At 70.8% G+C, this 57671-nt stretch carries 49 protein-coding genes (2 of these 49 only partly in view); 31 read left to right on the top strand and 18 right to left on the bottom strand.

The window, feature by feature from the left end:
• Window positions 1-669 carry the final stretch of an alpha-galactosidase gene (melA, locus tag KCQ71_RS02410; protein ID WP_223402451.1) on the top strand. It extends 720 nt beyond the left edge of the window, so the window shows 669 of its 1389 coding nt (coding positions 721-1389); its start codon lies off the left edge, out of view; the stop codon is at window positions 667-669.
• A 112-nt stretch (window positions 670-781) separates the two neighbouring features.
• The gene (locus tag KCQ71_RS02415) at window positions 782-1270 is read left to right on the top strand and encodes a GNAT family N-acetyltransferase (protein ID WP_223402453.1); all 489 of its coding nucleotides are present in this window, start codon (window positions 782-784) and stop codon (window positions 1268-1270) included.
• A 36-nt stretch (window positions 1271-1306) separates the two neighbouring features.
• Here KCQ71_RS02415 and KCQ71_RS02420 read toward each other — a convergent pair whose 3' ends face one another.
• Window positions 1307-2335, bottom strand: coding sequence for a LacI family DNA-binding transcriptional regulator (locus tag KCQ71_RS02420; protein WP_223402454.1), 1029 nt, complete (start codon window positions 2333-2335; stop codon window positions 1307-1309).
• A 324-nt stretch (window positions 2336-2659) separates the two neighbouring features.
• On the opposite strand from KCQ71_RS02420, the gene KCQ71_RS02425 reads away from it, so the two are divergent.
• The 4 genes from KCQ71_RS02425 to KCQ71_RS02440 all read left to right on the top strand — a co-directional run bounded on the left by KCQ71_RS02425 (window position 2660) and on the right by KCQ71_RS02440 (window position 7819).
• Window positions 2660-3976 carry an ABC transporter substrate-binding protein gene (locus KCQ71_RS02425; protein ID WP_223402456.1) on the top strand — a complete coding sequence of 439 codons (1317 nt, stop codon included), beginning with the start codon at window positions 2660-2662 and terminating at the stop codon, window positions 3974-3976.
• A gap of 75 nt (window positions 3977-4051) precedes the next feature.
• Complete coding sequence (locus KCQ71_RS02430) at window positions 4052-5005, top strand: carbohydrate ABC transporter permease (RefSeq protein WP_223402457.1); 954 nt, start codon at window positions 4052-4054, stop codon at window positions 5003-5005.
• Window positions 5005-5859, top strand: coding sequence for a carbohydrate ABC transporter permease (locus KCQ71_RS02435; protein ID WP_223402459.1), 855 nt, complete (start codon window positions 5005-5007; stop codon window positions 5857-5859). Before KCQ71_RS02430 ends, KCQ71_RS02435 begins: the two co-directional genes overlap by 1 nt.
• A gap of 4 nt (window positions 5860-5863) precedes the next feature.
• Complete coding sequence (locus tag KCQ71_RS02440; RefSeq protein WP_223402461.1) at window positions 5864-7819, top strand: glycoside hydrolase family 127 protein; 1956 nt, start codon at window positions 5864-5866, stop codon at window positions 7817-7819.
• A gap of 22 nt (window positions 7820-7841) precedes the next feature.
• Here the strand turns inward: KCQ71_RS02440 and KCQ71_RS02445 are convergent, their stop codons facing one another.
• Complete coding sequence (locus tag KCQ71_RS02445; RefSeq protein WP_223402463.1) at window positions 7842-8750, bottom strand: HNH endonuclease family protein; 909 nt, start codon at window positions 8748-8750, stop codon at window positions 7842-7844.
• Window positions 8751-8941: 191 nt separating this feature from the next.
• Here KCQ71_RS02445 and KCQ71_RS02450 point away from each other — a divergent pair, with 191 nt between their 5' ends.
• The 4 genes from KCQ71_RS02450 to KCQ71_RS02465 are packed head-to-tail and all read left to right on the top strand — an operon-like array spanning window position 8942 to window position 18242.
• The gene (locus KCQ71_RS02450; RefSeq protein WP_223402465.1) at window positions 8942-9262 is read left to right on the top strand and encodes a hypothetical protein; all 321 of its coding nucleotides are present in this window, start codon (window positions 8942-8944) and stop codon (window positions 9260-9262) included.
• Window positions 9259-12009: a hypothetical protein gene (locus KCQ71_RS02455; protein ID WP_223402467.1), complete on the top strand. Its 2751-nt coding sequence runs from the start codon at window positions 9259-9261 to the stop codon at window positions 12007-12009. The genes KCQ71_RS02450 and KCQ71_RS02455 overlap by 4 nt, the downstream gene beginning before the upstream one ends.
• A gap of 54 nt (window positions 12010-12063) precedes the next feature.
• Window positions 12064-15357: a tubulin-like doman-containing protein gene (locus KCQ71_RS02460; protein WP_223402469.1), complete on the top strand. Its 3294-nt coding sequence runs from the start codon at window positions 12064-12066 to the stop codon at window positions 15355-15357.
• Entirely contained in the window at window positions 15357-18242 is a 2886-nt protein-coding gene (locus KCQ71_RS02465; protein WP_223402471.1) for a hypothetical protein, read from the top strand. The genes KCQ71_RS02460 and KCQ71_RS02465 overlap by 1 nt, the downstream gene beginning before the upstream one ends.
• Window positions 18243-18273: 31 nt before the next feature.
• On the opposite strand, the gene KCQ71_RS02470 is transcribed toward KCQ71_RS02465, so the two are convergent.
• From KCQ71_RS02470 to KCQ71_RS02490, 5 genes are all read right to left on the bottom strand, one after another.
• Window positions 18274-19209 carry a hypothetical protein gene (locus KCQ71_RS02470; protein ID WP_223402473.1) on the bottom strand — a complete coding sequence of 312 codons (936 nt, stop codon included), beginning with the start codon at window positions 19207-19209 and terminating at the stop codon, window positions 18274-18276.
• 9 nt (window positions 19210-19218) lie between these two features.
• Complete coding sequence (locus KCQ71_RS02475; protein WP_223402475.1) at window positions 19219-19755, bottom strand: hypothetical protein; 537 nt, start codon at window positions 19753-19755, stop codon at window positions 19219-19221.
• The gene (locus KCQ71_RS02480) at window positions 19755-20132 is read right to left on the bottom strand and encodes a hypothetical protein (protein ID WP_223402477.1); all 378 of its coding nucleotides are present in this window, start codon (window positions 20130-20132) and stop codon (window positions 19755-19757) included. Before KCQ71_RS02480 ends, KCQ71_RS02475 begins: the two co-directional genes overlap by 1 nt.
• Before the next feature lie 177 nt (window positions 20133-20309).
• Window positions 20310-21476: a MalY/PatB family protein gene (locus KCQ71_RS02485; protein WP_223402479.1), complete on the bottom strand. Its 1167-nt coding sequence runs from the start codon at window positions 21474-21476 to the stop codon at window positions 20310-20312.
• Window position 21477: 1 nt separating this feature from the next.
• Window positions 21478-22338: a helix-turn-helix transcriptional regulator gene (locus KCQ71_RS02490; protein ID WP_223402481.1), complete on the bottom strand. Its 861-nt coding sequence runs from the start codon at window positions 22336-22338 to the stop codon at window positions 21478-21480.
• A 222-nt stretch (window positions 22339-22560) separates the two neighbouring features.
• On the opposite strand from KCQ71_RS02490, the gene KCQ71_RS02495 reads away from it, so the two are divergent.
• Genes KCQ71_RS02495 through KCQ71_RS02525 form a run of 7 tightly spaced genes read left to right on the top strand, consistent with a single transcriptional unit; the run spans window position 22561 to window position 30848 of the window.
• Entirely contained in the window at window positions 22561-24240 is a 1680-nt protein-coding gene (locus KCQ71_RS02495) for an ABC transporter substrate-binding protein (RefSeq protein WP_223402483.1), read from the top strand.
• Between the two features lie 34 nt (window positions 24241-24274).
• Window positions 24275-25210, top strand: coding sequence for an ABC transporter permease (locus tag KCQ71_RS02500; protein ID WP_223402485.1), 936 nt, complete (start codon window positions 24275-24277; stop codon window positions 25208-25210).
• A 12-nt stretch (window positions 25211-25222) separates the two neighbouring features.
• Window positions 25223-26539 (top strand): metal-dependent hydrolase family protein, encoded by a 1317-nt coding sequence (locus KCQ71_RS02505; protein WP_223402487.1) that lies wholly within the window; start codon window positions 25223-25225, stop codon window positions 26537-26539.
• Window positions 26539-27411, top strand: coding sequence for an ABC transporter permease (locus KCQ71_RS02510; RefSeq protein ID WP_223402489.1), 873 nt, complete (start codon window positions 26539-26541; stop codon window positions 27409-27411). Before KCQ71_RS02505 ends, KCQ71_RS02510 begins: the two co-directional genes overlap by 1 nt.
• Window positions 27412-27418: 7 nt before the next feature.
• Entirely contained in the window at window positions 27419-28447 is a 1029-nt protein-coding gene (locus KCQ71_RS02515; RefSeq protein WP_223402490.1) for an ABC transporter ATP-binding protein, read from the top strand.
• Window positions 28444-29478 (top strand): ABC transporter ATP-binding protein, encoded by a 1035-nt coding sequence (locus KCQ71_RS02520; protein WP_223402492.1) that lies wholly within the window; start codon window positions 28444-28446, stop codon window positions 29476-29478. Before KCQ71_RS02515 ends, KCQ71_RS02520 begins: the two co-directional genes overlap by 4 nt.
• Entirely contained in the window at window positions 29478-30848 is a 1371-nt protein-coding gene (locus tag KCQ71_RS02525) for an MFS transporter (protein WP_223402494.1), read from the top strand. Before KCQ71_RS02520 ends, KCQ71_RS02525 begins: the two co-directional genes overlap by 1 nt.
• Window positions 30849-30875: 27 nt before the next feature.
• On the opposite strand, the gene KCQ71_RS02530 is transcribed toward KCQ71_RS02525, so the two are convergent.
• From KCQ71_RS02530 to KCQ71_RS02555, 6 genes are all read right to left on the bottom strand, one after another.
• Entirely contained in the window at window positions 30876-33296 is a 2421-nt protein-coding gene (locus KCQ71_RS02530) for a DUF4127 family protein (protein WP_223402497.1), read from the bottom strand.
• Window positions 33297-33346: 50 nt separating this feature from the next.
• On the bottom strand, window positions 33347-34291 hold the full coding sequence (locus tag KCQ71_RS02535) for a carbohydrate ABC transporter permease (RefSeq protein WP_223402499.1): 945 nt from the start codon (window positions 34289-34291) through the stop codon (window positions 33347-33349).
• Window positions 34281-35207 carry a carbohydrate ABC transporter permease gene (locus tag KCQ71_RS02540; protein ID WP_223402501.1) on the bottom strand — a complete coding sequence of 309 codons (927 nt, stop codon included), beginning with the start codon at window positions 35205-35207 and terminating at the stop codon, window positions 34281-34283. The genes KCQ71_RS02535 and KCQ71_RS02540 overlap by 11 nt, the downstream gene beginning before the upstream one ends.
• Window positions 35208-35232: 25 nt before the next feature.
• The gene (locus KCQ71_RS02545) at window positions 35233-36531 is read right to left on the bottom strand and encodes an ABC transporter substrate-binding protein (RefSeq protein WP_223402503.1); all 1299 of its coding nucleotides are present in this window, start codon (window positions 36529-36531) and stop codon (window positions 35233-35235) included.
• 64 nt (window positions 36532-36595) lie between these two features.
• A complete protein-coding gene (locus KCQ71_RS02550) occupies window positions 36596-38224 on the bottom strand; it encodes an FAD-dependent oxidoreductase (RefSeq protein WP_223402505.1) in 1629 nt (542 codons plus the stop codon).
• Window positions 38221-39324, bottom strand: a complete 1104-nt coding sequence (locus KCQ71_RS02555; RefSeq protein WP_223402507.1) for a LacI family DNA-binding transcriptional regulator — start codon at window positions 39322-39324, stop codon at window positions 38221-38223. Before KCQ71_RS02555 ends, KCQ71_RS02550 begins: the two co-directional genes overlap by 4 nt.
• Window positions 39325-39545: 221 nt before the next feature.
• Here KCQ71_RS02555 and KCQ71_RS02560 point away from each other — a divergent pair, with 221 nt between their 5' ends.
• Entirely contained in the window at window positions 39546-40007 is a 462-nt protein-coding gene (locus KCQ71_RS02560) for a hypothetical protein (protein WP_223402509.1), read from the top strand.
• A gap of 38 nt (window positions 40008-40045) precedes the next feature.
• Here KCQ71_RS02560 and KCQ71_RS02565 read toward each other — a convergent pair whose 3' ends face one another.
• Together KCQ71_RS02565 and KCQ71_RS02570 are read right to left on the bottom strand one after the other, a co-directional pair.
• Window positions 40046-40954 carry a serine hydrolase domain-containing protein gene (locus tag KCQ71_RS02565; RefSeq protein ID WP_223402511.1) on the bottom strand — a complete coding sequence of 303 codons (909 nt, stop codon included), beginning with the start codon at window positions 40952-40954 and terminating at the stop codon, window positions 40046-40048.
• Between the two features lie 28 nt (window positions 40955-40982).
• Window positions 40983-41327: an SHOCT domain-containing protein gene (locus tag KCQ71_RS02570; RefSeq protein ID WP_223402513.1), complete on the bottom strand. Its 345-nt coding sequence runs from the start codon at window positions 41325-41327 to the stop codon at window positions 40983-40985.
• Window positions 41328-41463: 136 nt separating this feature from the next.
• On the opposite strand from KCQ71_RS02570, the gene KCQ71_RS02575 reads away from it, so the two are divergent.
• From KCQ71_RS02575 to KCQ71_RS02605, 7 genes are all read left to right on the top strand, one after another.
• The gene (locus KCQ71_RS02575) at window positions 41464-42741 is read left to right on the top strand and encodes an amidohydrolase (RefSeq protein WP_223402515.1); all 1278 of its coding nucleotides are present in this window, start codon (window positions 41464-41466) and stop codon (window positions 42739-42741) included.
• 16 nt (window positions 42742-42757) lie between these two features.
• Window positions 42758-43849 carry a DUF6585 family protein gene (locus KCQ71_RS02580; protein WP_223402517.1) on the top strand — a complete coding sequence of 364 codons (1092 nt, stop codon included), beginning with the start codon at window positions 42758-42760 and terminating at the stop codon, window positions 43847-43849.
• 106 nt (window positions 43850-43955) lie between these two features.
• Window positions 43956-44963, top strand: a complete 1008-nt coding sequence (locus tag KCQ71_RS02585) for a siderophore-interacting protein (RefSeq protein WP_223402519.1) — start codon at window positions 43956-43958, stop codon at window positions 44961-44963.
• The gene (locus tag KCQ71_RS02590) at window positions 44960-46057 is read left to right on the top strand and encodes a FecCD family ABC transporter permease (RefSeq protein ID WP_223402521.1); all 1098 of its coding nucleotides are present in this window, start codon (window positions 44960-44962) and stop codon (window positions 46055-46057) included. The genes KCQ71_RS02585 and KCQ71_RS02590 overlap by 4 nt, the downstream gene beginning before the upstream one ends.
• On the top strand, window positions 46054-47115 hold the full coding sequence (locus KCQ71_RS02595; RefSeq protein WP_223402523.1) for a FecCD family ABC transporter permease: 1062 nt from the start codon (window positions 46054-46056) through the stop codon (window positions 47113-47115). The genes KCQ71_RS02590 and KCQ71_RS02595 overlap by 4 nt, the downstream gene beginning before the upstream one ends.
• An 11-nt stretch (window positions 47116-47126) precedes the next feature.
• Window positions 47127-48038 (top strand): ABC transporter ATP-binding protein, encoded by a 912-nt coding sequence (locus tag KCQ71_RS02600; RefSeq protein ID WP_223402525.1) that lies wholly within the window; start codon window positions 47127-47129, stop codon window positions 48036-48038.
• An 85-nt stretch (window positions 48039-48123) separates the two neighbouring features.
• Window positions 48124-49149 carry an iron-siderophore ABC transporter substrate-binding protein gene (locus KCQ71_RS02605; protein WP_223402527.1) on the top strand — a complete coding sequence of 342 codons (1026 nt, stop codon included), beginning with the start codon at window positions 48124-48126 and terminating at the stop codon, window positions 49147-49149.
• 81 nt (window positions 49150-49230) lie between these two features.
• On the opposite strand, the gene KCQ71_RS02610 is transcribed toward KCQ71_RS02605, so the two are convergent.
• Window positions 49231-49941, bottom strand: a complete 711-nt coding sequence (locus tag KCQ71_RS02610; RefSeq protein ID WP_223402528.1) for a chloramphenicol phosphotransferase CPT family protein — start codon at window positions 49939-49941, stop codon at window positions 49231-49233.
• Between the two features lie 265 nt (window positions 49942-50206).
• Between KCQ71_RS02610 and KCQ71_RS02615 the strand changes: the two genes are divergently transcribed.
• From KCQ71_RS02615 to KCQ71_RS02625, 3 genes are all read left to right on the top strand, one after another.
• A complete protein-coding gene (locus KCQ71_RS02615; protein WP_223402530.1) occupies window positions 50207-52501 on the top strand; it encodes an HNH endonuclease signature motif containing protein in 2295 nt (764 codons plus the stop codon).
• A gap of 88 nt (window positions 52502-52589) precedes the next feature.
• Window positions 52590-53234: a nitroreductase family protein gene (locus KCQ71_RS02620; RefSeq protein ID WP_223402533.1), complete on the top strand. Its 645-nt coding sequence runs from the start codon at window positions 52590-52592 to the stop codon at window positions 53232-53234.
• A gap of 143 nt (window positions 53235-53377) precedes the next feature.
• Window positions 53378-53827, top strand: coding sequence for a nucleoside deaminase (locus KCQ71_RS02625; protein WP_223402534.1), 450 nt, complete (start codon window positions 53378-53380; stop codon window positions 53825-53827).
• A 40-nt stretch (window positions 53828-53867) separates the two neighbouring features.
• Here KCQ71_RS02625 and KCQ71_RS02630 read toward each other — a convergent pair whose 3' ends face one another.
• Entirely contained in the window at window positions 53868-54272 is a 405-nt protein-coding gene (locus KCQ71_RS02630) for a hypothetical protein (protein ID WP_223402536.1), read from the bottom strand.
• 297 nt (window positions 54273-54569) lie between these two features.
• On the opposite strand from KCQ71_RS02630, the gene KCQ71_RS02635 reads away from it, so the two are divergent.
• The 3 genes from KCQ71_RS02635 to KCQ71_RS02645 all read left to right on the top strand — a co-directional run bounded on the left by KCQ71_RS02635 (window position 54570) and on the right by KCQ71_RS02645 (window position 56545).
• A complete protein-coding gene (locus KCQ71_RS02635; protein ID WP_223402538.1) occupies window positions 54570-54959 on the top strand; it encodes an ArsR/SmtB family transcription factor in 390 nt (129 codons plus the stop codon).
• Window positions 54956-55426 carry an SRPBCC family protein gene (locus tag KCQ71_RS02640; protein WP_223402546.1) on the top strand — a complete coding sequence of 157 codons (471 nt, stop codon included), beginning with the start codon at window positions 54956-54958 and terminating at the stop codon, window positions 55424-55426. The genes KCQ71_RS02635 and KCQ71_RS02640 overlap by 4 nt, the downstream gene beginning before the upstream one ends.
• 291 nt (window positions 55427-55717) lie before the next feature.
• A complete protein-coding gene (locus tag KCQ71_RS02645; RefSeq protein ID WP_223402548.1) occupies window positions 55718-56545 on the top strand; it encodes a hypothetical protein in 828 nt (275 codons plus the stop codon).
• Between the two features lie 80 nt (window positions 56546-56625).
• Here the strand turns inward: KCQ71_RS02645 and KCQ71_RS02650 are convergent, their stop codons facing one another.
• Window positions 56626-57671, bottom strand: the 3' portion of a protein-coding gene (locus tag KCQ71_RS02650; protein WP_223402550.1) for an MDR family MFS transporter. The gene runs 454 nt beyond the window's last position; the window shows 1046 of its 1500 coding nt (coding positions 455-1500); the start codon falls outside the window, past its right edge; its stop codon occupies window positions 56626-56628.

A 57671-nucleotide genomic window follows, 5' to 3' on the forward strand; every position in this document is an offset into this window, starting at 1 on the left:
GATGACGGTGACCACTCCGGCGCCGCCGAGGAGGCGAGCACCTACGAGGGCGGCAACGAGCAGGTGCGCACCACGATCATGGACTCCTTCGGCTACTTCCAGACCGAGTCGAGCCACCATGCCTCGGAGTACCTGCCCTACTTCCGGAAGAATCCGGACCTGGTGCTCTCCTACATCCCGCAGCGCTGGGACTACTACGAGATCTGCGCCGCCCACGACGAACCGGGTGACATCGACGAACAGCTGGCCCGGCTCAAGGAGGACCTGGCGCCGTCGGTGGAGTACGGCGCGTCCATCGTGAACTCGATGGTCACCGGTGTGCCGAGCGTGGTCTACGGGAACGTGCCGAACGCCGGCGCGCTGATCACGAACCTGCCCGCGGACGCGTGCGTGGAGGTGCCGTGCCTCGTCGATGCCAACGGCGTCCAGCCGACGGCGCAGGGCGAGCTGCCGCCCCAGCTCGCCGCCCTGAACCGCACCAACATCAACACCCAGACCCTCGCCGTGAAGGCAGCGCTGACCGGCGAGGTCGAGCACGTGCACCACGCGGTCGCCCTCGACCCGCTGACCAGCGCGCAATGCACACTGACCCAGATCCGGGCGATGACCGACGAACTCCTCGAGGCGCACGCGCCGCTGCTGCAGCCGGAACTTCGGCCGGCGAACTAGCGCAGGGCTCGTAGCATCCTGCGCACCTCAGCGCCAACGGGGCGATTCCGACGCACCTGGCACGTCGGAATCGAACCACAACGAGTGGATGGGGCGGGCTACCGTGGCGGACGTGGAACTACGTGCCTACACCGACGACGATGCCGCCGCGACGCTGGGCGTGTTCCAGCGCGCGATCCGCGTGACGGCCGGCCGCGACTACACCCCCGAGCAGATCGCCGTCTGGGCGCCGGCGGACGTCGACGCCGAACGATGGGCGTCGAGGCGCGCCGCCGCGGGCACGGTCGTGGCGGTCGTGGACGGTGAGGTGGCAGGATTCACCGACCTCGGCGAGGACGGCTACATCGACATGATGTTCGTCGACCCGGCATACGCGCGGCGAGGCATCGCGACCGCGCTGCTCGAGCACGTGGTGAGCGCCGCCGTCGGGCGCGGACTGACGGAGCTGACCGTGCACGCGAGCCTGACCGCGAAACCGTTCTTCGAGCGGCACGGCTTCGTCGTCGACGCGCAACGCTTCCCGGTGCGCGGGGGCGTGCGACTCACGAACTTCGACATGCGGCGGGTCCTCGAAGCGGGCCCGGTGGCCAGACGCCCCTGACGCGTGGGTCCCACCCTGACCCGGGACCGACGCTGATCAGGTCTGCGGTGCCGTGGACCCGCGCGTGATGAGCCGGCAGGGGAGGACCTCGGTGCCCGACGTCGGCTCGCCGTCGATCGCGGCGGCGAGCCGCTGCGCGGCGATGCGGCCGAGGTGCTCCAGGCGAATGTCGATGCTGGTCAGCGGTGGGCGGGCGTTGGCCGCCATCGCCTCCCAGTTGTCGAAGCCGACCACGGCCACGTCTCGAGGCACGTCCCTGCCCAGCTCGTGCAGCGCGTCGAGCACCCCGCGGGCGATCTGGTCCGAGCCCGCGAAGATCGCATCGACGTCCGGCGTCTGCTCGAGCAGCATGCGCGTCGCGCCGCGCCCCCACGCCTCGGACCAGGTGCCGTAGAACGGCTTGCCGCCGGCGAGCTCGAGGCCGGCGTCGGCAAGTGCGCCCAGGACTCCCACCGTGCGATCCCGCGCCGCACCGTAGGTCGGGTCGCCGCCGATGTGGGCTATCCGCCGTCGCCCACAGGCGATCAGGTGTTCCACGGCCATCCGGCCGCCGCCGACGTTGTCGCTGACCAGCGAGAGATCGTCCGCGGACTCGGACGGTGCGTAGGCGTAGACCACCGGCACGGGCAGGTCCGGGCCGAGGGAGGCGCGCGGGTCGGGCCGGGCGCCGACCACGATGAGTCCGTCCACCCGCCGCGAGAGCAGTGCCCGCACGTGGTGTTGCTCCCGGATCGCGTCACCCCGTGCGTCGCAGAGGAACACCGACGTCCGGCCGGAGCCGAACGCGTCCTCCGCGCCCATCAGGATCGGGATGGAGAACCGGCCCTCGAGGTCCGACGTGAGGAGACCGACCGTGCCCGTGCGGCCCGCGAGCAGGCCCCGGGCGAGGGCATTGGGGGAGAACGAGAGCCGTTCGGCGGCGTCGATCACCTTCGCCCGCGTCTCCGCCTTCACCTGACGGCGCCCGTTGAGCGCCTTGGACGCGGTCGCGATCGAGACGCCGGCCAGGCGGGCGACGTCGGAGAGCGTCGCCGTCCGCTGTCCCGCTCCCGTGGGTGTTCGCATCGCCGCGGACTCCCTCTCCCGTCGTCGGGCCACCTGCCCGGTTCATCGAACTGTAACCGCTGAAGGCCTTGACGTGCAGTGCGTGGCGGCTTACGGTCGGAAAACCTTTTCGGCCCGTTTCGGGGAACGCGCCAACTCGACGAGAACCTTGGCAAGACCCCGGAATCATGGGAGTTGCCACGGTTCCGGTGGGACCTGGTGCAGGACCGACGAAGAAGCATCGGAAACACATCTACATGCATTTCGCGGGTGTCGAAGGCCGCACGGCATCCCGTCCCACCATCACCACGGCGGCGCTCAAGGACGAGCTCGAGGAGATGCACCATGAGGACAGTGCGCACCAGAGGGTCACGCACCCTCGCCGTTCTCGCGGCGGGGAGCCTCCTCCTCGCGGGCGTGGCGGCCTGCGGGGACGGCGGAGACGACGGGGACGATCCGGGCGGCGGCGACGGCGCGGCCCTCGAGGGGGTCGATGACGGCACCACCCTGACCCTGTGGACCCGGGCACCGATGGAGTTCCAGGCGAACCTGCTCGTGGACGCCTACAACGAGCAGTTCGAGAACACGGTCGAACTCACGATCACCCCGAACGACGACTACGTCGCCCGGGTCGGCGCGGCCGCGGGTAGCGGCGATCTGCCCGACCTGTTCGCCGCCGACATCGTCTACGTGCCGAACTGGACCGAGGCGGGCCTGTTCATGGATCTCACGGACAGCATCGCCTCGCTGGACTTCGCCGACTCGATCAACACCGGGCACCTCGACGCGGGCACCTACGACGGCGCGCAGTACGTGCTCCCGTTCGTGCTGGACCTGTCGGTCATGTTCTACAACAAGGACCTCTACCGGCAGGCCGGACTCGACCCTGAACAGGGTCCCACCACCCTGGCCGAGTTCCAGGAGCAGGCCCTGGCCATCCAGGCCCTGGACCAGCCCGGCGTCTACGGAACGTACTTCGGCGGCAACTGTGGCGGTTGCGGCGTGTTCACCTGGTTCCCGATGATCTGGGCCTCCGGCGACGAGGTGATGAACGAGGACGGCACCGAGGCACTCCTCGCGAGCGACACCGCACAGAGCGTGTACACGATGTGGAGTGAGCTGTGGGAGGCCGGTGCGGTGGCGCCCGCGTCCCGTGACGAGACCGGCGCGACCTGGGTCGGCCCGTTCCAGGAGGGCACGATCGGCGTGATGCCCTACCCCGCAACGCTGCTGGCGACGGCGGACGAGACCGTCGACGTCGGCGTCGTGCCGATCCCGGGGGTGGACGGCGGGCAGGCCACGTTCATCGGCGGTGACGGCATCGGCATCTCCAAGGACTCCGAGCACGCCGATGCGGCCTGGCACTTCCTGTCCTGGCTGATGTCCGAGGACGCCCAGGTCGGCGTGCTCGCGGCGAACGGGACCACACCCTCACGCACCGACCTCGCGTCGAACGAGTTCACCGCGGACGACCCGCGGCTGGAGATCATCAACGGGGTCGCCGGTGCCGAGTCGAGCCGAACCCCGGTCGCGATCAACTTCCAGCAGGCCTACAACGCCGCAGGCAGCCCGTGGGTGAGCCTGTTCCGGAACGAGGTGTTCGAGGACGCGGGCACGCTCGAACAGGACAACCAGCTCATCACGGACGCGCTGAGCGAGTAGTACCCGCCCCGCCCGTGGGCGGCCGATCCGTGGACCGGCCGCCGCACGGGCGAAACCTGCACGGAAGGAGGTGACATGAGCGACGTGAGCACGTCGACGCCCGCGGCCGCCCGGAGCAGCCGGCCGACACACGCGAGAGAGCACCCCCGCCGTCGGCGGCGGTCCAGGTCGCTGCAGGGCTGGCTGTACGCAACCCCGACGGCGGTGCTGGTCGGCGTCTTCTTCGTGCTGCCGGTGCTGCTGGTGCTGCGCATGTCGGTCTCCGACTGGGGCCTGTTCGCCGGGAACCGTGGCCTGAACGCACCCGAGAACTTCACCCGGGTCCTGGACGACCGCCTGTTGTGGCCGGCCGTGGTGTTCACCGTGAAGTACACCGTGATCACGACCGTGATCCTGCTTGCCGTCGCGCTCGGCCTGGCACTGATCGTGCAGGAGTCCTCACGCTGGAAGAACCTGCTGCGCACCGCGATCCTGGTGCCGAGCGCACTCGGGCTGGCGTCCGCGTCCCTGCTCTTCTACGCCCTCTACTCCCAGCAGAGCGGGCCACTGAACCCGATGCTGCTCGCGCTCGGCGTGATCACCGAGTCCGTCTCCTTCCTCGGCACACCCACTTCGGCGCTGTGGTCGACGGTGTTCCTCATCGTCTGGCGTTTCGCCGGGTTCTACATGCTGCTGCTCATGGTGGGCCTGCAGGGCATCTCCCACGACGTGTACGAGGCGGCCCGGATCGACGGCGCGAACCGGCGCCAGATCTTCGCCCGGATCACGCTGCCGCTGCTGCGTCCCTCCCTGGCGCTGTGCACCATCCTGTGCGTGACGGGATCGCTGCTCGCGTTCGACCAGTTCTTCATCCTCACCAAGGGCGGCCCTGACAACAGCACCCTGACGATCGTCCAGCTCATCTACAACATGGCGTTCGCCGGCGCGAACGACCTCGGCCGGGCCGCGGCGCTGTCGGTGTTCGTCCTCATCGGGCTGGTCGCGCTCAACGCCGTGCAGTTCCGGGTGCTGCGCGGACGGGAGGACTGATGGCGACGGCGACCGCCTCCTCCCGCGGCACGCGGGGCGCCCACCCACTGCTGCGAACCCCCTCGTACGTGCTCACCGGGGGCCTCGCGCTGCTGTTCCTCGCCCCGCTGGTATGGGCCGCCGTCGCCTCCGTGTCACCCCAGGGCGGCACCGCCCAGACGCAGGGCTGGGGCTTCGGGAACTACGTCACGCTGGCGAACTACCAGGCCGGGGTCTGGCGGTACGTCCTCAACTCGACCATCGTCTCCGGCCTGACCGTGCTGTTCACGCTGGGCGTCTCCCTGTTCGGCGGCTACGCGTTCGCGCGGTTCCGGTTCCCGGGCCGGAACCTGCTGTTCATGCTGACGTTGGCGATCCTGATGGTCCCGTACGCGACGCTGCTGATCCCGCTGTACGTGCTCCTGAACGCGATCGGCCTGCAGAACTCCCTGGTAGGGCTCGCCCTGGTGCTCACCCTGTTCCAGCTGCCGTTCGCAACGTTCATGATGCGGATCTCGTTCGAGTCCGTGCCCGCCGAACTCGAGGAGGCCGCGCTCGTGGACGGGTGCGGCACGTTCGGCGCCCTGGTCCGGGTCCTGATGCCGGCCGTCAAGCCCGGGCTGATCACGGTCGCCCTGTTCGCGTTCCTGGCGGCCTGGAACGACTTCATCGCCCCGCTCATCCTGATCAGCAGCTCGGACAAGGTGCCGCTACCCCTGGCGATCGCGAACATGCGCCAGCAGGTCATGGGCATCGTGGACTACGGCGCCACCCAGGCCGGGGTCGTCGTGCTGGCGGTGCCGTGCGTCCTGCTCTTCCTCATCCTGCAACGGCACTACGTCCGTGGCTTCATGTCCGGCGCACTCAAGGGGTGATCGGATGCCCTCCAGCACCGACGGGCTCCGCCCGGCCGATCCCGACGCCGGAACGAGCCTCGGCGTGCCCGTGTCACCGGGTTCCGGGCTGCTCCGTCCGCTCGGCCTGGCCGAGGTGCGGATCGTCGGCGGGTTCTGGGGCGAGCGGCAGCACGTCAACGGCGCCGCGACGATCGCGCACATCGAGTACTGGCTCGAGCGGGAGGGCTGGCTCGGCAACTTCGACGCCGCCGTGCAGGGTCGGCTGCCCGGGGCCCGCCGGGGCCGGGAGTTCTCAGACTCGGAGGTCTACAAGTTGCTCGAGGCGATGGCCTGGGAGATCGGGCGGACCGGCGACGAAGCGATCCAGGGCCGGTACGACGCGATCGTGGCGCGGGTGGCCGCGGCCCAGGAGGTGGACGGGTACCTGCACACCAACTTCGGACGCCCGGGCCAGGCACCCCGATACTCCGACCTGGAATGGGGCCACGAGCTGTACTGCTTCGGCCACCTCATCCAGGCCGCCGTGGCCCGGCTGCGCACCCGCGGCGATCACCTCCTCGTGCAGGTAGCCCGGCGCGCCGCCGATCACGTCTGCCGGGTGTTCGGCGAGGGTGGGATCGAGTCGGTCTGCGGGCATGCCGAGGTGGAACCGGCGCTGGTGGAACTCGCTCGTGCCACGGGCGAGCGGCGCTACCTGGAGCAGGCGCGCCTGTTCGTGGAGCGCCGCGGGCACCACGTGCTCGGTGACATCGAGTTCGGGCGCGCCTACTTCCAGGATGACGTGCCCGTGCGGGAGGCGGAGGTGCTGCGGGGACACGCAGTCCGGGCGATGTACTTCGCGTCCGGAGCCGTGGACGTGGCCGCCGAGACCGGCGACGACGAACTCCGCGACGCCGTCCGCGGGCAGTTCGCCGCCACCCTCGCACGCCGCACGTATCTGACCGGCGGAATGGGGTCACGCCACCAGGACGAGGCATTCGGCGAGGACTTCGTACTCCCGCCGGACCGGGCCTACTCCGAGACCTGCGCCGCGATCGGCTCGGTGATGCTCGCGTGGCGGCTGCTCCTCGCCGACGCCGATCCCGCGTGGGCGGACGTGATCGAGCGGGCATTGTTCAACGTGGTCGCGACCTCGCCGGCGCCGGATGGTCGCTCCTTCTACTACGCGAACACCCTGCATCAGCGGGAGCTCGCGGGCGTGCCGGAGCCGGACGTGGTCAGCGCACGCGCGGCCTCCTCGCTGCGCGCACCGTGGTTCACGGTGTCCTGCTGCCCCACGAACGTGGCCCGCACTTTCGCCGGCCTCGGCGCGTATGTGGCGACCGTGGACGACGCCGGGCTGCAGTTGCACCAGTACGCGCCGGTGCGGATCCGCACCCGGTTGCCGGACGGGCGCGAGGTGGCGGTCGACGTCGAGACGGACTACCCCCGCAGCGGCACCGTGCGCGTCCGGGCCGCCGGCCCCGAGCGGCAGCGGTGGGTCCTGACCTTGCGGGTGCCCGCCTGGGCACAGGGTGCGGACGTGGTCTCCGGTGGCACCCGGCACGCCGCGCGACCCGGGGCGTTCCGTCTCGAGGTGGACCTCGCACCGGGGGAGGAGGTCCTGCTCGAGCTCGGCGTCGGCCCGCGGTTCGTGTGGCCGGACCCGCGCATCGACGCCGTGCGTGGCTGCGTCGCCGTGCAGCGTGGGCCGGAGGTGTTCTGCCTGGAGTCGGCCGACCTGCCCGACGGCGTGGACGTCTCCCAGTTCCGGGTCGACCCGGCCGTAGCTCCGACCGAGCGGGACGGCCGGGTCCGGGTCCGGGGCACGATCGGCACGCAACCTGACGCCGACTGGCCGTACGCCGCCCGGCCCTGGGGCGTGGGGGAACACTCTGCGCCGGTCGAGGTCCCCCTGGTCGCCTACCACGACTGGGCGAACCGAGGTCCGTCCACGATGCGGGTCTGGTTGCCCACCGACGCGCCGACCCAGGCGTGAGACCTGCGCCGGTGCGCGTGGTTCAGGGCGTCGCCGTGCCCGCCGCGGTCGGCAGCGGTTGCGCCGGGCAGGTGGCGAGCACGTCGAGCATCGCGTCCTGCTCGGCGGCGGTGACGGTCAGCTCGTAGGCGAGCTTGACGGCCACCTGGATCGCCACGTACTCGCACCGGAAACCCGCGTTCGGCGGCAGCCACTCGGCGGCGTCGTCGGCGCCCTTGCCCTGGTTCGCCGGGCCGTTGACCGCGAGCAGGTTCAGCGGGTCGTTGCCGAACTGTTCGGACTCGGTCGCGTCCCAGTCCTGCGCGCCGGTGACCCAGGCGTTGGCCAGCGCGACGACGTGGTCGATCTGCACCTGACCCGACGTGTCCGACCCGCGTTGGAACGCCATCACCGTGCCCGTGTAGGGGTCCTGCAGGGTGCCGGTCTCGACAACGCAACCGTTGGTCCCCGGGCGGATCGTCACGTCGACCAGGTCACGGCGCAGCACGTCGTTGCGGACGTCGCAGCCGTTGCGGTCCAGGTCCACGGACCGGTACCCGAACGCGTCCCGGTCGTAGCCGTCGAACGGGTCGTTGGCCGCCACGACGAGCTGCTCGACGGCGGCGAGTGCGGTCCCGGGCAGCGGCGCCGGCGCAGTCGGTGTGGCGGGCACCACCGCGCCGGTGGGCGCGGCGGTCGCCTCGGTCGGGGGTGCTGCTGGTGTGGTGGCCGACGGCGGGGGACCGGCCGGCGTGGTCGTCCCCTCGGGCGCCGGTCGCCAGAGCAGGAAGAGCGCCGCCGCGATGACGAGGAGCACGGCCGCGGCGACGATCACGCGCAGCCGGCCGGGCCGCCGGGACGGGTGCACGATGGCACCGTGGGGATCGTGGCGGACCGGGCGGCGCGGCGGCGGTGGCGGCGGCAGCGCTCCGGTCGAGGCAGGGACAGGCATGGCGCCACCAATGCTGTCACGCAAGCGGCGGGGATCCGGGCGATTGCGCGGGCGAGCCTGTGCGCTGCGTCTCAGTGGAATCTGGGTCCGGTATGTCAGGAGCCGAAGTTACGATGACGGAAGTTCCGGCCGGACCCGCGATTGCGCGTCGGGCGGCCGGCGCAGCAGTGTAGAACCGAACGGGAGGGCACGTGGCGACGACAGGACTCTCGGTGCGGGCGGCGCGCTGGCCCGTCGTGCTCGAGGTCCTCGCCGTGCTCGGTGCGACCGCCGTCGTCGCCCTGAACCTGACCGATGCGACCTGGTGGCTGTGCCTGGTCGGTTACCTGCTCGGCGCCGTGGTGGCGGTCGTGTTCGCCGCGGTGTACCGGAGCATCCGGGCGGCCCGGCGGAGCAAGGTCTTCCGTCCCAGCCCTGGCCTCGATCGCGTCGTCACGATCACGATGGTCGTCGGCGTGCTCGCCGGGATCGCCTGCGCGTACCTGCTCGCGACGGAGGTCGCGAAGTGGTGAGGCGCGGGCGCCGCGCGGGCATCGTGACCGCACTCGCCGTCGCGCTCGGGCTGGCCGCGGGCACGGCCGCGCACGCCGACGCCGCGGGCGACCTCAGCGCCACCGGCTCGGAGAGCTTCTCGGACATCGCCGCCTGTACCGCTCAGGCCGGCACGCTGCTGGTGTCGATCGTCGTGGATGAGTCGCAGAGCCTGCAGTGGACCGACCCCGAGGACCAGCGGGTCGGCGCGGTCCTCACCGCGCTGGACTCGCTCGAACGGCTCGGCGGTGACACGGAGCTGTCCGTCGAGGCGAACCTGGCCGTCTTCGGCAGCGAGTACACCGAACTCGTCGGCTGGGGCAGCCTCGAACCAGGTGGCGCCCACGGCGCACAGCTGCGCATGGCCGCCCAGGACCAGCTACCCGAGCGGGACGGCGCCAACCTCACGGACTATCGCGAGGCACTCTCGGGAGCCCAGTCGTCGCTCGCCGCGCGCAGTGCCGAGGTCGGTGGGACCACCTGCAAGATGATGCTGTGGCTCACCGATGGTCGCCTCGACGTGGACGGCCGCGGTGACCAGCCGGCCACAGACGCGGCCCGGGAACAGATCTGCGCGCCGGGCGGGATCATCGACGGGGTACGGGCCGACGGCGTCGCGGTCATCGCGATGGGCCTGATGACCGCGCAGGGCCAGGGCGCCGTCGAGCAGATCGACCGGGACCGGTTCCAGGCCCTCGCCGAGGGCAGCGCCGGGTCCGAGGTCTGCGGCACCAGCCCGGTGCCGGCGAACGTGACCAACGGCGCGTTCATGACGGCCGACGACGCCAGCCTGCTGAACCGCCTGTTCGCACAGATGGGCGCGCTCCTCGAGGGTGGCACGCCCGCGCAGTCGCAGGAGTGCCCCGGCGCCGACTGCGTCGACGGGCGACTGCCGGTTCCGGTGGACCCCGGCGTGGGCGGCTTCCGGCTCGTGGTCGAGTCCGCCGCGGGGGCACCGGCGCTCCAACTGGCCGCGCCCGACGGCACCGTGGTGTCCCTGGACGCACCCGTCACCGAGGCGCCGGGCGCGACCGTGAGCCTGCTCAAGGGCGGGACGCTGAGCACGGTCGACGTCGCCATCACGGACGCGGAGGCGGGCGTCGGCACCTGGACCCTGGTCACCGACCCGAGCACGGTCACGGTGGTCGACCTGTACTACTTCTGGGGCGTGAGCCTCACCGTCGAGGCCCCGGACGGCATCGTGATCGGCGAGCCCAGCGAGGTGCGGATCAGCGCCCGCGACGCCGCGGGCCAGGCGGTCGCGCCCGACGTCTACGGCTCCGTGGACCTGCAGGTCACCGTCGACGGCGTGGCGACCACGTTCTCGCCGGTCGCCGACGGATGGGCCGGCGAGATCTCGGTGCCCGCCGATGCCGCGGTCTCCTCGCTCGTCGTCGCCGCCCGGGCCACGGCCGAGACCAGCCCGAACGCGATCGCGTTGGGCCCGGTCGCCGTCGAACGCGCACTCGACACGGCGTACCCGCCCTCGTTCCCGACGCTGAGCCCGGCGCGACTGGATCTGGGCCGGCTCGACGGTGCCACCTCCGCCGCGGCGGTGCTGACCCTGACCGGGGCCGACCGGGGGCCGACCCAGGTCTGTTTCGGCGACGGCAGCGTGACCGTGCCCGAGCGGGCCGGAACCGCGTCGCTCGTCGCGGGCGCGGAGTGCATCGATCTGGACGCCGGGGCCACCGTCGACGTGCCGGTCACGCTCACCACCGCCGAGCAGGCCGACGGCCGTGTCGACGGGCTCCTGCCGGTCGAGCTGCACGGCGTGGACCCCGGCGACCCGATCACCCTCGAGGTGCCGGTCACGGCCACGATGGTGCGCCCGGTGGACGCGGCCACCCGGAACTGGCTCGTCGCCGTTCTGGTGCTCGCTGCCCTCCTGTTCGCCTATACCGCGCTGGTCGTGACCAGGCGCATCGCGGGCCGGTTCGACCTGAGCCCGTTCGCGCGCTACGTCGCCGCGCCGGTCACGGTGAGCGCACGCGGGCCGGAGCGTCGGGACGGTGCCACCAGGATCCTCGGGCCGGAGGAGTTCCGGGGCCTCGGTGCCAGCGGCAGGGTGACCACCTTCACGGCCGGGACGGCGCGCCACTGGGTGCACCGCCCGCGGAACCCCTTCGCCGAGGCCCGGGCCCTCGTGGCCGGGACCGGCTCGGAGGTGCCGATCACGCAGCGGCCCACCGGGCACCGCGACCCGACCGTCCGGTTCACCGACTTCCCGGGCTCCACCGGGTTCGTGATCCTCACCGACCGGCCCGGGCCCGGCGCGCCGACGGACACGATCCGCGGCACGCTGGTCATGGTGATCGACCCGGGCAAGACGGCAAGCGTCGCGCAGATCCTGCCCGACCGGCTGGCCGAGCTCGGCCGCGTCACCTGGAGCAAGGAGGTCGAGCGCGCGCACAACGCATGGTCGGCACTGACCCCGGCCGCCCCGGCGGGCGCCGGACCGGTCGGCGGCCCGCCCGGCGCGCCCGGTGGCCCCGGCGGCGCACCCCCGGCCCGCTCCGGATCAGGGTCGGTCGCGGACGGCACCGGCCTCGGCGGGCCACCGCCACCGCGCCGGGGCACGGCGAACCAGCCGTCGGTGCCGCCACCGCCGCGCGGCGAAGGGCCACCCCCGAGCCGAACGGACCATCCGCCGTCGCCCAGCACGGCACCACCACCATCCGGCCGGCCCGACGGTGGGATGCCACCGCCGCCACCGCCGCGCCGGTAACGGGCCGGCAGCTCCGCAGACCACACGCCCACCCACTCTCCCCGAGGAACTCACATGCTTCGTCCCTTTCTGCTCGTCGGCGTCGGCGGCTCCGGTGGCAAGACCCTGCGCGTCATCCGCGAGGACCTGAGCCGGCGGCTGTTGCAGGCCGGCTGGACCGAGGGCATCCCCAGCGCCTGGCAGTTCCTGCACATCGACGTCCCGACCACCGCGGACGGGAACGAGCGGGATCTCCCGGAGCAGCTGCCGGAGCGGTCCTACCAGGGCCTCGTCGGCTCGGGCATCGACTACCGCACCCTGGACGACTCGCTGATCCAGTCCGCGGGCACCCACGCCCGGGACGCGCTCGGGGGCTGGCGGCCGGACCCGGACAAGGTCCACGTGCCCGCCAGCAAGGGTGCCGGGCAGTATCGCGCGCTGGGGCGCACCATCGCGCTGTCCCAGCTCAAGCGCATCGCGACGGCGGTGCGGGAGGCCCGCCGTCAGCTCACCGGGGCGGAGGTCACCAGCGAGCTGCAGCGACTCAGCGAGGCGCTCGGTTCACCGTCCCGCACGGTCGCGGACGACCCGCAGGTCATCGTCATCGCCTCGATCGCCGGTGGCAGCGGTTCCGGCGCCGTCCTGGACGTGTGCGACGTGATCCGCTCGCTCGGGGACAAGTGGGCGAACGAGTCCGTGGGCATCCTGTACTGCCCGGACGTGTTCGACGACCTCGACGAGGGCCTGCGCCGCGGCGTGCGGCCGAACTCGCTCGGAGCGCTGGCTGAGCTGATGAGCGGCTACTGGAGCGTCGAAGGACCGAGCGAGAGCACCAGCGAGCTGTTCCAGGCCGCCGGGATCTCCACCGGCTCGAGCCGGCGGCTCGGGCCACGGTTCCCGTTCCTGGTGGGTGCCCGGAACGAGCACGTCACCTACAAGACGCAGAACGACGTGTACCGGGCGATGGGCCGGTCCATCGCCTCCTGGGTGGCCAGCTCGAGCCTGCAGGACCGGCTCTCCGCCTACACCCAGGCCCAGTGGGCCTCCACGGCCCAGGCCGTCACCGATCACCTGCGGCTGCACCCGGGCGGCACCGAGACGCCGTTCACCGCGCTCGGCTCGGCGCGGGTGGGCCTTGGACGCGACCGGTTCCGGGACTACGCGTCCGAGCACCTGGCGCGCTCCGTCGTCCAGGTCGTGCTCAACCGGCACGAGGTGCTGCGCAGCCGTGAGGACGAGCGTCCCCCGCGGCAGCTGATCCAGGAGCAGGCCACGAACGCGTTCGGCGCGTTCCTCGCCGAGACCGGGCTCGACGAACGCGGTGAGGAGCGCAACGACATCATCGAGGCGCTGCAGCGCGGCGATGACGTCAAGGCCGCCGGCAACCAGCTCACCGCCGAGGTCATGGACGTGCTCCGGGTCGCCGCCGGGGGCAAGGGCTTCGCGACCGACGACGTGCGGATCCGGATCCGGCAGGCGGTGGTGGACCGGCGCGGGCAGTTCGCGACCCAGATGCGCGGCGTGCGCACCCAGCGCTCCCGCGAATGGGTCGACGCCATCCAGGTCCGCGTCGTCGACGTCACGGCGGACGCCGTCGCCAAGCATGGCGGACCGGTGGCAGCGGCGATGCTGAAGCGGCTCGTCGCCGAGCTGGACGAGGTCGGACGCGAACTGCGCAGCGAGGCCGACCACCGGCGCCGGTGGGCCGCGGACCTCGACTCCGAGATCAGCCGGGTCCTCGGCTCGAACCGCAACGTGACCGAGCAGGAGGTCGAGTCGGCGGTGGACCGCGCCGTGCAGACCCTGGAGTGGGAACAGGAGGCCGAGGTCCGCGAGATGGCCGTCGGGCTCGTGGCCGACCTCTCGAAGGGTCTGCTCCAGCCGCTCACCGAGGCGGTGGACCACGGCGTGGAGTCCCTGGGCACGGACGTGGCCAGCGGCCTGGACGGTCGCGGGTCGGTGGTCTCCACCTGGCCCTCCGGGGACGTGATCCCGTCGCGGCTCAAGCCAGGGCCGAACGAGTTCCTCCTCGAGGACGTCGAGACGTTCCCCACGACCCTGCGAGCCCTGATCACCCGGACCGTCGGCCTGGAGTTCGAGCGCGAGGCACGGGGCGTGGCCGAGCGGCAGATCCTCACCGGGCGCAAGGAGGGCGCCCGGCAGAGCCTGCTCCGGCTGACGCAGCGCTGGGTCCCCTCCGACGCCCAGTTCCAGCGGGGCTCGTCCGCGGCCCCGGCCCGGGCGGCCGTGTCCATGGCGGTCTCGACCGAGGACGTCCTGGGCCGGGCGACCGGGTGGATCCGGGAGCCGGGGACCCCGATCGGTGGCTACATGCAGGAAGGGCTGCGGTCCTACCTGTCCGAGGACGGTGTCTCGCCCAAGGAGCACGCGGACCGGCTGGCGCGATTCGAGGGACAGTTCGTCGCCGCCCTGAACGCCGGGTCACCGCTGGTCCGGGTCAACACCGCCGTCCTCACCCGGGTGCACAACCGGGAGATCCAGTACTCGCGGCAGTTCAGTGAGATCCCACTGCCCGAGAAGTCCGCCGCACGGCAACGGCTCATCAACGTCCTCGAGGCGCGCAAGCAGTTCGGGCCCGCCGTGGAGCAGGCGTTCTCGGACACCGAGGCAGCCTTCATCGACATCTTCACGGTGTTGGCCGAGCCCTACGAGCCCGTGGTCTTCGACAGCCTGATGCGCCCGATCGCCAGCGACTGGGGGAGCAAGAAGGCCACGTTCGCCGACCGCGAGGAGTTCTGGCGCTGGCGTCGCGCGCGTCCGCTCGGCGAGGCCGTGCCGATGCACCCGGTCACGCTCGCCGCGATGGTCCGCGGCTACTTCGTCGCGGCCCTGCTGAAGCAGGTGCAGCCGTCCCCGGTGCGGCTGTACGTGCCGGCCGGGTCCGCCGGGGCGGCGGGCTGGCTCGCCTTCGAGGACCCACTGCTGGTCGGGGACGGTCGGGGCGCGGAGGCGCTGCCACAGATCCTCGAGTCGCTCTCGCTGACACTGCTGCGGGTGAACGACGAGGAGTCCCTGGCGCCGATGCGCCCGTACTTCCGGCTCCTCGACCTCGGCGAAGGGGCGACGAACGATCTCCCGGCGGACCTGCGGGACTGGATCCAGGAGGGCCGCCGCGGTCAGGACGCGGAGGTCGACGCGTCGACACCGGAGGATCGCCGGGCCGCGGCCAAGGCGGACGTGGAGCGGATCGCGAAGGGCTTCAGCCGCCACTTCGACGAGCTCGAGGAGGCGAACGAACTGCTCGGCTATCCGGGGTCGTTCGACCTGCGGCACCTGATCCGGTCGGCGCTGCGGGACCTGTACCGGGCGATCGACTCCTTCGTGGACGACGAACGCGAGTTCCTCTGATGGAGAGCGCCTCGGTCATCATCGCCGGCGGCCGGCCCGCGCAGGACGTCCGTTCCCTCGTCGCCGTCTGGACGAAGCAGGGGATCACGGGTGCGTCGCTGTGGGTGGACCCCGCCGATGTGGTCGAGGCGCCACCGGAGCCGGTGCACGTGACGGCGGTGCTCGTCGACCGCGACGGTGAGCACCGGGTCGACCTGTTCGCCCACCTCGGCCGGTTCCGGCTCGACCTGGTGCGGGTGGCCGTCGCACAGTTCGCGGTGACCGAGGATGCGGTCTCGGCCGAGGTCACGGACCTCGGGCAGGAGGTCGGTGCCACGATCGAGCGGGCGCTGCCGCGGGACCCCTCCGGGCGGATCATGACCCGGCTGCACCGCACGGTCGTGGTGATCCCGGCCTCGGGCGTCACCGGGCTGCCCAGTGAGATCCTCGCACCCAGGTGGGAGGCCAACGTGGTGATCTCGCCCGAGGACCGGCCCGATCTGGACCGGATGTCCATCTACGTACGGGCCTCGGAGAACTACGCGGGCCATGCCGCCGCGGCGGTGTCGGTGGCCGCCGGCATCCTGCGCGGAATCCCGGGCGGAGCCTTCGACAAGGTCACCACGGACTCGTCGTCGAACCCGGACGACGTCGTGGTGGCGAGGCTCTCGATCCGCTCGGTCGTGGGTGAGGGCGTCGTGGACGTCCTGGCCCGCAAGGCGCTCGAGCCCGCTACTCTCGGCCCCGACGGGCCCGGACGCGTGGTCACCTGGTCAACGCCGGCGAGCGAACCCGACCTGATCGCGCGACGCGCGGCACAGTCGGTGCTGACTGCGCCCGAGTGGGCGGCGCAGCCGCCACCCGAGGGTGATGCCCCCGAGCGCACCAGGGAGGGGTTCCGAAACGCGGTCGGCCGAGCCGCACGGTTCAACCTGCGCACCGTCGGCGCGGTTGCCGCGTGGACGGCGAACAGCAGCCGGACCAGCCTCGAACGATCCGCCACCGAACACCTGGTCGGCCGCGGATCCGGGGTGCTGGTCACCGTCGGACCCCGGGCCGTCGACAACGCCGAGGCGGTCGCACGTGACGCCATCGATTCCGCTCGACGGACGATGGACGACGAGATCGCCTATGAGGCGACCCGCGGCACGCCGCCGCCCGCCAGCACCTGGGTCACCCTGCGCAACCTCGCCTTCGGCCTGGCGGACGGCGGCCCGATCCCCGGCATGGAGTCCCCGACACAGACCGGCGTGCGCGAGGTCCTTCGGCCCGGTGACGTCGTGCCCGCGCCCGGCGCCGCGTTCCGCACCCGGGATGGCCGCCTGATCGGTGCCCTGGACGTCCACGACCTGCGCGCCCACCGGCTCGACCTGGCCCGGGACCGGCAGGGACGGGAGGCCGAGCTGGTCCGGCTGCAGGAGGTCCGGGCCATGCGCGCCGCCGAGCGGGCCCACGCCCCGGCGGCGCCGCCCTCGCAGCCCGGCCCGCCGCCGTCGCCCGATCAGGCTCCCGGAGCCACGGCCGAGCACGAGGACGCCCAACTGGCCGAGGCACTCGCCGGCGTCGAGAGGGCCGTCCGTGAGGCCCGCGTCGCGGAGGCGGACTTCGCCCGCTGGCACGCTCAGAACGACCGCAGTGTGATGTCGCGCGTCGGCGCGGACGTCGCCAGGCGCCTCGACGAGCTCGAGGTGAGCCGCCAGCGGTTCCTGGACCGACGCGATGACGTCACGGTGCCCGCGACCGAGGCACTCGACCGGGCCAAGCGCAGTCTGCTCCGGCAGTGGCGATGGACCCTCGTCATCGCGGCGCTGGTCATCGCCGGCGCCTGGATCTGGGCCACGCAGGTCGACGAGGCGCCCGACTGGTCCGCCTACGGGTGGGTCACCGTCGGGGTCGTGGTGCTCGCGCTCGTTGTGTTGATCGGCTTCAACCACGCGTTCTACAAGGCCTTCCGGCATTACGAGTGGGAGGTCGCGAACGTGCTGGCCCGGCAGCGACGGGACGCCGCCCTGTTCCTGTGGGAGGGCAAGCAACTCGCCCGTCTGCGCCTGCTCTTCGCCGGTTGGCGCGCCTGGGCCACGGTCATCGGCGAGGTGGTCCACCGCCCGTGGGAACCCACCGAAGCCGTGTACGAGGACCTCACCGATGACGTGATCGAGCGGTTCCCCGCGGCGATGGCGGTGGCGCGCCAGGAGGAGGAGCAGGTCGACATCAGTACCCGCCTGCTCGTCGCGGCCTACCGCGCCGTCTACACCGAGGGGTGGGCGCAGCAGGCATTCGCCGAGTCCTACGAGAGGTTCGCGGAACGGGTCCCCGGCAGCCAGCAGCAGGGCCACCTCGATGTGGACACGGACGTCTCCGGAAGCGACCTGGGTGCCCGCGGGCAACTGATGGAGTTCTGGGGATCGGGGGAGGCCCGTGCCTTCCTCGGCGAGGAGCGGACGAAGCGCCTGCGACAGCTCAGCAATGACGGTGAACTCGATCTCCCGCACCGCAGAGTGGGTCGGGTCGGCAAGTACTCCGACGACGTCTGGCAGGAGGAGCCGGCGTTCTTCCTGCCAACGACGGTCAGCGAGACGACGTTCGCCCACGAGATGTTCACCTCCACGGCCCGGGCGGCCAACCAGCACTACGTGCAGACCGCCCGCCTGTGGCTCCCACAGGTCGCCTACCCCGCGGCCGAACGGACGTCGCTCAAGGACAAGGACGGCCCGACGGTGCGGCTCGAGCCCGCCGACGCGGACACGGCGCTGCGCGTCGACCTCTCGCCCCGACTGCTGCGCCGCGACGTCGCGCTCTTCACGGCGAAGGAGCCGCAGGGGCGGCGGGCAGCCGTGGACCGGTCCGACCGGCCGTCGGGTCTGCACGCCGTCGACAACACGGCGGCGGACCGCGAGTTCCTGTGAGCGCGGCCGGCGCCCTCGAACTGCCGGCGAGCTAGAGCCAGTCCGGGCGGGTCAGTTCCTCGACCAGGCCGCCGAGCGCCACGCGGTCGGACTCGGTGCCGGTGTGCGGACCGCGCAGCCACGCCGAGAAGGCGGCGATCTCGTCCAGGCGCCAGCGCAGGTCGAACATCTCGAGCAGGTCCGGATCGGCGGTCGTCTCGCCGGGGATCCGCCCGGCCGTGCGGGCCAGGTCGGTCAGGTCGCGCTCGCGCGGGGCCACCCGCAGGGACTCCCAGTCCACCCAGCGACGGCCCCGTGCGGTGACGATCTGGTTGTGCGGACCAGGCTCGCCATGGGTGGCGACCCAACCCGCCCGCGTCGCGAGTGCTGTTCGGACTCGCGCGTCGTAGCGCGCGATCCACACCGGGATCCGTGCCAGGTGCGCCCGTACCTGGTCCCGTGCCTCGGCGCTCAGCGGCCCGCCGGACCACGTCTGCTCGCTCGCGGCAGCAAGGCCCTCGAGGTAGGCCCGGTCGGTGAGTGCGTGGTCCCAGACGAGGGTGCCCGACGGCGGCTGCTCGCTGTGGAGCCGGGCCAGCATCGTCATCGTCTGCTCCGCGCCTGGACCGGTCAGCTCACCCGTGTGTCGGTCGCCCTCGAGCCACTCGGTGACGCTGATCGCGTAGCCACCGAGGCGTTGCGTGAGGGGCCCGGCCGTGGCCGGGACCGTCGGCACCACGAACTCCAGGCCCCGGTCGAACAGTTCACGGGCCGCACCGTAGGTAGCGTCGAGCTGGTCCTGCCGTTCCGGCCTCGAGAGCCGGTCTGCGGTGACGAACCAGCACCGGCCGGCCGCCTCGGCGGCCCGCCAGTGCCAGGCGCCGAAGCCCCAGGGCAGGTGTTCCACCGAGTCGGCCGGGAGATCCCAGGCGTCGCGCAGAAGCGTGACGACGTCCGCGTCGCGAAGATCGGCTGGGGCTTCACGCACGGCACGCCATCAGCCGAGCGAGAGGCCGCGGCGGCGCAGCTCGTCGGTGAGGATCCGCACCGCCCTCGGGCCGACGCCGTGCAGTGCCAGGAGTTCGGGCTCGGACCGTTCGGCGACCTGCGCGAGGGTGGTGATGCCGGCGCCGACGAGCGCGCGCGTGGCTGGTGCGCCGATCGAGGCAGGCAGCTGCCCGCCGGCGCCGGGGGTGGCCGCCTCGGCAGCCGCCACCGTGGCGGCGAGCCGCTTCGGCGCCCGGGCGAACCAGGCGCGCCGGACGAGGTGGTTGAGCGCCATGCCGTTGAGGTCTGCCAGGGGGATCCGGAAGCCGATCGGGCGTCCGCCGCGCAGGATCTGCTCGCCGCCGGGCAGGTCCGCCAGGGCCGCGTCGAGGTCCGGCCCGGCGAGGTTCAGCTGGACGGCCAGGTCCTTCGTGACCGAGGCGAACCCGGTGCCCCGGACCGTGAACGCGACCCTCCCGGACAGCGTGGTCTCCTCGACCTCGGGTAGCGCGAGCGCGGTCTTGCGCAGCTGGCCGAGGGTCGTCATCACCCCATCCTGCCGGACGCGGTAGCCAGTGCATCCCGTCGCTTGAGCCGCACGTCGATCGCGAGCAGGGTCACGCCGGCGCCGAGCAGGATGATCGTGGCGGCGACGGCGGTGCTGACGAGGATCCCGGCGAGCGAGAACAGCACGGTCGTGGCCAGCGACAGCAACACCGAGTCATCCCCGAAGAGCCACCGCATCGTGTAGTAGATCCCGAACGCGATCACGCCGATCACGCCGAGAGCCAGGGCACGCTCGTCGGACGAACCCTGGACGATGACGTAGCCGTCGACGACGATCTCCAGGCCGAGGGCGAGGATGAACAGCAGCGCCCAGGCACGTCTGGCGCCGCGGGGCCTGGGGGACCGCACCGGGTTCATGGGTTCGAGCATGGCCGACCGGTGGCGGATGCGTTTGGAGAACGCGCCGCATCGAGGTCGGCCACCCCGGCCGGTCCAGTCCGTGGGCAGGCCGACGGCCCGGAGCTCACGGTGGTGTCCGTCCAGGCCGGCGGGTCTGTGTGGTTCCCCGTGGTCCGCGGTGTCTGAACGGACCCCTCACCGCCCCTTCAGCGCCGCCCCCATCTGCTCCAGCGACTGCACCATGATCGGCCGCGGCGTGGCGAAGTTGTAGCGCACGAAGCCCGTGCCGGCGTCCCCACACCGGTTGCCGTCCACAAGGGCGATGTCGGCGCGCTCGGCGAAGAACTCCCCGGGCTCGGGTCCGAGGTCGAGGTCGCGGCAGTCGATCCAGGCGAGGTAGGTGCCCTCGGTCCGGCTGAGGTGCGCGCCGGGAAGGTGCTCGGCAACGAGGTCTGCGAGCACGTCCCGGTTGCCCTCGAGGTAGTGCAGCACGTCCGACAGCCACTGTCCGCCTGCGGTGTAGGCCGCGGTGTTCGCGATCACGCCGAGGTTGGCGGCGCCGTGTTCGGGCATCATGCCGACCTCGTTCCACTTCGCCAGGTCGGCATCGTTGGACAGGATCAGCTGGGCGCACTTCATGCCCGGCAGGTTCCAGGCCTTGGAGGCCGACGCCGCGGTCACCGTGTGCGACGCCGCCGTGTCACTGATCGAGGCGTAGGGCACGTGGCGGTGGCCCGAGAAGACGAGCGGAGCGTGGATCTCGTCGGAGAACACCCGCCCGCCGTGCCGCTCCACGACCGCGGCGATCGACTCCATCTCGGCGCGCTCGAGCACCCGGCCGACCGGGTTGTGCGGGTTGCACAGGATCAGCAGGTTCCCGCCGGCGCGGTAGGCGGCGTCGAGGCCGTCGAGGTCGTAGACGTAGCGGCCGTCCTCGACCAGCATCGGTACCTGGATGACCTCGCGCCCCATCGCGGGCGGAACGGTCAGGAACGGCATGTACGCGGGAGTCGGCAGGATCACCGGGGTGCCCGGCGCGGAGAAGTGCTCGATGGTGGCCTGGAGCCCGGCGATCACGTCCGGCAGCGGGCGCACGTTCGCCACCGGCACGTCCCAGCCGTAGGCGGTCCGGGACCAGTCGGCGTACGCCTGCGACATCTGGGTGCCCAGATCCGCGGGCAGGTAGCCGAACACACCGAGGTCGACGGCGGCGTGCAGGGCCTGGGTGATCGCCGGCGCCGTGCCGAAGTCCATCTCGGCGACGAACGCTCCGATCTTGTCCGGGAACATCGACCATTTCACCCCACCGATCGCGCGCAGGCGCTCGATCCGGACGTCGTCGAACTCCATCGTCTGTGTCATCTCAACCCTTTCGTTTGGTGGTGCCTTGTTTGGACGGCTGGCCGTCCTTGTCTTCGTCCTCGATCTCGTTCAGGTAGTTGTAGATGGTGAAGCGCGTGACCATGAGGGTGGCCGCGATCATCTCGACCGCGTCGCGGAGCAGGAACATGCCGCGTGCCTTCAGTGAGCGCACCACGGCGATCTTGTGCTCCTTCTTCATGAGCTCGACCGGAATGCCCTGCTCGGTCACCGCCTGATGCACGAGGTGGGACGCCAGTTCGTCGACGTCCTTGGCGAACACCTCCGAGGGCGTGTCCAGCGGCTCGGGGAGCTGGGGGACCTGGGGAACGTGCTGAACCGCCTCCGCCGCCGGCAGGACGTCGCCGATCATGGCTGCCGCGATGCGCTCCACGGAGCGCCACATGGACAGGTCCGAGTTGATGCACAGCGCGGCCACCGGCACGTTCGCGGCATCACGGATGATCATCGTGGTCGAGCGCAGCTGGCGCCCGTCCGGCAGCTTCGACGCATAGCCCATCATGTGGTCGAGCTCACCGGTGGTGGCCCGTTCGAGGAGCAGGTCCGTCGCGGGGTCGCCGACCTGCCGACCCGTCACGTCACCGTGGACCGCCACGATGGAGTTCGGCAGCTTCGCGAGGTCGTGCAGCACCACCTCACAGGAGATCGGCAGCGCCCGCCCGAGCGGCTCCACGAGCCCTGCGAACAGTGAGATCAGCGTGTCACCGTCGCACGGCGGCAAGCTCCCTGCCCCGTCGGGCTCCCGGGTCACCCCGGCAGTCGCGGGCAGCTTGGTGACCTTCGCCGCCCGGGTGCCGCGGGCGGCGGGCTTGCGTGCCGCCGGTCGAGGCTTCTTCTCCGTCATCGTCATATCCCCTTGCTGATCAGCCGTTGTGGTCACCCCAGTGTCGGCGTTGATCGCGCTAACCGTGTACCCCGACGATCCTAATGTCAACAGGGTGTTGCAGGCTCCAACAAACCCTTGCGCACTTCAACAGTCGTTTGTAGTCTCCAACACACTGTCAGGGTCCAAGGCTGACCTCGAGCCTGGAACACCGCTCGTCCATGACTCAACCAAGGAGTTCAGATGACTACGAAGCGTTCGCGATTCTGGCGAAGTGCGGCCACCGTGGCCGCCGGCTCGCTGATCCTCGGGGCCTGTGGCTCCGCCGAGGGCGACGAGTCGGGCGGGACCGGTGGTTCCGGGGATCCCGGATCCGAGGCCACCGAAGCGGGGGAGGGCGTCGCCGGGGGATCCGCGGTCTTCGCGGTCGACTCGCCCTTCCTCGGCTTCGACCCCAACGTGACCGCGGCGGCCCAGGACGCTCGGGTGCTGCGGCAGGTGTTCGACTCGCTGCTCTACCTCGACGACGAGGGTGGGTTGCAACCATGGCTGGCCACCGAGTGGACGGTCAGCGATGACGGTCTCGAGTACACGTTCACGGTCCGCGACGACGTGACCTTCACCGACGGCACACCCTTCGACGCGACCGCCATCTGCTTCAACCTCGACCGCATCAAGGACCCGGCCTCGGCCTCGATCTACGCGATCGGCCTGATCGGGCCGTACGAGTCCTGCACGGCCGGCGATCCGACCACCGCCGTGGTGACGATGTCCACGCCGTACGCGCCGTTCCTGAACAACCTCACGTCGCCGTTCATGGGAATCAACTCCCCGACGGCGGCCGCAGCGGCCGAGCCCGCGGACTACACCCTCGCGCCCGTGGGCAGTGGCCCGTTCTCCATCGTCAGCTACACGCCCAACGACCGCGTCGAGCTCGTCCGCAACGACGACTACGCCTGGGCGCCGGGCAATGCCACCCACACGGGAGCGGCCTACCTGGAGAACCTGACCTTCCAGATCATCCCGGACCCCACCGTGCGGATCGGGTCGGTACGCAACGGCACCGTCAACGTCGGCAGCAACGTGCCGGAGACGGACGTGGCCGCCATCGAGGGCGACCCGAACCTCGCCTTCCTCTCCCAGCAGCAGTCCGGCGCGCCGTACCAGCTGCACTTCAACGCCTCCCGGGCCCCGTTCGACGAGCTGGCCGTCCGCGAGGCGGCCCGCGCAGCGATGGATATCGACTCCGCCGTGAACGCCCTCTATCTCGGCGTGTTCGACCGGGCCTGGGGCCCGCTCGCGCCGACGACGCTCGCGTACGACCCGTCCGTGGAGGGTTCGTTCTCATTCGACGCCGACGAGGCCGGCCGGCTGCTGGACGAGGCCGGGTGGGTCCTGGGCTCGGACGGCGTCCGCACGCGCGACGGTGAGCGCCTGCGCATCACCTACCTGGAGGGCAGCCCGAACCGCGAGAAGCGCCAGGACGTGGCCACGTTCCTGGCCGCGAACCTCGAGGCGGTCGGGTTCGAGGTGGAGACCCAGTTCCAGCAGGTCGCGCCGCTGCAGGCCCAGAGCCAGGCCGGTGACTACGACATCATGGGCCTGTCCCTGGTGGCGGTGGACCCGAACGTGCTCTACCAGATGTACGACCCGCGGTTCATCCCCAGCCCGGGTCGCTCCGGGTTCAACCTGAGCCACACCGACGACGACGCCGTCACCGGTCTGGTCAACACCGGGCAGCAGCAGCTGGAGCCCGACGCCCGCGCGGAGATCTACGTGGACGCCCAGGCCGACGTCATCGAACAGGTCCGATCGGTCGCGATCTACGTGCCGACATACACCCTCGCCGTCAACGGACTCCAGGGCATCCGCTTCGACGCGGAGGGGTACCCGATCCTCTACGACGCATCGCTGACCCAGTGACCCAGGGCCAACCACCGACACCAAGGGAGGATTCATGGGCTTCGTCATCGCCAGACGCGTCCTGGCCGGCATCCCCACGCTGCTCGGCGTCACCGTCATCCTGTTCATCACCCTCCGGCTGCTGCCGGGCGACCCGATCTCGGCGATCCTGGCCGGGGCACCGGCCACCCCGGAGGTGGTCGAGGCGTTGCGCGAGCAGTTCGGCCTGGACCGGTCGATCCCCGCTCAGTACTGGGAGTTCCTGACCAACGCGTTCACGCTGAACCTGGGCACCTCGTACAGCACCCGTCAGCCGGTCTCGGAGATGATCGGCCAGCAGGTGGGCCAGACCCTGATCCTGGCGTTCGCGGCAGCCACGGTCTCCGCCGTGACCGGGATCGTGCTGGGCTCCCTCTCAGCGATCAAGCGCAACGGTGTGGTGGACGGCTTCGTCCGGGTGACGAGCCTGATCAACACCTCGATGCCGTCCTTCTGGGTCGGGCTGCTGCTGATCATGTTCTTCTCCTTCACGCTCGGCTGGTTCCCTGCCACGGGCTCGGGCAGCCTGAGCACCTTGGTGCTCCCTGCGATCACGCTCGGCCTGGCCGCGGCCGGCACGGTGACCCGGCTGGTCCGCAACAGCGTGATCGAGGTGCTCGGCGAGAACTTCGTGACGGCGTTGCACGCCAAGGGCCTGCGGTCCCGGCTGATCGTGATGAAGCACGTGCTGCGCAACGCCGTGATCCCCACCGTCACCGTGGTGGGCCTGCAACTCGGCGGACTCGTTGCCGGCTCGGTGATCGTGGAGACCGTGTTCACCCGTCAGGGCATCGGGCAGATGCTCGTGCAGGCGATCGGCGGCCAGGACTACCCGGTGGTTCAGGGCGTGGTGCTGGTGATCGCGGTCATCTACATCGTGGTCAACATCGCCGTCGACATCTCGTACTCGTTCATCGACCCCCGCGTTCGTACCGCGCTGGGCAAAGGCTGAAGGGACTGCACCATGTTCGTACTTATCGCGGATCGAGTACTGGCCGGACCGGATCTGGAGGTGATCAACGGTGGCGCCGTGATCATCGAGGATGACCGCATCGTCTGGGTGGGGCGGGAGGCCGACCTGTCGGCTGACCAGTACGCTCCCGACGCCGACGTCCGATGGCTGGGCGATGTCACGCTGATGCCGGGACTGATCGACGCGCACGTGCACCTCGCGTTCGACGGCTCGCCACACCCGGTCGCCCGGATGATGGCCGAGTCCGACGAACAGCAGGTGGCGCTCATGCTGCGCAGCGCCCGGGAGCTGCTCAGTGTCGGCGTCACCACCGCCAGGGATCTGGGTGCTCGGGGATACACCGATGTGGTGGTCCGGGACGCCATCGCGAACGGCACTGCCCGCGGACCGCGCCTGCTCACCGCCGGTGGTGCCATCACCACCACCGGTGGGCACTGCTGGTTCATGGGCGCCGAGGCGGACGGGATCGACGAGGTCCGCAAGATGGTGCGACGCCACCACAAGGCCGGGGTGGACGTCATCAAGCTGATGTCCACCGGCGGCAACATGACGCCGGGCTCGGCGCCCTGGCACGCGCAGTTCACCACCGACGAACTGCGGGCGGCCGTCGACGAGGCCCACCGGCTCGGCAAGCGGGTCGCCGCACACGCGCACGGCACCGAGGGGATCCGGCGGGCGCTCGAAGCCGGCGTGGACACCATGGAGCACTGCTCGTTCCAGACCGAGGACGGCATGGGCGGCGCCGACCCCGAGCTCGCGGACCGGATCGCGGCCTCGGACGTCTACGTGTCACCGACCTGCAACTTCCGGATGAGTGAGTTCCGGGTACTGATGAAGGGCCGCGACTTCGCGCTCGGCGAGCTCTACCGGCGCGGTGCGAAGATCATCGCCAGCACCGACTCCGGGATCGACAACACCCCGCATCACGGGTTCGTCGGCGGGTTGGTGGCGATGTCCGAGTTCGACATCCCGATCGCGGAGGTCCTGCTCTCGGCCACATCCCGGTCCGCTCGGGCCCTCGGCCTCGCGGACCGCACGGGACAGCTGGCCGCCGGCTATGAGGCGGACCTGATCGCCGTCGCCGGGGACCCGCGCACGGACCTGCGGGTCCTGGACGCCCTCCGCCTGGTCCTCGCGCGCGGCCAGGAGTTCACGCCAGACGCCCTGCCGGCGATCGAGCCGCTACCCGAGGACTTCCTCCCGACGTCCATGCGCAGCATGCTCGAGCACGACCACGGCGGGACCGGCTCACCCTCGGACGCCGTTGCCACGGTGCCCGAGCCCGAGCCCGCGGCGTTGGTGCGCTGATGGCGGCCGTCGATGCCGCGGCGTTCACCGAGGTCAGGGGCCTGCGGCGGCAGCTGCGCCGGACCGGCGTCTCGGTGAACTCGGCGCTGCTCTACGCCTCGTTGGCCTGGATGGCCATAGTGGCCCTCGCCGCACTCATCCCCGGTGTCCTCGCCACCGACGACCCCACCGTCCTGGACCCCGCGCGGGCGTTGCAGCCGCCAGGAGCGGGAACCCTGCTCGGGACCGAGCAGTACGGCCGCTCGGTGGCCACCCTCCTGGTGCACGGCGCCCGCAGCGCCATGGTCATCGGACTGCTCGCCACCACGTTCGGGATGCTGGTCGGCAGTGTCCTCGGCCTGATCGCCGGATACCTGGGCGGCTGGGTGGACATGGTCATCGGCCGGTTCATCGACATGCTGATGTGCTTCCCCGGAGTGCTGCTGGCACTGATCATCGCCGCCGCGCTCGGTTCCACGACCACGAACCTGATCCTCGCCGTCGGGATCGCCACGGTGCCCGGCTTCGCCAGGGTGATGCGCGGACAGGTGCTGACCGTGCGTGGGCACCTGTACGTGGAGGCAGCCCGCTCGAACGGGTTCAGCCCGGCCCGCACCGTGTTCCGGCACATCCTGCCGAACGCACTGGCGCCGTCCGTCGTGATGGCGACCGTCTCCATCGGGGTCGCGATCGTGGTGGCCGCCTCGCTGAGCTTCCTCGGCCTCGGTCCCCGCACCGAGGTGCCGGACTGGGGGCAGCTGCTCTCCCTCGGGCAGCCCTACCTGGCGAACTCCTGGTGGATCTCCACCTTCCCGGGTATCACCCTCACCCTGACCGTCATCGCCGTCAGCCTCCTTGGGGACTGGCTGCGCGACCGTCTCGACGTCGAGTAGGAGAACCATGACCACCACCGCGCGAACGATGCTCGCCCTGACCGGACTCCGGGTCGATGTCGACCGCCACGGCACCGCCATCCCGCTGGTCCGGGACGCGACCCTGCAGGTACGAGCCGGTGAGATCGTCTGCCTCGTCGGCGAGTCCGGCAGCGGCAAGTCCGTCACCGCCCGGACCATCATGGGCCTGACCCAGCTGAACCCGCGGATGAGCGTGGGCGGCAGCGCCGTCTTCGACGGCGACGAGCTGTTCGACCTCAGCGCCGAGCGGATGCGAAGACTGCGTGGGCGCGAGCTCGCGATGGTGTTCCAGGAGCCGCTGAGTTCCCTGGACCCGGTGTGGAACATCGACTCCCAGCTGCGGGAGGGTCTGCGCCGGCGGGAGCGGGTGTCCCAGAAGGCGGAGACCGGACGGCTGCTCGAGGCGTTGGCGGAGGTCGGCATCCACGACGGCTCCCGGGTGTTGCGCAGCTACCCGCACCAGCTCTCCGGGGGCATGTGCCAGCGCGTGATGATCGCGATGGCGCTGCTCGCCCGCCCGAAGCTGCTCATCGCCGACGAACCGACCACGGCCCTCGATGTCACGATCCAGGCGCAGATCCTCGAGCTGATCGACAAGTTGCGCCGGGACGAGGACATGTCCGTGCTCCTGGTCACCCATGACATGGGCGTGGCCGCGGACCTCGCCGACCGGGTGGTGGTGATGTACGCCGGCCGGGTCGTGGAGGACGCCTCGCCCCGCGATGCGTTCGCGCGCTCCGCGCACCCCTACACGAGGGGCCTGCTCGCGTGCATCCCACCGATGATCGGTGAGCGGCCCGAACAGCTGCCGGCGATCCCGGGCACCGTCCCGGACCCGTCGAACCTGCCGACGGGCTGCTCGTACCATCCGCGGTGCCCACGGGCCTCCGAGCGGTGCACGGTCGAGGACCCGCCCTTGACGAACGTGGCCGGCACTGCCGTCGCGTGCTGGCGCCCGGGCGACGTGGTGATCGGCGAGGACGAGCTGGTCACCGTGAGAGGACAGGCATCATGAGCGTCACGCAGGCCCGCACCAGCGACCAGGAGGACGTCGGCGTCCCCGACCCGATCCTCACCCTTGACCACGTCTCGAAGCACTACGAGGTTCGCAGCAGCTCGAACCCGTTCGTGCGCCCCGATCTCCTGCGCGCCGTCGACGACGTCTCCCTCGCCATCGGGCGTGGCGAGACGTTCGGGCTGGTGGGGGAGTCCGGGTCCGGGAAGTCGACCCTCGGCCGCGTCGCGGTGCGGCTCAGCACACCGACGTCCGGCAGGGTCGAGTTCGACGGCCTCGACATCTCCCACCTGGGCGGGACGAATCTGCGCCGGGTCCGACGGCATATGCAGGTGGTGTTCCAGGATCCACTCGGCTCCCTGAACCCGCGGATGGACGTCGGGGACATCATCGGTGAGCCGCTGCGGGTCTTCGACAAGGTGCGCGGCTCCGAGCTCGACGACCGGGTGGCGGACCTGATGCGCGCCGTCGGACTGGACCCGTCCCGGGCGAGCGCACGCCCGCGGGCCCTCTCCGGCGGGCAGCGCCAGCGCGTCGGGATCGCGCGGGCGATCTCGCTCAACCCCAAGCTGATCCTTGCCGACGAGGCGGTCTCCGCGCTCGACGTCTCGGTGCAGGCCCAGATCAGCAACCTGCTCGTTGACCTGCGCGAGCGACTCGGGCTGACGTACCTGTTCATCGCCCACGGACTACCGATCGTGCGCCAGGTGTGCCAGCGTGTCGGCGTGATGTACTTGGGCAGACTCATGGAGTACGGCACGATCGATGACGTGTTCGAGAACCCGCAGCACCCCTACACCCGCGCCCTGATGGCGGCGTCCCCGATCCCGGACCCCACCGTGCGGCGGGAGCGGATCGTGCTGCACGGTGAGCCGCCGAGCCCGTTGGACCTGCCGAGCGGCTGTCGGTTCCGCACTCGCTGCCCGATGGCTCAGGACGTGTGCGTCGACGTGGCCCCGCCACTGGTACAGCTCGGCAACGGGCATGCCGCGGAGTGCCACTTCGCCGGTCAGCTCGAGGCGGCCGCCTGATGGCGCGCATCGACGGCCGCAGCATCGGGGTCCTGATCGTCTCCAACCTGCTCGGTGGCGTGGGCGTGGCCTCCGGCGTGGCCGTCGGCGGGCTCCTCGCGGAGCGCCTCGGCGGCACCTCGATGGCCGGGCTGGCCCAAGCCGCGAGCGTGCTCGGTGCCGCCGTCGCGGCGGTGCCGCTCGCGGCGATGGCCACCAGGCGCGGCCGGCGCTGGGCCCTCTCCCTCGGCTACGCGTTCGCCGTCGTCGGAGCACTGCTGATCATCGCCTCCGCGGTGCTCTCCCAGCTGATCATCATGCTGGTGGGCCTCGGCCTGTTCGGCGTGGCGCAGGCCGTGAACCTGCAGTCCCGGTATGCCGCCGCGGACAACGCTCCTCTTGCGAGCCGCGCCCGGACGATGTCGATCGTGATCTGGGCGACCACCGTCGGCTCCGTGGCCGGCCCGAACCTGACGGCGGTGGGGGACCGGCTCGGACTCTCGCTGGGCCTGCCAGGACTCGTCGGCGCCTACCTGTTCTCGGTGGTCTCGTTCGCCTCCGCCGCGACGGTGCTCGCACTGTTCTTCCGGCCGGTGGCGGCTCCCGCCGTGCCGAGCCCGACGGCGGCCGTCGGCTCCGCGAGGACGCCTCGCCCGGTCGGGGCGATCGCGGCGCTGCGCTGGGCCGGACGCCACCCGGTGGCGCGGTTCGCGGTGGTGCTGATCGCGTGCGCGCACTCGGTGATGGTCATGGTGATGGTGATGACCCCGCTGCACATGCAGCACCACGGCATGTCCCTGGAGCTCGTCGGGATCGTGATCAGCCTGCACGTGCTGGGCATGTACGCGCTCAGTCCGGTGTTCGGGTGGCTGGCCGACCGGTGGGGTGCGGTGCACACCGCCATCGGTGGCATGGTGATCCTCGTCGTGGCGGTGGGACTCGGGTTCCTCGCTGCCGCGCTGGCCGCCGGGGGCGGAGAGCAGGCCGAGCACGGGGGCGGCAGCGCCCTCACCGCGGTCGCTCTGACAATCCTCGGGATCGGTTGGTCCGCCTGCATCATCTCGGCGTCGGCGCTGCTGGCCGGCGTCTCCTCCGACGAGGTGCGGATCCCGCTCCAGGGTGCCACCGACGCCGGGATGAACTACGCCGGTGCGCTCGCCGCCGCCCTTGCGGGACCGATCCTCGCGTTCGGGGACTTCCGGGGCGTGAACGTCGCCGCGGCGATCATCCTGGTTCCGGCCTTCGCGCTGGTGCTGCCGGCGTTGCGTCGGCACATCGCCGGGGACGCCGCGGACGCGGGCGATGCCCCCGGCGAGACCGGCGCGAAGGTGGCACCGCCGTCGGGCAGCACGGGCGACCAGCTCGCCGACAGTGCCCGCCCGCGACCCTGACCGGCGACCGCGGGCCCTCCCGTCAGCTCATCCGCAGGCGCCGACCGTGCGGCAGGTCGCCTCGAGCTCGTACAGGCGCACCTGTCCGTCCCGGGTGCCGGTGACCTCGAGGCGGACGGCCATGGCCACGACGGTCCCGAAGTCGTGGACCGGGGTCACCTCCGTGTTGCCCGTGGCGGACGCGACCTCGACCCAGGCGCCGTCCACCAGGGCGGAGATCGTGTAGTCGGAGAGCAGGTACCCGTTGTACTGGTGCAGGCCGACGGTGTCGACCGGCTCCGGCCCGGCGAAGGTCACCTCGAGCCACTGCGGCAGGCCCGCCGGTGAGATCCACCGGCTCGCGGTGCTCGCGGTGTTGCCGTCGATCGCCCGATCCGCGGCGTACTGGTTCCACTGCCCGGAGGCCTGCGCGCTCGCGCCCGAGGAGGCGAGGGCGACATTGCGCCAGGCGGCGCCGACGGTGCTGGCTGCCGATGCGGCGGATCCCACCCGCGGGGTCAGGACCACCTCGACCGCGGCGGAGGAGTCCGGGGCGAGCTCCGCCGTCGTCACCGGCACCGGCACGTCGAGGACCTGGAACGGCTGCAGCACCACCTGGCTCGGCCCCGGTACGGTCCAGCCGTCCGGTGCGGTCACGGTGACCGTGGCGTTCACCGGGCGCGCGGTGTCGTTGCGCAGCACCGCGGTCAGGTCGAGCGGGACACCCGCGCCCGGGAGCACCGACACGTGCGCCGGCAGCAGGGCCAGGTTGACCGGTTCGGCCGGTTGGGCGTCGGTCAGGGCGACCTCGGGCAACACGTCGAGCTCCTGGTAGCGCGGCCAGCCGAGCCGCAGCTCCAGCGACGTCAGCTCGGACACCGTCACGGTGTGCTCCCGGCGACCGTCGCTGCCGATCCGGACCGGCACGCCGGCGAACTCCTCGGCGAAGAACGCCCGGGCCAGGGGGTCGGTGCGCTCCACGGCGAGTGCGTTCGCCTCGTCGAACACCAGGGTCATGTGCTGCGGGTCGTCCCCGTTGCTCACCGCGTACTGGCGCACCGAGTCCCGCACGTTGTTGCGGTACAGGCCGGTGTGGATCTGCTCCTCGAGGAGCAGGCGCAGGTGGGCGTTCGCGGCGTCGGTGAGCACTTGCTGCCGCTGGCGTGGCACGAGTGCGTCCCGGGGGCCGTCACCGGCGGCGAGGGTTCCACCGGCCTGCAGCAGGGCGGCGCGGACCACGGACTGCGACAGGGCGATCCCCACGTTCCAGCCGGACCACCCGCCGAGTTCGGCGACGTCGATCCGGGGTGTCAGCAGCGAGTAGAGCTCAGGGTCGACGACCCCGGCGACCGCGTCGTCACCGACCGCGACGAGCCGGCCACGGGCCACCTCGGCGGCGATCCGGTCCACGAACGGGTCGAGGGATCCCGCCCCGGAGGTGTTCGCCATCAGCAGGACGTCCGCGTCGGGGGCGGCGCTGCGGTGCGCGCCGAGGGTGGTGATGTACTCGTCCACGAGGTCGTTGTACGGGATGTCCTGGTACGGCGCGGTCCACTCGGTGCCGGGCGTGCGGGACCACTCGACCGCCACCGACGGGTCCACGCCGAGCCGCTCCACCACCAGCTTCGCGGTGAGCAGTGCGCCGAGCACGTCCGCGCCGGGGTAGATCTTGACCCGGTCGCCGACGCCGAGCTCGGCGATCAGGGCGGCGAGTTGTTCCTTCTCCGCACGGTGCGGGCCGAACTCGCTCGCGTCGTCCTGCCCGAGGACCAGGAAGTCGATCGTGCCGGCCGCGGCGGCCTGGATCATCTCCCGGTTGATCTCGTGGTTGCGGGCCCGGGCGCACAGGTAGTCGGCCCGGATGTCCTCGGGGATCGACGCGGCCACCTCCTCGTACTCCGCGCGCAGGTCCTCCATGCCGAGGTTCTCGACCTGGTCCATCAGTTCGGCCCACCGGCGGACCGGGCCGGAGTACCTGCCGGGGTAGCCACTGGTGGGCTCGATCGTGAGCCGCTGGATCACGTCGAAGGCGTAGATCGGCTGGTCCGGGTCCTCGTCCTTGACCTCCTCGAGCACGCCGAGCCGGTCCTGCGCCGTGGCGAGGTCGGTGGCGCAGGTCCGGGACGCGACCAGCCCGCCGTAGGCGAGCATCGGCAGGGCGACCACGGAGGCGTCCGCCCTGCCGGCGCGCTCGCGCCACCACTGCCCGACGGCGTCCGCGTCGCCGTGGGTGAGGAACTCACCCAGGTACTCCGTGGGTGGGGCGATCGCGGTGTGGCCACCTGCCGCGGCGATCTCCAACGGGGTCACGGCGGGGAAGGGCCGGTCATCCAGCGGCACCACGGCGATCTCGCCGAGGGATACCGGCGCGCCCGCCGGTCCCGGTGGTGCCGCGTGTGCGGCGGGTGCCGCGATGAACGACGTGGCCAGGAGGGCCGTGGCCCCGAGGACAGCAGTGAGCAAGCGCATCTGAACCTTCTTCGGTCGTGTGCTTCGCCGGGCGCGAGGCGCCCGGCCGGTCAGCCCTTCAGGCCGGAGTTGGCCAGTCCTTCGATGAACTGTCGCTGAGCGGCGATGAACACGATCAGGACCGGGATCACGGTGAGGGTGGTGGCCGCGAGCTGGACGTTCCAGATCGGGCCGCCGTAGGCGTCCACGTACTGCGTGAGCGCCTGCGGGAGGGTGAAGTTGGACTTCGTGGACAGGTACACGAGGGGCTCGAGGTACAGGTTCCAGGACTTCAGGAACGTGAAGATCGCGACCGCCGCGAGGGCCGAGCGGGAAAGCGGCAGCGCGATCCGGGCGAAGATGCCGAACCGGCTCAGGCCGTCCATCCGGCCGGCCTCCTCGAGCTCACCCGGGAGGGTGACGAAGAACTGGCGCATGATGAACGTGGCCAGCACGCTCGGCGCCCCGAGGATCGGGATCACGATCAGTGGCCAGTGGGTGTCGATCAGCCCGGCCGAGTTCACCATCCGGAAGAGCGGCACGATCGTGACCTCGGACGGCACCAGCAGCCCCACCAGCACGAGCACGAACAGGGCGTTGGAGCCGCGGAACCGGATCCGCGCGAACGCGTATCCGGCGAAGGCTGCCACGGCCATCGTGCCCACGGTGACCAGCACGGCGATGTACAGGCTGTTCAGGTACTGCTCGGCGAACGGCTGCAGCTCGAAGACCTGGCGGTAGGACTCGATCGAGGGGGACTCGGGCCAGAGGCTGGGCGGAAGGCTCAGGATCTCGCTCGTGCTCTTCATGCTCGACGTGATCATCCACCAGATCGGGAACACGAACGGCACCGCGACCACGATCATCAGGAACACCAGCGCCGCGCGACCGAGCTGCTGGCTGCCGAACGGGCGCCGCGTGCGGCGCGCCGGCGACGAGCCGCGAGCATCGGCGACGGGCGCGGCCGAGGCGGGCGCCGCCGTCGGGCGCTCGGGCGTGAGTTGATCAGGACTCATGGAACACCCACCGCTTCCGGGTCTGCCACTGGAGCAGGGTCAGGGCCAGCACGATCACGAACAGCAGCACGGAGATGGCACTGGCGTACCCGAATTGGTTGAACTCGAAGGCCTGCCGGTACAGGTAGAACACGAGGACGGTCGTCGAGGTGCCGGGGCCGCCGTCGGTGAGGACGTCGATGAGGGCGAACGTCTCGAGCGAGCCGACCACCGTGAGGATCGCGACGAGCAGCATGGTCGGGCTGATCATCGGCAGGGTGATGGAGAAGAACCTGCGCCATGCGCCGGCGCCGTCGAGACGGGCGGCCTCCTGGATCTCCTCGGGCACGGACTGCAGCGCGGACAGGAACAGCACCATGTTCAGGCCGACGTTCTTGAAGACCTGCACCACGATGACCGAGATCATGGCCGTCACGTTGTTGCGCAGCCAGTTCGGCCCGGTGATGCCGAACTCCGCCAGGAACCCGTTGATGCCGTTGTCGGCCTGCAGCAGGAACCCCCAGACGATCGTCCACGCCACCAGCGAGACGACGACCGGCGTGAAGAACAGGACCCGGAACAGCGTGGTGCCGGGCAGATGCTGGTTGAGGAGCACCGCGAGGAACAGCGAGAGGGTGATGTTCAGCACCACGACGCCGAGCGAGAACCACAGGCTCGCGATCAGCGAGTCGTGCAGGGCACCGTCGCTGAGCATGTCCTGGTAGTTCTGCGGGCCGACGAACGTGAACGTGTTCGCCAGCACGTTCCACTCGTGCAGGGAGTACCAGATGACGGCGCCGAGGGGCACGATCACGAAGGCGAGCGCGCCGATGACGGCGGGCGCCACGAAGGCATATCCGGTGGCGGCGTCGCGCCGCCGCCAGGCGGACCGGCGCTGCGGCCGGCCCGCCTGACCAGTGCTGGTGATCGAGGTCATCTCGCTCCTGTGTTCCGTTCCCGCCTCAGCCCTCGAGGAGGGGCTGGATCGCCTCGCACACGTCGGCCGCCACGGCGGCGACATCCGCGTCCGCGCTCCACATGGCGTCCAGCGCGCCGCGCGCGGTGGTGTCCACCTGGGCGAAGTTCGCGTGCGAGGGCTTCGTGGTGGCGCCGCTGATCGAGTCCACGACGATGTCGAGCTGGGCCTCGCTGAACAGCGGGTTGCCGGCCGCGAGGGTCTCCGGGTTCAGCAGCGACTCCCGCGGCGGCGGGAAGTACAGGGACAGCGACGCGGAGTTCTCCGGGTTGGTGAAGAACGCCAGGAAGTTCGCCGCCGCCTGTGGGTTCTGGCCGGCGGCCAGCACGCCGACGCCTGCCTGGCCGACGATGTTCTCCTGCTGGGTGGGGCCGGCCGGCAGCGGGACGATGTCCCAGTTGAAGGAGCCGTCGAGGGAGGACGCCCGGGAGATCTGCGTGATCGTCATCGTCGTGTCACCGGCGAAGAAATCCGCGCTCGTGCCGGGGCCAGGGATGGCGTTCTTGGCGAACACCGCATCCTGGTACCACTCCAGTGCTGCGACCATCTCGGGGGAGTCGAACTCGCAGGTGCTGCCGTCCGCGCTCCAGGGCTGCGCGTCCCAGCCGCCCCAGACGGTGGCGAGGTTGGTCCAGTTCATGTAGTCGAAGTCGCGCACCACGAGGCCGGCGCCGCCGAGCGCGGCCACGGATGCCGCGGAGATGTCGCGTGCGGCGTCGTAGGTCCACCCGCCGGAGGCGATCAGGTCGGCCGGGTTCGGCTGGCTCGCGGCCGCGAGCCGGTCCGTGTTCACGAACATCACGAACGGCGAGTTGGAGAACGGGTAGGCGTACAGGGCGTCGCCGTCCTCCCAGAGCTCGAGGGCGCTCTCGCCGACGTCCTCGAAGTCGTAGCCGTCGGTGCCCGAGAGGGTCTCGCGCACGTCCACGAGCGCGCCGGAGGAGACGAACTCGGGGGCGTTGGACTCGAAGATCCAGGCGAGGTCGGGCGGGTTCCCACCGGCGAGCTGGGTGGTCAGGCTGGTGGTGTAGCTCTCGAACGGGATGGTCTCGAACGTCACCGAGGAGACCTCGTCCGGGTGGTCGGCGACGTAGGCGTCGGCGATCTCCTGGAACAGGCCGAGGTGGTCCTCGGATGCGGTCCAGACGGTCATGCGCAGGTCGACGGGACCGGCGGCGGGCTCGTCACCGTCGTCACCACCGGAGCAGGCGGCGAGCGCGGTGGTGCCGAGGGCGCCGATGCCCACCATGGACAGGAAGTGACGGCGGCGGATCTGGGGACTCATGGGTTGCTACTCCTTGGGGGTGGGGGACTTCGTTGTCAGGACTCTCAGTGGTTCTCGGTGGCGTTCAGTAGGCGTAGACGCCGTCGGGCCAGCTCAGCTCGAAGCCGTCGGCCTCGAGGAGGTGCTGGAAGGCCGCGACGGCGTCAGGGTCGGTGTGCACGTCGGCGGGGGTCAGGCCCTGGCTGAGGCAGTGCGCGGCGAGCATTCCGGCGGCCTCGCCGACGTTCCACTCCACGGGATGCAGCCGGTAGCAGCCGTTGGTGATGTGGGTGACGCCGAGGTTCTTCGCGCCGGCGAGCAGGTTTCCGCCGGCGCGGGGGATCAGCGCGCCGAGCGGGATCTGGAAGGGCGCCGCGGGCACGTCGATGTAGTTGTCACCGCCGGTGGAGGGGTGCAGGTCGATCCGGTACATGCCGACGCCGACGCTGTCGGCGTAGCTGCGGGCGGTGTCCTCGCCGCGGGCGGCGGGGGAGATGTCCTGCTCGGTGACCGTGGTCAGGGCGCGGATGCGACGGCTCTCCCGGTGGTACGGGGCCATCGCGAGGCCGTCCTCGGTGCCCATGACGTCCGGGCGCAGGCGCAGGCCCGGCCAGCCGGCGCCGCCATCGGGCCGCGGTGCCTCGGTCTGCATCCAGTACAGCATCGAGAGGCTGAGCTGGCGGGCGTCTTCCAGCCGGGCGGCGGCGACGTCCTCGGGCACGTCGATCACGGGTGCCTCGAAGTAGTCGATGGACGGCCAGTTCACCAGGGTGATGTCGCTGTCGAACGCGCCCTTGGCGAACATGTCCGCGGCGATGATGCGGCGGAAGGTCCACAGGTTCGTGTCCCCGGGGTTCGTGCTCTGATCGGCGACCACCGCGAGCACGTCGTCGCCGGTGTTGGGCTCGAAGTGCCGGGACGTGATCTCCAGGGTGCGCGGGTGCGGCGCAGTCCAGCTGACCAGCGGTGCGCCCCAGAAGTCCGGCTGCACCGCGCGCCACTTGTCGTACTGCTCGGGCTTGGGGATGGTGTGGTCGGCCCCGGCCTCGTGCTCCACGGCGAAGCAGATGCTCAGTGCCTGGATGTTGTCCGGCTGCGCCTGCTCGGGGGCGCTCGGCTCGCCGGTCTCGGCGCGGGACTCGAACCCGGTCACGTAGTCGATGCCGGCCAGGGGCAGCAGGTCGCCGAGCTCGGTGGCGTCGATGACGTAGTCCGCGCTGACGCGCAGCTGCCGACCGCCGTCGACGGGGGCAAGGGTGACCGTGGAGACGACGCCGTCGACGGCGTCCGCGGCGACCGGGCGGTAGCCGGTGAACAGGCGCAGCTGCCGGCTGGACCGGTACGGGGCGAGCATCTCCTCCAGCACCGCGACGGCGACGCGGGGCTCGTGGCACAGCTTGCTGACCCAGCCTGCGCCGGGGTTGAGGTCGATCCGGGCCGCTGCCTCGTCCGTCAGCGGGTAGGCGCGCCGGTAGTAGTCGCGGATCCCGTCGCGGTACCGGCGGTAGGAGCGGGTGCAGCCGAAGTCCTCGATCCAGGGGTGCTCGTCGAGCGGCACTGCCTGGGACGTGGACTGTCCGCCGATCCAGTCGAACTCCTCGGTGAGGACGACGGTGGCACCGGACCGCGCCGCGGCGAGGGCGGCGGCGACGCCGCCGAGCCCGCCACCGACCACGAGGACCTGGGTGTGTTCGTCCGCAATGTTGCCGCTCATGTGTGGGAGTTCTCCTTGGTGGTGCTTGACGTGGTTGTGGGTGTCGGTGGGGCAGCGATGGTCGAACCGGTGAAGGTCTCGCACGGGATGAAGGCCTGGAGGCCCTGGTCCGGCTCGTCCTCGAGGGGGTCGGGTGGAGTGAGCTGTCGGAGCACGATCCGCAGCGCCTCCGCGCCCATCTCGATACGGGGGATGGTGAAGCCGGCCCAGTCGACGACGCTCGGCTCACGCTCCTCGGGGTCGCCGAGGCGGGCGATGGACAGGTCATCCGGCACCCGTAGGCCATGAGCGAGGGCGGCGCTGTAGACGTGGTGGGCCAGGTCCGAGACCGTGAGCACCGCGGTGATCCCGTGTTCGGCGAGGGTCTCGAAGAACTCCCCGGAGGTCAGGTCCGGGTCCTCGAACGTCACCGGCAGCTGCCCGGCGGCACGCATCGCGCGCCGGTAGCCACGCACCCGGTCCTCGATGGACTCGTGCGGCGGGGTCACGGTGACCATGCCGATCCGCCGGTGCCCGAGCTCCAGGAGCTGGCGGGTGACGATGGCGGTCGCCTCGTCGTAGTCGGCGCCCGCGAACGGGACGGTGACACCGGGGGCGGCGCGGCGGCCGACGAACGCGTACGGGAAGTCCTGGCTGGCCAGGGCGACGAGGTCCTGCGCGTGGGAGTGGCGTCCGAGCAGGACGCAGCCGTCGGCGACCCGAAGCCGGTGGAGCGCGCCGCCGTCGACCAGTGGTCCGCCGTGGTGGGCCGACATGGACGTGAACAGCACCAGGTCGACGCCCCGTTGCTGGGCCTCGCGTTCGACACCCTCGAGGAACGGCTGGTAGAAGTCGCCGGCGCTGCTCGGGAAGACCGGCTCGTACGTGTACACGCCGACGAGTGCGCTCTTGCCACCGGCCAGCCGCTGGGCGATGGGGTTGGCGACGTAACCGGTGCGCTCGATGGCGTCGAGCACCCGGCGGCGGGTGTCGTCGCCGACGCGGTGCTGCGTGATCCCGGTGCCGTTGAGGACCATCGAGACCACGGTCTGGCTCACGCCCGCGAGGCGGGCGACGTCGGCCTGGGTGACGCGGCCACCACCGGAGCGTCGTCGCGCCATGCCTGCACCTCCTTGGACTGGCGCCGCGGGTGCGGCGCTGCCCGAGAGGCAATCCCGTTTTGCGCAAAACTGCAACCACGTGATGTCAGAAGGACGGGTCCGCGCGCAATTGTGACCGTTCTGAGACCATCCGGACTCGGACGACTTTTGCGTATTGCCGCCGGTGACCGGGTGCCTGGACGAACTCGATAGAGTGTCGTCGACGGGGGGAGTCCGGATCGATGACAGAGCACGACGCCACCACGACGCCGCGTCGTCGACGGAAGCTGCGGGTGTTCCTCGGCGTGCTCGTGGTCGCCGCGTTGGTCTGCGCGGCGGTCGGGGTCATCTACGTGAACTGGTCGGGTCCGACTCGCGAGCCCCGCGCGGTGGCCGAGCCCATCAGCGTGACACAGGGTGACCCCTTCGCGTTCGGGGGCTTCCTGTACGAGGCCGACTGGGAGCTCCGGGGAGCGGGCGGGACCCTCACGATCTCCGGCCTGGTGGCGACGAACACCGGGGAGAGCCTCTACTTCCCCGATATCACCGTCACGCTCGAGCAGGGGTCGGGCGCGGTTGCGATGATCACCTGCTCGGGTTCGACCATCAAACCGGGCGAGTCGACGTTCCTCCAGTGCCGCTCCGACGACGATGTGCCTTCCGAGTACGACCGGCTCGTCGTCACCGACGATCACTCCTCCTGACCGCCTCGCCGGCAGCGGTCAGGGGAATTGCGGCGGCCTCACCCCAGCCGCGGCAGCACCTCGTCCCACACCGCTCGGAGCAGGTCGAGCGGAACCTTCTCGTTGTGTGCGGTGATCGTGACCACGGCGCGTTGCGCGGGGAACACGATCGAGAACTGGCCGTACCGGCCGTCGACCCGCCAGACGCCGTCGACCGTGCTCTTCCAGACCTGGTAGCCGTACCCCGCCGTCGCCTCCGGGTCGTCGCCGTGGTGGGAGGTGTCGACGACGTCGGTGTGCATGGCATCGACGTAGTCGGCGGGCACCAGGGCGGTGCCCGCCCACTCGCCGCCCTGGAGCAGCAGCCGGCCGAGGCGGGCGAGTTCGCTCGTGGTCAGATGCAGTCCCTTGGCCGCCTGCGGGAAGCCCAGCGGGCAGCGGAACCACTGCGGCGTGGCGATGTGCAGCGGATCGAAGAGCCGGGGCACCAGGTACTCGCAGAGGTCCTGGCCGCTGACCGCGTGGATGATCCGGCCGAGCATGTACGTGGAGGCGTTCGAGTACTCGAACAGTTCGCCGGGCGCCCGCACCGGCTCTGTGGCGAGCCATGTCGCGGCGACGTCGGTCGGTGAGTCGTCCGGCAACTCGAACCAGTTGAACGGGTTGCCCGAGGACATCTGAAGCAGGTCCCGCACCGTGATCGACTCGTTGCCGGCGGCGGTCGGGACACCGCCGAAGTAGCCGGCGACGGCGTCGTCGAGTTCCAGCAGCCCCTCGCCCCGGGCGATCCCGATCGCGAGCGCGGTGAACGTCTTGGATCCGGAATAGATGTTCACCCGGTCATCGGCGCGGAACCGGTGCTCGACCGGCTCGTGGCCCTCCCGGTGGACATGGATGCCGTACGCGCCGAGGTGCTGCTCGGCGTTGCGGAGGCGGAAGCCGGTCAGGAGGTTCGCGTCAGCGGTCACGGCGACCATTGTGGCGGAGGAGCCTCGCTCAGCCCAAGCGGCGGACCTCCGCCTGATACTCCTCCTCGGTGAGCAGACCGTCCTTGCGCATCTGCGCCAGCTCCCGCAGAGCGACGAGGCGCTTCTCCGGATCGATCGCGCCCGGCGACGAGGCCGATCCGGCGGCGCCGGCCGCACCCGGCCCGGCCGGGCGGTCGCCATAGGTCCCGGAATACGGGTGCGGCCCGGTGCCGGGGTACTGCGGTCCGGGTCCGACGGTCGGCGGGTTTCCGCGCTGGGACGAGCGGGCCGACGCGATGACGACCACGGCCAGGCCGACGGCCATGGCGAGGATGATCACGATGAAGAGCACGTGCCACAGTTGGGGGCGCATCTGCTCACCGTAGAGCCACTGTGCGTGGTTCGGGCGCCACCGTGCCGTTCATCGTGCCGGATGTTTGACTGGCAGGTGACTGGCAGCTGAGAGGCACTGCCGGGGCCGACGACCGCCCGCATTCCGAGGAGTCCACATGAGCACACCGGCAGGCACGGCGACCGTGCTCGCCGCCCAGCCCGGCCTACGCGAGTGGCAGGAGGACCTGTACCGGGACCTGCACGCGCATCCGGAGCTGAGCCACTTCGAGGTCAGGACCGCGCAGAAGGCGGCGGCGCTGCTGCGCGCGGACGGCTTCGAGGTGCACGACGGCGTGGGTGGCACGGGCGTCGTCGGCGTCCTTCGCAACGGGGACGGCCCCGTGGTCCTGGTGCGTGCGGACATGGACGGCCTGCCGATCGCCGAGGCGACCGGCCTCGACTACGCGAGCACCGCCGTCGTCACGGACGCCGACGGCCACGCGGTCCCGGTGATGCACGGCTGCGGTCACGACGTGCACGTCGCCTGCCTCGCGGGCGCGGCGCGGCTGCTCGCCGGCGCGCGGGAGGCGTGGCGGGGCACGCTCGTGGCGCTCTACCAGCCGGCCGAGGAGCTGGGCGAGGGCGCGCAGGCCATGGTCGACGACGGACTCGCCGCGTTGATCCCGACGCCCGACGTCGCGCTGGGCCAGCATGTGCTCGCCTACCCGGCCGGGACGATCGGGCCACACGCCGGGCCGTTCCTCTCGCTCGCACAGAGCATCCGGATCACCGTGTACGGGCGGGGGGCGCACGGGTCGATGCCGCACCTGTCCGTCGACCCCGCCGTGCTGGTCGCCGCGATCGTGCTGCGGCTGCAGGGCGTGGTCGCTCGCGAGGTGACGCCGGGGGAGTTCGCGGTGCTCACGGTCGGACGGATGAGCGTCGGCTCGAAGAGCAACATCATCGACGACCGCGGCGTCCTCGACCTGAACCTGCGCGCCTACGACGGGGCCGTTCGGGACCAGCTCGTGAGTGCGATCGAGCGGATCGTGCGCGCCGAGTGCGCGGCGTCCGGCTCGCCCCGCGAGCCGGAGTTCGAGGCCCACGCGGGCTACCCACTCACCGACAACGACGCGGAGGCGACCACCCGCGTGACCGAGGCGTTCCGCGCCCACTTCGCGGACGCCGTCGGCGACTACGGCAGGCAGACCGCCAGTGAGGACTTCTCGAACGTGCCGCGCGCACTGGGCGTGCCGTACACGTTCTGGGGGTTCGGTGGCGTCGATCCGGGGGTCGCGCGCACGGCCGCCGAACGGGGCGAGCCGGTGCCGAGCAACCACTCGCCGATGTTCGCACCGGCGATCCGGCCCACGCTCGAGACCGGGACCGCCGCGGTGGTGGTCGCGGCCCTGGCGTGGTTGGGCGTGGACGGTGGGTTCGGGAGCGTGGTCTGATCAGTATCATGCCGCGGTGACCACGAACGAGCAGAGCCCGACCGCCGCGGACGCGGGGCAGCCCGAACGCCCCAAGGACCCGTTGGCCGTCTTCCGCAGATTTCCGACCGGCCTGGTGGTCTTCCTCGGCCTGATCGGCGCGGGTGGCGTGGCGCTGTTCCTCGCCAACAACGCCAAGGAGGTCGTGGCTCGGTGCGGCAACGAGGTGATGGTCGCCGGTGACATCTGCGAGACCAGGTCGCGTCGGAGTTTCAACACCACCACCTGGACCTATGAGGAGCGGCTGGCCTTCGCCGAGGCCCAGAACCAGGGGGCGATCGTCGCCGGCCTGGTGGTTGTCCTGATCGCCGTGATCGCGATCGCTGCGGTGGTCACCAGGTGGCGCCGCGACGTCGCGGTGGCCAACCAGCTCGCGAGCCAGGAGGCGCCGCTGACCGCCTTCGCCGACTCGACTGGGGTCGGGACGGGCTTCCTCACGCTGGTGGCCGGGCTACTCGGCGGTTTCGGTGCGTTCCTGGCCGTCGGTGCCTCCGGCAGCAAGGGCAGCCCCGTGGTCGGCCTCGTACTCGGTGGGCTCATGCTGGTCGCCGCGCTCGGGGTCCTCTGGGTCGGCCGGCCGAAGGGCTGCACCCTCGTCTGGGCCTACCCATCGGCGGTGCGCGTGGTGACCGAGAGCCGGGTCCACGACGTGCCCTGGCAGGACATGCAGTATTTGGCCACGCTCGGCAAGGACCGCAGCGAGTGGCTGTCCTGGGCCGGCCGCAAGAGCAGCCTGGGCATTCAGGACAAGGAGTTCTTCGCCGTCATGCAACGCACCATCAATGGTGCGGCCGCCGCCAGCGTGCGGCAGCGCTTCGAGGCGGGCGAGACGATCGACTTCGGCGACGTCAAGGTCAGCAGCAGCGCCATCGTCCTCAAGAAGAAGCAGTTCCCCGTGTCGGACATCCGCGGCATCACCGTGATGCGGGACAAGAACGGCACCTACTACGAGTTCCGTGACCAGCAGATCAAGGTGGCGGGGTCCGTGGGTGTGCAGACGGTGGCCAACTCGGACGTGCTGTTCGATCTCCTCGCCAAGCGCCTGAACATCACCTTCCTGAACAACTGACGGGCACAGTGGGGTCGGCGGAGTTGGGTCCAGCCTGCCTCGCGACCGTCCCGGAGTGAATTAGCCAACATGGACGGCACGTATCTCGCGGTGCTTTACTTAGGCAATGCTCACCTCTCCTACCGATGTCGACGCGCGCCCGGACGTCGTCAAGGATGACCGCCCCGCCTACCGTCCGTTCGCGGTGCGGGTGGCGAACATCCGCCAGTTGAGCCCGCACTTCCTCCGGTTGACCTTCACCGGCCCGGACGCGGAGTGGTTCGGCACCGATCGCCAGGACCAGCGGATCAAGGTCCTGATCCCGGACGAGAACGGTCACATCAGCGAGGTCGGCGCCGAGGATCCCGAGGTCATCCTCGGCGGCACTTGGTACGAGATGTGGCGCGCCCTGCCCGAGGAGGGCAGGTCTCCGTTCCGTACCTACACCGTCCGCGACGTCCGCCCGGAGCAGGGCGAGTTCGACGTGGACATGGTCGCCCACGGCGATGCCGGACCTGCCTCGCGCTGGCTCGGCCGCGTGCAGATCGGGGACCGGCTCGTGATCGTCGGACCGGATTCCCGGTCGAAGGACTCCGCGGTCGGCGCCGACTGGGCCCCGGGCACCGCCTCCGAACTCCTGCTCGCCGGAGACGAGACCGCCGCACCCGCGATCTGCTCCATCCTGGAGACCCTCCCGGCCGGACGGACCGCGCGCGCCTTCATCGAGGTGCCGACGCAAGGCGACGCGCTGGACGTCGACCTGCCCGAGGGGGCCACGATCACCTGGCTCGCACGGGAGCAGCACGATCACGGTCACCTGCTCGTGCCCGCCGTGAGCGCCTGGGTGCAGGCGAACGCCGCGGTCACCGGCGACTCGCTCGCCGTGGTCCCGCAGGCGCTGGACGACGTGGACGTCGACTCCGAGCTGCTCTGGGACTCGCCGGTGCTCCAGGTCCAGGCCATCGACGCGTGCGGCCGGGGCGAGCGGTGCGGTTCGGACTTCTACGCGTGGTTCGCGGGTGAGGCATCCGTGATCAAGAACCTGCGGCGGATCCTGGTCTCCGACGTCGGCGTCTGCCGTCGGCGGGTGGCCTTCATGGGGTACTGGCGTCAGGGCCGCGCAGAGGGCCAGTGAGTACGACCCACGCCAAGCCCACCGCTCGACCGGACACCCCGGACGTCGCCGAGGCGACGCCGGCTCCGCCGAGCGCGATGAGCCGCACCCGCGGGACCCGCCTGCTCGGCCTGGCGGCCGCCGTCGGGCTCCTCGCGCTGACCGTCGCGGCCAGCCTCGCGTTCGGCAACCGGGACATCCCGCTCGACGTGGTGTACGCCGCGCTCACGGACCGGGCGCCCGGGGACGTGCTGCACAACATCGTCTGGGACCAGCGGCTGCCGCGGACCTTCGTCGGGCTCCTGGTCGGCGCGGCGCTCGGTGTCGCAGGCACGCTGATGCAGGGCATCACCCGCAACCCCCTCGCCGACCCCGGCCTGCTCGGCGTGAACGCCGGGGCATCGCTGTTCGTCGCGCTGGCGATCAGTGTCCTCGGCATCACCAGCCCGTCCGGGTACGTCTGGTTCGCGTTCGCCGGGGCGGCCGCGGCGGCCGCGGTGGTCTACGCGATCGGGGCGATCGGACGGGAGGGTGCGACGCCGGTCAAGCTTGCCCTCGCCGGTACCGCGCTGACGGCTGGGATCACCTCGATCATCACCCTGATCCTGATCTCCAGCACGGAGACCACGAACGCGTTCCGGTTCTGGCAGGTGGGTTCGCTCGCCTCCCGGGGGACCGGGACCTGGGGCCTGTCCTGGATGTTGCTCGTGCTGCTCGCCATCGGCCTCGCCCTGGCGCTGCTGTCCGGACGCGCCCTGAACCTGCTGGCGATGGGTGACGACCTCGCCCGCGGGCTGGGCGCGAACCTCGGCCTCGCCCGCGGTGTCGCGGCCGTCTCGATCGTGCTGCTCGCGGGGACTGCGACGGCGTTGGCCGGGCCGATCGTGTTCGTCGGGCTGGTGGTGCCGCACATGATCCGCCCGCTCATCGGTGGGGACTACCGCTGGATCCTCGTGTACTCGCTGTTCGTCGGGCCGGCGCTGCTGCTAGCCGCGGACGTGGTCGGCCGCGTCATCGCCCGCCCGGGCGAACTCGAGGCGGGCCTGGTCGTCGCGCTGGTCGGCGCCCCGGTAATGATCGCGATCGTGCGCCGAGTGAAACTGGCCGGGCTATGAGCCGCGTCGAGCAGGTCACCAGGATCCCCGCACCGCCGGGCGTGCTGCGCGCAGCCCGTGCGCAGGCCGCCACGCGGGTGCGCACCGTCACGGTGGTCCTGATCGGCCTGGCCGTGGCGATCGCTCTGCTGACCCTCGTCTGGGACGGCCACGCCTCAGATCTGTGGAACCAGTTCCTCGGGATCTTCGGCGCCGGCAACGGCGACGGCGCTTTCACGATCACCAAGCTGCGCCTGCCTCGGGTGGTCCTGTCCATCTTGGTGGGCGTGGCGTTCGGCCTCTCCGGCGCGCTGTTCCAGTCCGTGCTGCGCAACCCGCTGGCCAGCCCGGACATCATCGGCATCAGCGGGGGAGCGAGCCTCGCGGCCGCGTTCGGGCTGCTCGTGCTCGGGGCCGGCGGCATCGCGTTGTCGGCGTTCGCGTTCATGGGCGCCATCGTGGTGGCGGCCGCGATCTACCTGCTCGCCTGGCGGGACGGGGTGTCCGGATACCGGTTCGTCCTCATCGGGGTCGGCATCGCGTTCGCCGTGAACGCCGGGATCGGCTACCTACTCACCCGGTCCGAGGTCAACGACGTGCGCTCGGCGCTGGTGTGGATGGTCGGCAGCATCGGGACACCGCCCTGGCGGGACATCGCGGTCCTGGCCGTCGGGATGCTCGTACTCGTGCCGCTGGTGGCCGTGACCGTCGGGCGGCTGCGGATCCTGCAGCTCGGCGACGAGACCGCCGGCGGGCTCGGCGTCTCGCCGGAGCGGGCCAGGCTCGCGGTGCTCGCCGTGGCCGTCGGCCTGGCTGCCGTCGCGACGGCGTTCGCCGGTCCGGTCGCGTTCGTCGCCTTCGTCTCCGCGCCGATCGCCCGTCGACTGCTGCCGACGGCGGGGCTCGCCCTGGTCCCGTCGGCGCTGGTCGGGACGGTGGTCGTGCTGGCAGCCGAGTTCACCGCGCAGAACGTGCTCGGCGCGCTCGAGGTGCCCGTCGGCATCGTCACCGGCGTCATCGGCGCGCCCTACCTGCTGTGGCTGCTGGCCACCTCGAACCGTGGAGGACGCGGAGCGTGAGCATTCTCAACATGACCACAGATCAGGGTGCGGCCGGCGACGGCACGCACGGGCCGCCGTCGGGCAGGGAGCAGGGGAGCGAGCCGAAGGCGGAGCACACCCTGCTCGCCCAGGGCCTGTCCCTGGCGTACGACGGCGCGCCCGTGGTGCACGACCTCGACCTGGAGATCCCGGCCGGCAGGATCACCGTGATCGTGGGCGGCAACGGCTGCGGCAAATCCACCCTGCTCCGGGGGATCGCCCGGCTGCTGCGACCGACGGCCGGTGCCGTGCTGCTCGACGGCACGGCCGTGCACGGCCGGCCGGCCAAGGACGTCGCCAGGATCATCGGGATCCTGCCGCAGAGCCCCACTGCGCCGGAGGGCATCACAGTCGCGGACCTCGTCGGCCGTGGGCGCTACCCGCATCAGGGCTGGTTCCGGCAGTGGACGTCGACCGATGACGCCGTGGTGACCGCCGCACTGGTGGCGACGGACACCCTGGAGCTCGCCGCGCGGCGCGTCGAGGAGCTCTCCGGTGGACAGGCGCAGCGGGTCTGGATCGCGATGGCGCTCGCCCAGGACCCGGACATCCTGCTCCTGGACGAGCCCACCACGTTCCTGGACGTGACGCATCAGCTCGAGGTGCTCGACCTGTTGCACGAGCTGAACCGGACCCGGGGCGCGACCGTGGTGATGGTGCTGCACGACCTCAACCTCGCGGCCCGGTACGCCGATCACCTGGTCGTGATGCAGGCGGGGCAGGTGCAGGCGATCGGCTCTCCTGCCGACGTGCTGACGCCAGAGCTCGTCGCGGCGGCATTCAACCTGCGGGCCCGGATCGTTCCCGATCCCGTGTGCGGCTCGCCGATGGTGGTGCCGATCGGTCGCTTCCACGGCAGTGACCCGGATCCGGTTTTGCCAGCACGCGAAGGCGCGTCTTAGGATAGGCAAGCCTAAGCGATTTGATCTCGATATGGTGCCCCTCCGGACGCCATCGCCCCCACACCCAATCTTTCTGAGGAGTCCCGTGTCTCGACGCCCGATCTACCTGGTGGCCGCCGCCACCCTGACCACCCTCGCGCTCGCCGCGTGCTCCGGCGGCGACGGGGGCGGCGACGACCCGACCGACGGCGGCAGCGCAGCCGGCGGGGACTGGGAGAACGTCACCATCGAGCACGCACTCGGCACCACGGAGATCACCGAGGCACCCGAGAACGTCGTGACGCTCGGCTGGGGCTCCACCGAGGCCGCGCTGGCACTCGGCGTGGTCCCCGCGGGCATCGAGGCGCAGACCTACGCCGTCAACGACGAGGGCCTGCTGCCCTGGGTCGCGGAGACGCTGGACGAGCAGGGCGCCTCGCCGACGATCATCCCGGCGACGGTGGAGGAGCCGGCGTACGAGGACATCGACGACCTGAACCCGGACCTGATCCTCGCGCCGTACTCGGGGATCACGCAGGAGCAGTACGACCTGCTCAGCGAGATCGCGCCGACGGTGGCCTACCCGGACGCGCCGTGGACGACCCCCTGGCGCGAGCTGATCACGATCGTCGGCCAGTCCCTCGGTCTCGACGAGGAGGCCGCGACGGTCATCTCGGACCTGGACGCCGAGGTCGCCGCGGTGGCGCAGGCGCATCCGGAGCTCGAGGGGATCACGGTTGCGGCGGTCTGGGACATCGGTGGCACGTTCTACGTCTACAAGCCGGCGGACTCGCGCGTGGACTTCCTGCTCGACCTCGGCCTGGTCAGTGCGCCGTCCGTCGAGGCACTGGACTCCGGCGGTGAGACGTTCGTGTACTCCCTGTCCTACGAGCAGACCGACCAGCTCGACGCCCAGCTCATCGTGAACTACGCGTCGACCGAGACCGAGGTCGAGACGTTCCTGGCCCAGTCCTATGCCCAGGCGATCCCGGCCGTGCAGGCCGGCGCGATCGCGAACATCACCGGCGACGCTCTCATCGCGGCGATGTCCCCGCCGACCGCACTGTCCCTGACCTGGGGCCTCGAGGACTACGCAACGACCATCAGTGAGGCCGCCGCGAACGTGCAGTAGCACCGCAACGGTGGTAGCGGGTCTCGGCTGTTCGGGGGAACGGCCGGGGCCCGCTTCCGCGTTCCCGTGGGCTGTCGCGGGTCAGGACAGGTCGAAGAATGCCGACGGCGGTGGTGGGGTCGACGGGTCTTGTCCGGTCCGTGCGTGCGCGGTCCGAAGGTGCGCCTCGATCCGCTCGGCGCACTCCTGTGGAGTGAGTCGGGAGGTGTCCACCTCGAGGTCGTAACGTCCGGGGGAGTGGACCGCGCGCTCCCAGCGCGTCACCGGGTCGTCGGCGCAGGTGCCCTTCGTGCCGGCGGTCACATTGGCTGCAGCGGGCGAGCCGGCGGCACCGCTCTCACCGCGGCCGCTGGCCACGCCGGCCACGCCGACGACACCGGTGCCGCCCCACGTGTCCCGACGACGCTGGCGCACGACGTCCACCGGGCAGCGCACGCCCACGTAGAGCACAGGCAGGCCCTGCAGGATTTCGGCCGCCTCGTGTTGGACCCCGAGGGGCGCGGAGTAGTCGTCGTGAAGGCCCACGTCGGTGACCACGTTCAGGCCCTGCTGGAGGTGCGCCGCGATCGACGCGAACATCGCGCGATAGGCGGCCACGACGTAGGGCTCCAGATCCGGCCGCTCACCTCCGGGCCGCAACCCGATGCCGGGCTGGCGACTCGCGGGCGTGGCGGTCTGAAACACGTCGACGCCGAGATTGAGCCACTCGCCATCGCAGCTCTCCTGGATCGCGCGCGCGATCGATGACTTTCCGGACCTGGGAACGCCATTGAGGATGACGACCGTGCTCATCGGAACCTTGCCGCATTGCGGGCCATAGCCCCAAGGTACGACATCCGCGCAGGCTCCCGTTCAGCGCTGTGGATCGACTGGCATCGGGGTGTCCCGGAGTTTGGTTTTGGATGGTTGGGACTGGCTGATGTCCCTGTATCCACAACGGAAATCGGGGTTCTTGCGCTGTCGGTGGAGCGTCCTAGAGTGGAGGTCAAGCAGTCAAACATACGTACGGAACGGTAGGCGTTTCGGACCCGAAACTTCGATGGGGAGGTGAGCACACATGGACGACACCACAACCACCACCGGTGGCCCCGGTACCCCTGGCAGCAGCGGCGGTGGCGCGGGCACCGGCGGTGGCCCGTCGGGGGCGGATGTGGCGCTCGCGTCCCGGATGCACCTGTCCCTGGCGGAGTTGATGGCCGGGTCGTTGGATGACCAGCTCATCGCGATCGAGGCCATCACCCAGTCCATCGCTACCGCTGATCCTGTTGCCGAGTCCGACCGGTACGGGTCCCGGTTCCTGGGCCACGCAGCACTACGGACCCACCTGATCACGCAGGCGTTGACCGGTGCCCAACTGGACTGGATGGGCGCCGAGGCCGAGGCCGGGACCTGGGACACCAGCAAGGGGTTTCGTACCTACCCGCACTACGTGGCCAAGACCTACGGCATCAGCGGTGCCAACGCCCGCCGCATGTCCACCCTGGCCACCGGTCTACGCAACAGCCTGCCCGCGACCCGCACGTGGCTGCGGACCGGGCAGATCGGCCTCGACCAGGCCCAGATCCTGCTCAAGGCCACCACCACCCAAGCCGCGGTCGACGGCCTCCAGTACCCCGCCACCCCCACCGACCCCGGCGCGCGCGACACCGGCACGACAGCCACCGATGCCACCGACGGCACCGCGGGCAGCGACGGGACGGACCTCACCGCGGCGAGTGGGGACGCCGGGAACACCGAGGGACCCGGTGCCGGTGAGGGTGGTGCCGGTTCGGCCGACGGCACCGTCCCGGTCGACGAGAGCGCCACCGACACTGCCGACGCCAGCGACGGGACCGACCCCACCGATACCTCCTCCGACGCCGTGGGTGGCACCGACACCACCGGCGCTGCTGGCGCGGGTGGTGGTCGGGTGCAGACGGTGGAGGAGTTCCTGCTGAGTAATGCCGCCACCCGGTCTCCGGAGGACCTGCGCAGGCTGGTCGATCACTTCGTCGCGATCGCCGACCCGGACGCCACCGACAAGGCGCACCGGGCTGCGGCCGACCGTGAGTTCTTGAATATCGACCGGACCATGGACGGCTATCACGTGGCCGGGTTCATGACCATCGAACACGGCCAGTACGTCCGCACGGCTCTGGAGGCGATCATGGGCAAGCCCGCCGCAGGTGAGACCCGCACCTCCGGCCAGCGCCGCGCCCAAGCGCTCAGCGACCTCGCCCACATGATGTTGGACCAGGGCAAGGTCGGCACCTCCGGATCCGTGCGCCCCCACCTCGGCGTCCTGATCAGCTACCCCGAATTCCTCGACGCCATCAACACCACCGACACCACCGACACCGCCAACGCAGCCGAAGCCGCGGAAGCAGCCGAGGAAGCAGTAGTTGACGAGGTACCCGGCGGAGCGGATGTGACCAGCCCGACGGCACCCCCGCGGCCGATCACCGACCCCCTGCCCGGCCTGGACACCACCGACCCGACCGACCCCAGCCCCCGCAGCGACGCCGGCCCGGCCGGCCCGGCCGCGACTGGCAAGGCGGCCACCCCGGCCCCGGCGAACGAGCCCGGCTCTCCCACGCAAGCACCCACCACGCCGACCGGGCCCAACACAGCAGATGCCACCGGGCCGACGAGCGACACGAGCACACCTGCGGAAGTACCCACCCTGCCGCGCCCAGGAGCGCCTGTAGACCTGGCAGGCGAGCCGGACGCTTCCGCGCAAGCCCCATCAAGCACGTCGGACAGGACCGGTGTGCCCGACTGCCAGTCGCCGCCCGTCGGGCCACTGGGCCAACCCACCACCGGCACCGGCACCGATAGCACCGCTGTGCCCCGCACCGACAGCACCGCCCTGCCCGGTGCGACCGGCACCGCTGCGCCCGGTGTCAACGGCACCGCTCTGCCCGGCACCGGGCGGGACTGGGCCGCCCTGCTCGCCGCGGGACCGGCGACGTTCATCGACAACACCGGCCCCGTCCCTCGCGACCTGCTCGACCGGATCATCGGCTGCGCCGGCGAGATCTACCGCATCATCTTCGGACCCGACAACGAAATCCTCAACCACGGCCGCGCCCACCGCCTCTTCACCGCCGCCCAACGCCGAGCCCACGTCGCCCGCGACCGCCACTGCGTCCACCCCGACTGCACCGTCCCACCCGAACGCTGCGAATCACACCACAGCACCCACTGGGCCAACGGCGGCAACACCGACCTCCACGACGGCGCCCTGCTCTGCTACTACCACCACGACTGGATCCACACCCACAACATCACCATGACCAGACGCCACGGGAAGTGGCACTTCTACAAGCCCGACGGCACCGAGATCCTCCCCACCCGAAACCCCTGGAACTGAGTATGAGCGGGCGTCAGAGGTTGTCGGCAAGCCGCAAGGCCGCTCGTCGATCAACGGCGCATCCACGCGACGGGGCATGATCGTGGCCATGGAGTTCTCAGAGGTGGTTCGCCGCCGCAGGATGGTGCGGTCCTTCACGGACGAGGCGATACCGGCCGAGGCGATCGAGACGATGCTGTCGAACGCGGTCCGGGCTCCGAGCGCCGGTTTCAGCCAGGGATGGGCGTTCCTCGTGCTCGACAGCCCGGACGAAATCGCAAGCTTCTGGCGCGTGACCACCCCGCCGGAGCGTGCGGTTGACTCAAGCGCCTGGCTGAGGGGCATGCGGACGGCGCCGGTGATCATCGTGCCGATGAGCTCGGAGTCGATCTACCGGGATCGGTACGAGGAGCGGAACAAGGGCGCCACGCCCCGGGACGAGCAACAATGGGCGGCACCGTACTGGCACATCGACACCGGCATGGCGTCGCTGCTGATCCTGCAGACCGCGGTCGACCTCGGTCTCGGAGCGTGCTTCTTCGGGATCCCGAAGACCCAGCACCAGGCTTTCCAGAACGCTTTCGGCGCACCGGCGACGTTCGAACCGATCGGAGCTATCGCCGTCGGCCATCCCGCCCCTGACGACCGACTCGGACTGTCGGCCCGAACTCGAAGGCGCCATCCACTCGCCGACGTCGTACACCGCGGCCGTTGGCAGTCGTCAGCGGACTTCAGCGCGGACTCTCGCAGCTAGGACTGGGGACCGTCGGTGCTGTGGTGCCGTCGATCCGGGCGCGTCGAGTCCGCATCGTTGCGTCATCGCCGTAGCGTCAGATCCGAGAAGTGATCGCACCGGACCTGCCCGGTCCGAGCGATCCCGCCTGCGAACGGAGCGTCATGGCGCTATCAGATGCCGAGGGTCTCAGCCTCGCGCTCGGGGAGGCACGAGCCGGACGCGCCGAGGGTGGCATCCCGATCGGCGCGACGCTCATCGCCGACGGCAAGGTCCTCGCCGTCGGCCGCAACCGGCGCGTCCAGCTCGGCAGCTCCATTCGGCATGGCGAGACCGACTGTCTGGAGAACGCCGGCCGGTTGCCGGCGACCGTCTACCAGCGAGCGACCATGGTGACCACGCTGTCGCCATGCGACATGTGCACCGGAGCAATCCTGCTCTACGGCATCCCACGGGTGGTCATCGGGGAGAACCGCACGTTCCTGGGGGGCGAGGATCTCCTGCGCGCCCGTGGCGTGGAGGTGGTGATTCTCGACGACCCGTCCTGCGTCGCGATGATGACGGATTTCATCGCCGCCGAGCCCGCGCTGTGGAACGAGGACATCGGCGAATGATGCCTCCGTCACTGGCCCGGCTGCGGAGCCCGGTGATGGTTCAGCGCAGGCCGGTCGTGGGCACGTCGACCGAGCCGTCGCTCGCCGTCGAGATGGCCTCGACGATGGTGTGCACCGGGGTGTCCAGGGCACCGGCGTCGATGACGACGCCACGTTCCTGCCAGCGTCGCCACCGCGCACGTTCGCGGAAGGATCGAGCGGAGCCTGGAGTTCTTGCCGTGACGCCGTCGGACAGCTGCAGCACCATCGCCGGAGTGCGCAGCCAACCCCGACCCGACTGGACCTCGACCGCTTCGATCGTGTGCCACGAAACGTGGAGCGGCGGATTGCTCAGCTCGATGCCGGTCCCGCGGATCACGAGGACGGGGCGTCCCCGGTTCCGGGACAGCCAGGCCTTGAGGGTAGTCACGAGCATCACGAAGACGGCCAGGCTCAGGACGAGCACGCCGACTCCGAGCGGTTGGTGTCCCCGGATAACCAGACCGACTCCAACGCCGACCCAGGCCACCAGGACGACGCCCAGGAGGCTTACCCGTGGACGGTAGGTCGCGATGACTGCCGCTGGCACGTTGTGCACGACGAGGTCCGTCCACGGCCCGGGATGGGACTGCCGGTCGGACGGCGACGGCGACGGCTGGTTCACGACGTGTCCTCCGAAGGTCGGCGACGGAGCGAGATTGACCACACCTCCGAGAAAGCGTATCGTAGTCAACGAATCGATTGATCAACGAGAGATTTGACGATGAGTGCTCGCGAGGACCGCCTGAACCGAGGCTTCATGGCCCTGGCCGATCCGGTCCGTCGTCAGATCATCGCTCGACTGAGTACCGGCCCGGCCACGGTGAACGATCTGGCCGCACCGTTCGAGATCAGCAAGCAGGCGATCTCCAAGCACATCCAGGTGCTGGAGCAGGCGGGTCTCGTGACCCGCACCCGGGACGCCCAGCGTCGTCCCGTGCACCTGGACGCCGCGGCGCTGGAGCAGCTCACGGCGTGGATCGACCGCTACCGCCTGCTCCACGAGCAGCAGTTCCGGGCACTCGACGCGGTGCTCGCCGCCAGCGAACGGACCACAGGCGCCGCCGCAGGACGCACGACCGCACAGCCCACATCCGAATTGGAGGAATCATGAGCAATGCAACCACCATCAGCGCACCCGCCGGCGTTCCCTTCATCGAGATCACTAGGGAGTTCGACGCACCCGTCGAGGCCGTCTATCGCGCCCACGCCGAACCGGATCTCGTCAAACAGTGGCTCGGGCCCCGCGGGTACGAGATGACGATCGACCGGTTCGACCTGAGCTCCGGTGGCGGGTACGCCTACACCCACGTCAACGGCGCCGAGGAGTACCGCTTCCGTGGCGTCTTCCACACCGCGCGCGAGAACGAACTCATCATCCAGACGTTCGAGTACGAGGGGTTCCCGGACACGGTCAGTATCGAATCGATGACCTTTGAGGCGCTCGAGGGTGGTCGCACCCGGCTCACCGGCCGCAGCGTCTATCCGACCCAGGAGGCCCGCGACGGCATGGTCGAGTCGGGGATGGAGTCCGGGGTCAACGACGGCTATGAACGACTCGACGAGCTTCTGGCCGGCTGACGGACGAGGGCTTGGCATCTAGTCGGAGTTGACCAGGGGTGCGGACAAGGGCCGGCGGCTCCGATGGCGAATCAGCCCGGCTGCGCCGTCGCGGATCGCGAATCAGCCCGGCGCCGGCGGCTCCACCGCCGCTGATGCGGGCGGCGAGATGAGACCACCCGCAACCGGCTGACGACACCCAGGAGGTCGGTTCGCGGGCAGCCGAACCTCCCGGATCGCTTACGCTGACAGGGCGCCCCAGCCACGAACGGCTGGGGCCTTCGCACCCGCCCTCCCAACCCTGGAGATCAGATGTTCCTGCTCGGCCCCGGTCCCATCCCAGCCACGTCGGAGGAGCTCAGCCAGCGCCTGACGGCGGGCCTGAGCGAGCTCATGGGCCTGGGCGAGGATGCCCCGATCAGGGTTGCGGCAACGCTCGCAGACGATGGGTCAGTGCCCAGCGTGCGGATCGACCTCAGCGGCGCCCGGATCCGCACCAGGGGCTCCGACCGTGGCGAGCCGACGTTCACCGACCGCCAGGCCACGGTCCTCGGTGACCTGCAGATCCAAGGGTCACCGATCACCGCCGAGGGGGTCCCGTTGACCGCCTCCGCACAGGTCCGCGACCTCCCGGTGGCGTGGCGCCACACGACCGAGGGCATCCTGTGGCTCTGGCCGGACGAGGACGCCGAGCGGGAGATCGCCCCGGAGGGTCATGCCGAGGCCACCGCGGTCATCGCGGACGTGACGGCGGCCCTGAAGGCGCGTGGGGCCGATGCCCTCGCACGCCGAGGTTTCACACTCAAGGACCTGACCCTGGACGTCCAGGCGACCTCCCCGAAGTCCGCGACCCTGCGCGCCGAGGCCACCGTCGGAAAGTCGATCCTGTCTGCCAAGGCGGTCCTGACCGGCGAGGCGGCGTTCGACGGCACGTCCCGGATGACGGTGCGGAACCTGAAGCTGACCAGTGGGAACCCCTTGGTCGCAGCGCTGCTGTCGGTCGCGAAGCGCTACACCGACGAATGGGACGGACGCACGGTCGACCTGTCCCAGTACGCCTTCGCGGGGGCCCGGGTGCGTGACGTGTCGATCAGCACCGAGGGTGGCGTCGTGCGCCTGAACGCGACCGCGGGAGCCTGACCGCGAACTGCTTCACTCTGGAACACCGACGGCGAGCGGAGGCGCGAAGCCACCACTCGCCGTCGGCTCCAGAGACGCCGTCAGTGGACGGCGACCGGTGCTTCGTGCGCCTCGTCCGACGCCTTCTCGGGCTCGTCCGGTCGACGGACGAACAGTGCGGCGACGATCACGACCAGCGAGAGCACGGCGCCGCACGTGAACGCGGTCTGGGTCCCGACGGCGGTCGCGTGCACCTCGCTGGCTCCGCCGTCCAGTGCGTTCACCTGAGCGACCGTCATCAGCACCACGAACAGGGCGGTGCCGGCCGCGCCGGCGAACTGCTGCAGCGTGCCGAGCACGGCGCTGCCGTGTGAGTACAGGCTCGGACGGAGCGAACCGAGGGCCGTGGTGAACAGCGGCGTGAACATGAGCCCCAGCCCGAGACTGAGCACGACGTGCGCCGCGAGCACCATGCCCAGAGGGGAGTGCTCGGTGAGCAGGGTCATCGACCACAGCGCTCCTGAGACGACCACTGCACCCGGCACCACCAGCGGCCGGGGGCCGTACCGGTCGTACAGTCGGCCGACGACCGGCCCGAGCAGGCCCATCGCGAGACCGCCCGGCAGGAGCATCAGGCCGACGGTGACGGTCTCGAGGCTGAGTACGTTCTGCAGGTACAGCGGCAGCAGGATGATCGTGCCGAACAGGGACATCATGAGCAGCGCCATCATGGTCAGGGAGACCGCGTAGCTGCGGGACTTGAACACACGCAGATCGAGCAGGGCTCGGTCATCACGTTGTAGGTACAACTGACGCAGGACGAAGAACACCAACGCCACGGCGCCACCACCGATGGGGATCGCGAGCGGGATCGGCGGCGCGTGCCGGGCGGCCTCACCAAGTCCGCTGAGGCCGAAGATCAGGCCACCGAAGGCGAACGCCGCCAGGACCACGGAAAGGATGTCGAGCGGCACGGGCTTCGGGGTGGAGACGTTCGGCACCCGCAGGGCACCGAGCACGAGCGCTGCGACGGCGATCGGCAGCACCAGCCAGAACAGCCACTTCCAGGGCAGGACTGACAGCACCAGGCCGGAGATCGCGGGGCCGACCGCCGGGGCGACGGCCATGACGATCGAGACGTTCCCCA

Origin of the sequence: Occultella gossypii, assembly GCF_019947135.1 — a bacterium.
Classification (GTDB): Bacteria; Actinomycetota; Actinomycetes; order Actinomycetales; family Beutenbergiaceae; genus Occultella; species Occultella gossypii.

Coding starts and splice junctions, on each gene's coding strand:
- KCQ71_RS02420 (WP_223402454.1), bottom strand. CDS start 2,335: ATGCGAACACCCACGGGAGCGGGACAGCGGACGGCGACGCTCTCCGAC.
- KCQ71_RS02425 (WP_223402456.1), top strand. CDS start 2,660: ATGAGGACAGTGCGCACCAGAGGGTCACGCACCCTCGCCGTTCTCGCG.
- KCQ71_RS02430 (WP_223402457.1), top strand. CDS start 4,052: ATGAGCGACGTGAGCACGTCGACGCCCGCGGCCGCCCGGAGCAGCCGG.
- KCQ71_RS02435 (WP_223402459.1), top strand. CDS start 5,005: ATGGCGACGGCGACCGCCTCCTCCCGCGGCACGCGGGGCGCCCACCCA.
- KCQ71_RS02440 (WP_223402461.1), top strand. CDS start 5,864: ATGCCCTCCAGCACCGACGGGCTCCGCCCGGCCGATCCCGACGCCGGA.
- KCQ71_RS02445 (WP_223402463.1), bottom strand. CDS start 8,750: ATGCCTGTCCCTGCCTCGACCGGAGCGCTGCCGCCGCCACCGCCGCCG.
- KCQ71_RS02460 (WP_223402469.1), top strand. CDS start 12,064: ATGCTTCGTCCCTTTCTGCTCGTCGGCGTCGGCGGCTCCGGTGGCAAG.
- KCQ71_RS02465 (WP_223402471.1), top strand. CDS start 15,357: ATGGAGAGCGCCTCGGTCATCATCGCCGGCGGCCGGCCCGCGCAGGAC.
- KCQ71_RS02475 (WP_223402475.1), bottom strand. CDS start 19,755: ATGACGACCCTCGGCCAGCTGCGCAAGACCGCGCTCGCGCTACCCGAG.
- KCQ71_RS02480 (WP_223402477.1), bottom strand. CDS start 20,132: ATGAACCCGGTGCGGTCCCCCAGGCCCCGCGGCGCCAGACGTGCCTGG.
- KCQ71_RS02485 (WP_223402479.1), bottom strand. CDS start 21,476: ATGACACAGACGATGGAGTTCGACGACGTCCGGATCGAGCGCCTGCGC.
- KCQ71_RS02490 (WP_223402481.1), bottom strand. CDS start 22,338: ATGACGGAGAAGAAGCCTCGACCGGCGGCACGCAAGCCCGCCGCCCGC.
- KCQ71_RS02495 (WP_223402483.1), top strand. CDS start 22,561: ATGACTACGAAGCGTTCGCGATTCTGGCGAAGTGCGGCCACCGTGGCC.
- KCQ71_RS02500 (WP_223402485.1), top strand. CDS start 24,275: ATGGGCTTCGTCATCGCCAGACGCGTCCTGGCCGGCATCCCCACGCTG.
- KCQ71_RS02505 (WP_223402487.1), top strand. CDS start 25,223: ATGTTCGTACTTATCGCGGATCGAGTACTGGCCGGACCGGATCTGGAG.
- KCQ71_RS02510 (WP_223402489.1), top strand. CDS start 26,539: ATGGCGGCCGTCGATGCCGCGGCGTTCACCGAGGTCAGGGGCCTGCGG.
- KCQ71_RS02515 (WP_223402490.1), top strand. CDS start 27,419: ATGACCACCACCGCGCGAACGATGCTCGCCCTGACCGGACTCCGGGTC.
- KCQ71_RS02520 (WP_223402492.1), top strand. CDS start 28,444: ATGAGCGTCACGCAGGCCCGCACCAGCGACCAGGAGGACGTCGGCGTC.
- KCQ71_RS02525 (WP_223402494.1), top strand. CDS start 29,478: ATGGCGCGCATCGACGGCCGCAGCATCGGGGTCCTGATCGTCTCCAAC.
- KCQ71_RS02530 (WP_223402497.1), bottom strand. CDS start 33,296: ATGCGCTTGCTCACTGCTGTCCTCGGGGCCACGGCCCTCCTGGCCACG.
- KCQ71_RS02535 (WP_223402499.1), bottom strand. CDS start 34,291: ATGAGTCCTGATCAACTCACGCCCGAGCGCCCGACGGCGGCGCCCGCC.
- KCQ71_RS02540 (WP_223402501.1), bottom strand. CDS start 35,207: ATGACCTCGATCACCAGCACTGGTCAGGCGGGCCGGCCGCAGCGCCGG.
- KCQ71_RS02545 (WP_223402503.1), bottom strand. CDS start 36,531: ATGAGTCCCCAGATCCGCCGCCGTCACTTCCTGTCCATGGTGGGCATC.
- KCQ71_RS02550 (WP_223402505.1), bottom strand. CDS start 38,224: ATGAGCGGCAACATTGCGGACGAACACACCCAGGTCCTCGTGGTCGGT.
- KCQ71_RS02555 (WP_223402507.1), bottom strand. CDS start 39,324: ATGGCGCGACGACGCTCCGGTGGTGGCCGCGTCACCCAGGCCGACGTC.
- KCQ71_RS02560 (WP_223402509.1), top strand. CDS start 39,546: ATGACAGAGCACGACGCCACCACGACGCCGCGTCGTCGACGGAAGCTG.
- KCQ71_RS02570 (WP_223402513.1), bottom strand. CDS start 41,327: ATGCGCCCCCAACTGTGGCACGTGCTCTTCATCGTGATCATCCTCGCC.
- KCQ71_RS02575 (WP_223402515.1), top strand. CDS start 41,464: ATGAGCACACCGGCAGGCACGGCGACCGTGCTCGCCGCCCAGCCCGGC.
- KCQ71_RS02585 (WP_223402519.1), top strand. CDS start 43,956: ATGCTCACCTCTCCTACCGATGTCGACGCGCGCCCGGACGTCGTCAAG.
- KCQ71_RS02595 (WP_223402523.1), top strand. CDS start 46,054: ATGAGCCGCGTCGAGCAGGTCACCAGGATCCCCGCACCGCCGGGCGTG.
- KCQ71_RS02600 (WP_223402525.1), top strand. CDS start 47,127: ATGACCACAGATCAGGGTGCGGCCGGCGACGGCACGCACGGGCCGCCG.
- KCQ71_RS02610 (WP_223402528.1), bottom strand. CDS start 49,941: ATGAGCACGGTCGTCATCCTCAATGGCGTTCCCAGGTCCGGAAAGTCA.
- KCQ71_RS02615 (WP_223402530.1), top strand. CDS start 50,207: ATGGACGACACCACAACCACCACCGGTGGCCCCGGTACCCCTGGCAGC.
- KCQ71_RS02620 (WP_223402533.1), top strand. CDS start 52,590: ATGGAGTTCTCAGAGGTGGTTCGCCGCCGCAGGATGGTGCGGTCCTTC.
- KCQ71_RS02625 (WP_223402534.1), top strand. CDS start 53,378: ATGGCGCTATCAGATGCCGAGGGTCTCAGCCTCGCGCTCGGGGAGGCA.
- KCQ71_RS02635 (WP_223402538.1), top strand. CDS start 54,570: ATGAGTGCTCGCGAGGACCGCCTGAACCGAGGCTTCATGGCCCTGGCC.
- KCQ71_RS02640 (WP_223402546.1), top strand. CDS start 54,956: ATGAGCAATGCAACCACCATCAGCGCACCCGCCGGCGTTCCCTTCATC.
- KCQ71_RS02645 (WP_223402548.1), top strand. CDS start 55,718: ATGTTCCTGCTCGGCCCCGGTCCCATCCCAGCCACGTCGGAGGAGCTC.